Source organism: Vibrio profundi (assembly GCF_043642225.1).
Taxonomy (GTDB): domain Bacteria; phylum Pseudomonadota; class Gammaproteobacteria; order Enterobacterales; family Vibrionaceae; genus Vibrio; species Vibrio profundi_A.
Genome location: NZ_JBHZSF010000005.1, coordinates 230,687 through 282,866, shown reverse-complemented (window position 1 = coordinate 282,866; position 52,180 = coordinate 230,687). Strand labels below are relative to the sequence as shown.

At 43.3% G+C, this 52,180-nt stretch carries 45 protein-coding genes and 1 other annotated feature (1 of these 46 only partly in view); of the genes, 17 read left to right on the top strand and 28 right to left on the bottom strand.

From position 1 onward, the window contains the following. Positions 1–433 precede the first annotated feature (433 nt). From clpB to rluD, 3 genes are all read right to left on the bottom strand, one after another. Entirely contained in the window at positions 434–3,007 is a 2,574-nt protein-coding gene (gene clpB / locus ACHUFI_RS11000; protein ID WP_394249060.1) for an ATP-dependent chaperone ClpB, read from the bottom strand. A gap of 113 nt (positions 3,008–3,120) precedes the next feature. Beyond that, entirely contained in the window at positions 3,121–3,846 is a 726-nt protein-coding gene (pgeF, locus tag ACHUFI_RS10995; protein ID WP_394249058.1) for a peptidoglycan editing factor PgeF, read from the bottom strand. Then, positions 3,846–4,820, bottom strand: a complete 975-nt coding sequence (gene rluD, locus ACHUFI_RS10990; RefSeq protein ID WP_394249056.1) for a 23S rRNA pseudouridine(1911/1915/1917) synthase RluD — start codon at positions 4,818–4,820, stop codon at positions 3,846–3,848. The genes pgeF and rluD overlap by 1 nt, the downstream gene beginning before the upstream one ends. 138 nt (positions 4,821–4,958) lie before the next feature. On the opposite strand from rluD, the gene ACHUFI_RS10985 reads away from it, so the two are divergent. From ACHUFI_RS10985 to yjjX, 6 genes are all read left to right on the top strand, one after another. Then, positions 4,959–5,684: an outer membrane protein assembly factor BamD gene (locus ACHUFI_RS10985; RefSeq protein WP_394249054.1), complete on the top strand. Its 726-nt coding sequence runs from the start codon at positions 4,959–4,961 to the stop codon at positions 5,682–5,684. 209 nt (positions 5,685–5,893) lie between these two features. After that, positions 5,894–7,300: an MltF family protein gene (locus tag ACHUFI_RS10980; protein WP_394249076.1), complete on the top strand. Its 1,407-nt coding sequence runs from the start codon at positions 5,894–5,896 to the stop codon at positions 7,298–7,300. Positions 7,301–7,676: 376 nt separating this feature from the next. Continuing rightward, positions 7,677–8,012, top strand: a complete 336-nt coding sequence (gene hpf / locus ACHUFI_RS10975; RefSeq protein WP_394249052.1) for a ribosome hibernation-promoting factor, HPF/YfiA family — start codon at positions 7,677–7,679, stop codon at positions 8,010–8,012. A gap of 113 nt (positions 8,013–8,125) precedes the next feature. Beyond that, positions 8,126–8,245: a sequence feature (Phe leader region), on the top strand. 12 nt (positions 8,246–8,257) lie between these two features. Beyond that, entirely contained in the window at positions 8,258–9,433 is a 1,176-nt protein-coding gene (gene pheA, locus ACHUFI_RS10970; RefSeq protein ID WP_394249050.1) for a prephenate dehydratase, read from the top strand. A gap of 228 nt (positions 9,434–9,661) precedes the next feature. Beyond that, the gene (locus tag ACHUFI_RS10965) at positions 9,662–11,986 is read left to right on the top strand and encodes a putative bifunctional diguanylate cyclase/phosphodiesterase (protein ID WP_394249048.1); all 2,325 of its coding nucleotides are present in this window, start codon (positions 9,662–9,664) and stop codon (positions 11,984–11,986) included. Beyond that, complete coding sequence (yjjX, locus tag ACHUFI_RS10960) at positions 11,987–12,508, top strand: inosine/xanthosine triphosphatase (RefSeq protein WP_394249046.1); 522 nt, start codon at positions 11,987–11,989, stop codon at positions 12,506–12,508. 66 nt (positions 12,509–12,574) lie between these two features. On the opposite strand, the gene trpR is transcribed toward yjjX, so the two are convergent. Continuing rightward, on the bottom strand, positions 12,575–12,868 hold the full coding sequence (gene trpR, locus ACHUFI_RS10955) for a trp operon repressor (protein WP_394249044.1): 294 nt from the start codon (positions 12,866–12,868) through the stop codon (positions 12,575–12,577). Between the two features lie 138 nt (positions 12,869–13,006). Then, a complete protein-coding gene (locus ACHUFI_RS10950) occupies positions 13,007–14,956 on the bottom strand; it encodes a transglycosylase SLT domain-containing protein (protein ID WP_394249042.1) in 1,950 nt (649 codons plus the stop codon). Between the two features lie 267 nt (positions 14,957–15,223). Between ACHUFI_RS10950 and ettA the strand changes: the two genes are divergently transcribed. The 3 genes from ettA to ACHUFI_RS10935 all read left to right on the top strand — a co-directional run bounded on the left by ettA (position 15,224) and on the right by ACHUFI_RS10935 (position 18,429). After that, positions 15,224–16,891 (top strand): energy-dependent translational throttle protein EttA, encoded by a 1,668-nt coding sequence (ettA, locus tag ACHUFI_RS10945; protein WP_394249040.1) that lies wholly within the window; start codon positions 15,224–15,226, stop codon positions 16,889–16,891. Between the two features lie 98 nt (positions 16,892–16,989). Beyond that, positions 16,990–17,358 (top strand): PilZ domain-containing protein, encoded by a 369-nt coding sequence (locus ACHUFI_RS10940; RefSeq protein WP_394249038.1) that lies wholly within the window; start codon positions 16,990–16,992, stop codon positions 17,356–17,358. A 48-nt stretch (positions 17,359–17,406) separates the two neighbouring features. Next, a complete protein-coding gene (locus tag ACHUFI_RS10935) occupies positions 17,407–18,429 on the top strand; it encodes a M23 family metallopeptidase (RefSeq protein WP_394249036.1) in 1,023 nt (340 codons plus the stop codon). An 80-nt stretch (positions 18,430–18,509) separates the two neighbouring features. Here ACHUFI_RS10935 and tyrA read toward each other — a convergent pair whose 3' ends face one another. The 3 genes from tyrA to nagZ form a co-directional block, all read right to left on the bottom strand. Then, the gene (gene tyrA, locus ACHUFI_RS10930) at positions 18,510–19,637 is read right to left on the bottom strand and encodes a bifunctional chorismate mutase/prephenate dehydrogenase (RefSeq protein ID WP_394249034.1); all 1,128 of its coding nucleotides are present in this window, start codon (positions 19,635–19,637) and stop codon (positions 18,510–18,512) included. Positions 19,638–19,682: 45 nt separating this feature from the next. Beyond that, positions 19,683–20,756 (bottom strand): 3-deoxy-7-phosphoheptulonate synthase, encoded by a 1,074-nt coding sequence (locus tag ACHUFI_RS10925; protein WP_394249032.1) that lies wholly within the window; start codon positions 20,754–20,756, stop codon positions 19,683–19,685. A gap of 251 nt (positions 20,757–21,007) precedes the next feature. Then, positions 21,008–22,000, bottom strand: a complete 993-nt coding sequence (gene nagZ / locus ACHUFI_RS10920; protein ID WP_394249030.1) for a beta-N-acetylhexosaminidase — start codon at positions 21,998–22,000, stop codon at positions 21,008–21,010. A gap of 100 nt (positions 22,001–22,100) precedes the next feature. Here nagZ and ACHUFI_RS10915 point away from each other — a divergent pair, with 100 nt between their 5' ends. Both ACHUFI_RS10915 and murQ read left to right on the top strand, forming a co-directional pair. Then, positions 22,101–23,231 carry an anhydro-N-acetylmuramic acid kinase gene (locus ACHUFI_RS10915; RefSeq protein ID WP_394249028.1) on the top strand — a complete coding sequence of 377 codons (1,131 nt, stop codon included), beginning with the start codon at positions 22,101–22,103 and terminating at the stop codon, positions 23,229–23,231. Positions 23,232–23,274: 43 nt separating this feature from the next. Then, positions 23,275–24,198, top strand: a complete 924-nt coding sequence (gene murQ / locus ACHUFI_RS10910) for an N-acetylmuramic acid 6-phosphate etherase (protein WP_394249026.1) — start codon at positions 23,275–23,277, stop codon at positions 24,196–24,198. 81 nt (positions 24,199–24,279) lie between these two features. Here murQ and ACHUFI_RS10905 read toward each other — a convergent pair whose 3' ends face one another. After that, positions 24,280–24,624 (bottom strand): DUF2799 domain-containing protein, encoded by a 345-nt coding sequence (locus ACHUFI_RS10905; protein ID WP_394249024.1) that lies wholly within the window; start codon positions 24,622–24,624, stop codon positions 24,280–24,282. Positions 24,625–24,846: 222 nt separating this feature from the next. On the opposite strand from ACHUFI_RS10905, the gene ACHUFI_RS10900 reads away from it, so the two are divergent. From ACHUFI_RS10900 to btsR, 3 genes are all read left to right on the top strand, one after another. Then, positions 24,847–26,340 (top strand): carbon starvation CstA family protein, encoded by a 1,494-nt coding sequence (locus tag ACHUFI_RS10900; protein WP_394249022.1) that lies wholly within the window; start codon positions 24,847–24,849, stop codon positions 26,338–26,340. Between the two features lie 181 nt (positions 26,341–26,521). After that, complete coding sequence (locus tag ACHUFI_RS10895) at positions 26,522–28,198, top strand: LytS/YhcK type 5TM receptor domain-containing protein (RefSeq protein ID WP_394249020.1); 1,677 nt, start codon at positions 26,522–26,524, stop codon at positions 28,196–28,198. 45 nt (positions 28,199–28,243) lie between these two features. Beyond that, positions 28,244–28,975: a two-component system response regulator BtsR gene (btsR, locus tag ACHUFI_RS10890; RefSeq protein WP_394249018.1), complete on the top strand. Its 732-nt coding sequence runs from the start codon at positions 28,244–28,246 to the stop codon at positions 28,973–28,975. A gap of 93 nt (positions 28,976–29,068) precedes the next feature. Here the strand turns inward: btsR and ispH are convergent, their stop codons facing one another. The 6 genes from ispH to murJ form a co-directional block, all read right to left on the bottom strand. Then, positions 29,069–30,025, bottom strand: coding sequence for a 4-hydroxy-3-methylbut-2-enyl diphosphate reductase (ispH, locus tag ACHUFI_RS10885; RefSeq protein ID WP_394249016.1), 957 nt, complete (start codon positions 30,023–30,025; stop codon positions 29,069–29,071). 57 nt (positions 30,026–30,082) lie between these two features. Continuing rightward, complete coding sequence (gene fkpB, locus ACHUFI_RS10880) at positions 30,083–30,514, bottom strand: FKBP-type peptidyl-prolyl cis-trans isomerase (RefSeq protein WP_394249014.1); 432 nt, start codon at positions 30,512–30,514, stop codon at positions 30,083–30,085. A 99-nt stretch (positions 30,515–30,613) separates the two neighbouring features. Then, on the bottom strand, positions 30,614–31,117 hold the full coding sequence (lspA, locus tag ACHUFI_RS10875; protein WP_394249012.1) for a signal peptidase II: 504 nt from the start codon (positions 31,115–31,117) through the stop codon (positions 30,614–30,616). 12 nt (positions 31,118–31,129) lie between these two features. Further along, a complete protein-coding gene (gene ileS, locus ACHUFI_RS10870; protein ID WP_394249010.1) occupies positions 31,130–33,970 on the bottom strand; it encodes an isoleucine--tRNA ligase in 2,841 nt (946 codons plus the stop codon). A 63-nt stretch (positions 33,971–34,033) separates the two neighbouring features. Then, positions 34,034–34,969, bottom strand: coding sequence for a bifunctional riboflavin kinase/FAD synthetase (gene ribF, locus ACHUFI_RS10865; RefSeq protein ID WP_394249008.1), 936 nt, complete (start codon positions 34,967–34,969; stop codon positions 34,034–34,036). A 70-nt stretch (positions 34,970–35,039) separates the two neighbouring features. Further along, positions 35,040–36,602, bottom strand: a complete 1,563-nt coding sequence (gene murJ / locus ACHUFI_RS10860; protein WP_394249074.1) for a murein biosynthesis integral membrane protein MurJ — start codon at positions 36,600–36,602, stop codon at positions 35,040–35,042. A gap of 248 nt (positions 36,603–36,850) precedes the next feature. Here murJ and rpsT point away from each other — a divergent pair, with 248 nt between their 5' ends. Continuing rightward, positions 36,851–37,111: a 30S ribosomal protein S20 gene (gene rpsT, locus ACHUFI_RS10855; RefSeq protein WP_012603273.1), complete on the top strand. Its 261-nt coding sequence runs from the start codon at positions 36,851–36,853 to the stop codon at positions 37,109–37,111. A gap of 109 nt (positions 37,112–37,220) precedes the next feature. Here rpsT and ACHUFI_RS10850 read toward each other — a convergent pair whose 3' ends face one another. Together ACHUFI_RS10850 and nhaR are read right to left on the bottom strand one after the other, a co-directional pair. Next, on the bottom strand, positions 37,221–37,514 hold the full coding sequence (locus ACHUFI_RS10850; RefSeq protein ID WP_394249005.1) for an ArsR/SmtB family transcription factor: 294 nt from the start codon (positions 37,512–37,514) through the stop codon (positions 37,221–37,223). Positions 37,515–37,639: 125 nt separating this feature from the next. Beyond that, a complete protein-coding gene (nhaR, locus tag ACHUFI_RS10845; protein WP_394249003.1) occupies positions 37,640–38,530 on the bottom strand; it encodes a transcriptional activator NhaR in 891 nt (296 codons plus the stop codon). A gap of 382 nt (positions 38,531–38,912) precedes the next feature. On the opposite strand from nhaR, the gene ACHUFI_RS10840 reads away from it, so the two are divergent. Continuing rightward, positions 38,913–40,058, top strand: coding sequence for a Na/Pi symporter (locus ACHUFI_RS10840; protein WP_394249001.1), 1,146 nt, complete (start codon positions 38,913–38,915; stop codon positions 40,056–40,058). A gap of 423 nt (positions 40,059–40,481) precedes the next feature. Here ACHUFI_RS10840 and ACHUFI_RS10835 read toward each other — a convergent pair whose 3' ends face one another. The 5 genes from ACHUFI_RS10835 to rppH are packed head-to-tail and all read right to left on the bottom strand — an operon-like array spanning position 40,482 to position 45,759. After that, a complete protein-coding gene (locus ACHUFI_RS10835; protein WP_394248999.1) occupies positions 40,482–41,333 on the bottom strand; it encodes a thymidylate synthase in 852 nt (283 codons plus the stop codon). A gap of 9 nt (positions 41,334–41,342) precedes the next feature. After that, entirely contained in the window at positions 41,343–42,164 is an 822-nt protein-coding gene (gene lgt / locus ACHUFI_RS10830; RefSeq protein ID WP_394248997.1) for a prolipoprotein diacylglyceryl transferase, read from the bottom strand. Between the two features lie 24 nt (positions 42,165–42,188). Further along, positions 42,189–42,980: a sulfite exporter TauE/SafE family protein gene (locus tag ACHUFI_RS10825; RefSeq protein ID WP_394248995.1), complete on the bottom strand. Its 792-nt coding sequence runs from the start codon at positions 42,978–42,980 to the stop codon at positions 42,189–42,191. A gap of 8 nt (positions 42,981–42,988) precedes the next feature. Further along, complete coding sequence (ptsP, locus tag ACHUFI_RS10820) at positions 42,989–45,238, bottom strand: phosphoenolpyruvate--protein phosphotransferase (RefSeq protein WP_394248993.1); 2,250 nt, start codon at positions 45,236–45,238, stop codon at positions 42,989–42,991. 2 nt (positions 45,239–45,240) lie between these two features. Beyond that, on the bottom strand, positions 45,241–45,759 hold the full coding sequence (gene rppH, locus ACHUFI_RS10815) for an RNA pyrophosphohydrolase (RefSeq protein WP_167494704.1): 519 nt from the start codon (positions 45,757–45,759) through the stop codon (positions 45,241–45,243). Positions 45,760–46,374: 615 nt separating this feature from the next. On the opposite strand from rppH, the gene mutH reads away from it, so the two are divergent. Further along, entirely contained in the window at positions 46,375–47,040 is a 666-nt protein-coding gene (gene mutH, locus ACHUFI_RS10810) for a DNA mismatch repair endonuclease MutH (protein ID WP_394248991.1), read from the top strand. A gap of 18 nt (positions 47,041–47,058) precedes the next feature. Here the strand turns inward: mutH and ACHUFI_RS10805 are convergent, their stop codons facing one another. From ACHUFI_RS10805 to prfB, 6 genes are all read right to left on the bottom strand, one after another. Next, entirely contained in the window at positions 47,059–47,370 is a 312-nt protein-coding gene (locus tag ACHUFI_RS10805) for a DUF6482 family protein (protein WP_394248989.1), read from the bottom strand. A gap of 237 nt (positions 47,371–47,607) precedes the next feature. Continuing rightward, positions 47,608–47,859, bottom strand: a complete 252-nt coding sequence (locus ACHUFI_RS10800) for a DUF1127 domain-containing protein (RefSeq protein ID WP_394248987.1) — start codon at positions 47,857–47,859, stop codon at positions 47,608–47,610. Positions 47,860–47,974: 115 nt separating this feature from the next. After that, positions 47,975–48,097, bottom strand: coding sequence for a hypothetical protein (locus ACHUFI_RS10795; protein ID WP_394248985.1), 123 nt, complete (start codon positions 48,095–48,097; stop codon positions 47,975–47,977). Between the two features lie 272 nt (positions 48,098–48,369). Further along, complete coding sequence (gene vpsR, locus ACHUFI_RS10790; protein WP_394248983.1) at positions 48,370–49,704, bottom strand: cyclic-di-GMP-binding transcriptional regulator VpsR; 1,335 nt, start codon at positions 49,702–49,704, stop codon at positions 48,370–48,372. A gap of 249 nt (positions 49,705–49,953) precedes the next feature. Continuing rightward, positions 49,954–51,471, bottom strand: coding sequence for a lysine--tRNA ligase (gene lysS, locus ACHUFI_RS10785; RefSeq protein ID WP_394248981.1), 1,518 nt, complete (start codon positions 51,469–51,471; stop codon positions 49,954–49,956). A 34-nt stretch (positions 51,472–51,505) separates the two neighbouring features. Then, positions 51,506–52,180, bottom strand: a protein-coding gene (gene prfB, locus ACHUFI_RS10780) for a peptide chain release factor 2 (protein ID WP_137358308.1) (it continues 424 nt past the right edge of the window). Within the gene, positions 51,506–52,180 belong to an annotated coding region that runs on past the window's edge; the region does not span the whole gene.

Here is a 52,180-nt window from a genome sequence, read left to right as displayed (position 1 = left end):
ATTGACTGTGCCAAGACCGAAGTCTTGATTGGTCACTCAGTTCATTGAAACCAAAGTGATTCCTAAGAATCAATTTTTGATATTCATCAACGAGTGCCCACACAGATTGATAGGTTTAAATTGTTAAAGAGCTTGCTTTTCGAAGCTTTCTTCTCAAAGCGGACGGCCATTCTAGCGAGATAATTAGAAGTGTCAAACACTTTCTATTGCTAATTTTTCAAAGCATCTTAAATGCTTATCTCCGCCTGGTTGTTCGATTCAAATCAGTTTGATTATCCCTGACAACGGAGGCGAATTATAGGGAGTATTTCCGCGAGCACAACCGTTATTTATCATTTCAATGCTTAAAACCGTTCGTTCGAACAATAAACCGACAGATCGTGTGCAAAACTAGCAAAACTCTTATGAACTATTGCTAGTTTTACTCAAAAGGTTATTGATGAGCGATAATTTTATCGTTATTAACAAGCAATTTAACTTTCTTATCTGGGTTTATCTTTCCTGCCAATATCGCTTTAGCTAGTGGGTTTTCTACACTTTGCTGAATAGCACGTTTTAGAGGCCTAGCTCCAAACACCGGATCAAAACCGACTTGTGCGATTAACTCCAATGCTTTCTCAGACACATCGAGTTCATACCCATTTTCTTCCATACGCTGACCTAAACGGTCTAACTGGATTGAAGCTATCGACTTGATGTGCTCTCTACCCAATGGGTGGAATACAACACTTTCATCGACACGGTTTAAAAATTCGGGTCTAAAGTGTTTTCCTACAACATCCATAACTTCGTCTTTAATACCCTGATAATCCAGTGTATTGAAGTTCTCTTGAATTCTGGTTGAACCTAAGTTTGAAGTCATGATCAAAACTGTATTTCTAAAATCGACGGTTCGCCCTTGCCCATCAGTTAAACGTCCGTCATCAAGAACTTGTAGCAGAATGTTGAATACGTCTGGGTGCGCTTTTTCAACTTCATCCAACAAAATGACTGAATAAGGTTTACGACGCACGGCTTCTGTTAGGTATCCCCCTTCTTCATAACCTACATAACCTGGTGGTGCACCAACTAAACGAGCTACCGAGTGTTTTTCCATGAACTCAGACATATCAACACGAACCATCGCGTCTTCACTGTCAAACATGAAGTTTGCTAAAGTCTTACACAGCTCCGTTTTACCAACCCCAGTAGGCCCTAGGAATAAGAATGAACCGATTGGTTTATTTGGATCGGAAAGACCAGCTCGACTACGACGAATGGCATTAGAAACGACTTCGACCGCTTCTACCTGACCAATCACTCGCTTATGAAGTACACCTTCCATTTTTAGGAGCTTGTCTTTTTCAGCTTCCAGCATCTTCGAGACTGGAATACCCGTTTGCTTCGAGAGCACTTCAGCTATTTCTGCATCCGTGACCTTATTTCGAAGTAGCGTCATTTCCTGCATTTCAGCTTGCGTTGCTAGATCGAGTTGTTTTTCCAGTTCTGGGATGCGGCCATATTGCAATTCGGACATACGATTCAGATCACCAGCACGTCGCGCAAAGTCCATATCCATTCGAGCTTGTTCTAACTCTGACTTAATATGTTGAGTCCCAGATAAAGAGGCTTTTTCTGCATTCCAAACTTCTTCTAGTTCCGCAAAATCACGCTCTTTCTCTTGAAGCTCTTCTTGCAAAGTTTTTAGGCGCTTTTCACTCGCTTCATCCACTTCGTTCGTTAGGGCTTGTTGCTCTATTTTAAGCTGAATGATTTTGCGTTCGAGTTTATCTAAAGACTCAGGTTTAGAATCAATCTGCATCCGAATACTAGAAGCAGCTTCATCAATCAAATCGATGGCTTTATCAGGTAATTGGCGATCTGACACATAACGGTGAGAGAGGCTTGCCGCCGCCACAATCGCAGGGTCGGTAATTTCAACATGGTGATGAAGTTCATAACGCTCTTTTAAACCACGCAAAATCGCTACGGTATCTTCTACCGTTGGTTCATCGACCAGGACTTTTTGGAATCGACGTTCTAAGGCTGGATCTTTCTCTATATATTGACGGAACTCATCTAAGGTAGTCGCTCCGACACAATGAAGTTCACCACGGGCTAACGCGGGCTTTAACATATTCCCCGCATCCATCGAGCCTTCACCTTTACCTGCGCCAACCATAGTATGCAGTTCATCGATAAACAGAATGATATTGCCTTCTTCTTTCGACAATTCATTCAACACCGACTTCAAGCGCTCTTCGAACTCGCCGCGATATTTAGCACCAGCAACCAATGCGCCCATATCAAGAGATAGCACTCGTCGACCTCTTAACCCTTCTGGCACTTCATTATTTATAATTCGTTGAGCTAACCCTTCAACGATCGCTGTTTTACCAACACCAGGTTCACCGATGATAACCGGGTTATTTTTGGTTCGTCGTTGCAAGACTTGAATCGTACGTCGAATTTCATCGTCACGACCAATCACAGGGTCAAGTTTGCCTTGCTCAGCTCGCTCGGTTAAATCAATGGTGAACTTTTCTAACGCTTGACGTTTATCTTCAGCGTTCGGATCATCCACTTTTTGACCGCCCCGGATTTGTTCAATCGCCTGGGAAAGCTTTTGTTCAGTCAGGCCAAGTTCTTGAAGCAATTTACCTAAAGGGCCTTTGTCTTCAACGGCGGCAAGTAGGAATATTTCAGATGATATATAGGTGTCTTGACGTTTCTGAGCGACTTTGTCACAAAGGTTGAATAGAGTCCCCATCGCACTGGAAAGCTGGACGTCACCACCAATGCCACTCACCTTTGGTACACGATCTAACATTTCGCTCAATTTCGAACGTAATTGAACTACATCGACATTCAGCATTGTCAGTAAAGGACGAATTGCACTGCCATCTTGGTTTAATAGCGAAACCATTAGATGTACTGGCTCTATATATTGATGATCACGACCCAGTGCGAGTGACTGAGCATCAGAAATCGCAACTTGAAACTTACTAGTGAATCGATCGAGACGCATACCAACCTTCCTAAATCATAGATATTTATCTTATGCATAGAAGATGGATACGGTATGACACATTTTCAAGGGGAAGAGTAATTAAGCTTGATCCAACTTAATTAAATGTCGATTTACTCCATCCAAATAAAGGAAGCTTGGCGACCTGTCACACCATCACGTCGGTATGAATAGAACTTAGAAGGATCAGAGAAGGTACATAAATTGGAGTCTGTTACTTTCGAAACACCCAACTTATCTAAACGCTGCATGGCGAGCTGAGACATATTTGCTAGCCACTTACTCGGTTGAGTTTTCTGTTCGAATGCATGAATTGCGTTTCCATCAAAAGAAACAAACGCGTTTAACACGTCTTCCCCAACCTCAAAAGCACCTGAGCCAATTGCGGGCCCCAACCAGGCGATTACCTCACCATCAAACATTTGTACGGCATTTTCCACAATGCCATCAGCTAACCCACGCCACCCAGCATGCACAGCGGCGACTTGCGTTCCTTGCGTGTTGGTCAATAAAACAGGTAAACAATCTGCTGTCATAGCGGAGCAAACAATACCAGCTCTCTTCGTAAACGCGCCGTCAGCGTCTAGCACTTCAGATGAAATGGAGTTCACTTCAATAACAGTGGTTGAATGGGTTTGATTTAACCATGTTGGAGCACTAGGCATCATTGAATCACGTTGCAACCACTCTCTGTTTTTTTGAACAGTGGCAAGATCATCCCCAACATGAGTACCGAGATTTAAGCCAAGATACTCATTTTTAGAAAAGCCACCAACACGTGTAGAAGCAAATGCTTTTACATTTTTGGGTGCATTCCAGCGTGGGATGATCATTGTCATTAAATGTCGTCTTCTTTATTTTCTCTAGCATCCACACGTAGTGCTTCTGCCATCACGATCATGTCGTTTGGAACTGGGGCATGGAACTCCATTTCTTCGCCAGAAATGGGGTGTTCAAACTTAAGCATAACCGCATGCAGTGCCTGACGGTCAAAAGAACGAATCATCTGAGTCAGTTCTTCTGATGCGCCTTTCGGTATACGCGCTCGGCCACCATAAGCAATATCACCTAGTAGTGGGTGCTGTAAGTAAGACATATGAACACGGATTTGGTGAGTACGCCCTGTTTCCAAGCGTAAGCGAATACGAGTGTGCTCGCGAAAGTGCTCTGCCACACGGTAGTGAGTAATCGCAGGTTTACCAAGCTCGTTAACAGCCATCAAAGTACGCTTAGTCGAGTGACGACCAATTGCTTTCTCTATCATGCCACCAGCGGTCATTTTACCAATTGCAATCGCTTCATATTCACGCGTGATGCGACGCTTAGCAAGAGCACGGACTAGACGAGTCTGAGCCGGAACTGTTTTCGCGACAACCATAAGGCCCGTCGTATCTTTATCAAGACGGTGAACAATACCAGCACGTGGCACTTCTGCAATTTGTGGGTAATGGTGCAATAAAGCATTCAATACGGTTCCATCTGGTGTACCTGCACCAGGGTGAACAACAAAATCGCGTGGTTTGTTGATCACTAATAAGTCGTCATCTTCGTATACGATATCCAAAGGAATATCTTGTGCTTCCCAGCGTTCTTCATCTTCAAGTTCAGCTTGTAAGATGATTTCTTCACCGCCCATCACTTTTACGCGTGGTTTTATGATAACTTCTCCATCAACTTGGATCTTGCCTTCTAGAAGCCACTCTTTAATACGTGAGCGAGAAAAATCGGTAAAGAGTTCAGCGACAGCTTGGTCTAAACGTTGACCTAACTGGCTGCTTTTTACTGTGTCTGTTAATGTGATCTGCTGAGCCATATCGAACTTTTTTAAAAACCGTGAGACTAATACCCATTACTATGGATAAAATAGAATAATTGCATCATTGTATCTGTTACTGGTTAGAAAGTAACGGAAGCTTACGAAATATTTAAATTCAAGGAATCGACTCCTGACATGAAACACCTTACTTTATCAGGTCTATTAGCACTTTCTTTGCTAGTTGGCTGTTCAAGCAGTGACGAAATTGTTCCTGACGTTCCGCCGTCCGTGTTGTATTCAGACGCTCAAATTGCCCTTCAAAGTGGTAGTTGGCTAACCGCCATTGAAAAGCTTGAGGCTCTCGATTCTCGTTACCCGTTTGGTGCTTATTCTGAGCAGGTGCAACTCGATCTGATTTATGCTTACTACAAAAACGACGACTTAGCGTTAGGTTTGGCGACCATTTCTCGTTTTACTCGCCTTAACCCTACACATGAGAAGCTTGATTGGGTGCTTTACATGCGTGGCCTTACTCACATGGCGCAAGATAGAAATTTCATGCATGATATTTTCAACATCGACCGCAGTGACAGAGATCCTGAACCCGTTAAGCTTGCTTTCGCTGATTTCAAAAAGCTGCTAGAGCGTAGCCCAAATAGCCCATACGCTGAAGATGCGCAAAAACGCATGTTTGCATTGAAAAATCGCCTAGCCAATTACGATTTAGCTACCGCAGATTTTTACTTACGCCGTGAAGCTTGGATTGCAGCCGTTAATCGAACACAAGAACTGCAACGTACATTCCCAGACACAGTCGCAGCTCGTAAATCACTTGAGATTCAACTGGAAGCTTATAAGCAACTTGGGTTAGAAGATGCCGTCGCTCGCACAGAGAAGCTGATCGAGTTAAACCCACTTTAGGCCACTCTCAATCAAAATTGAAAGCGCCGCTTGTTCTCAATAAGCGGCGTTTTTTTATGCTTTTATGTGAATTTTCGAGCCATATCTTATAGCCTACTGTAACTTGCCACTCATCCATAACCCCTATATGCTGACTATAATATTAACAAAACATCAACATGGAAGTGGGTGTGAAAAAGTTATTTATTATCTTAAGCATATTGCTATGTATGCCTTTAAATGTGAGTGCCTTAGAGCTCTCCCCCTTAGCTAAAGAACCCTATACAGGGGACTTAGATACGCTCTCCCAAAAGAACATTGTTCGTGTTCTTGTCGCTGCTGATCTTGGTTTTTACTACATTGAAGGTGGTAGACCAAAAGGGATCATCGCGGAACTGCTTTATCATTTTGAAAAACAACTCAAAAAGAAAAATCAGTACATGAATGTTCAAATCATTCCTGTTCAAAGGGATGACCTTCTACCTTCTTTACAGCGGGGTTATGGCGACCTTGCCGTCGCCAATCTCACGATTACAGATAAGCGCTTAAAAGCGGTCGATTTTAGTAACCCTGTCATTAAAGACGTTCAAGAATTATTAGTAACAGGAAAAGGACACCCTCCTATTACTTCATACGAACAACTTAGCGGTAAAGAAATCTGGGTTCGTGCGAGTTCAAGCTACTTCGAAAGTATCCAAGCGGTGAATCAACAATTGAATGAAAAAGGACTCCCACCCATTTTCGTTCAATTCATTGAAGAAACGCTTCAAGATTATGAACTGGTTGAAATGATCAACCAGGGCTACATCAATGCCACCGTGCTCGATAGCCACAAGACCTCGCTATGGCTAAACGTATTAGAGAACATACGAGTTCACGAAGACGTTCCACTGCGAGAATCAGGTCAAATCGCATGGGCGTTGCGAAAAGACAGCCCTAAGCTCAAAGAAGCCGTGAATCAATACTTACGTAAAGCCAAGACCGGCACATTATTAGGTAATGTCATTTACGGAAAATACCTTAATAACACTCGCTGGCTGAGCCGAGCTCTTAACCCAAAGAAAATAGCCAAACTTGAACACCTTTCAGCATTATTCAGTGAATATTCTGACCGATACGAGTTCGACTCACTGATGATTTCAGCCCAGGCTTATCAAGAGTCAGGGTTAGATCAAAGTAAAATCTCTCACCGAGGGGCGGTTGGGATCATGCAGGTATTGCCTAGTACAGCAAAAGATCCCAACGTGAATATTAAGCATATCGACCAAGTCGAAAATAATATTCACGCCGGCGTTAAATATATGCGTTTCATCAAAGACCGATACTTTGATAACGAAGAAATTACTATCGATAATCAGATTTACTTTTCTTTAGCCTCATACAACGCAGGCCCGGCAAAAATAAGGAAGATGCGCCGCCTTGCCGTGAAGCATGGGTACGACCCCAACGTATGGTTTAAGAATGTGGAAGTGATCGCGAGGCGCAATATCGGTCGGGAGCCCGTCCATTACGTCGCAAACATTAATCGCTATTACGTCATCTATAAACAGCTTGATAAGATCCAGCAGACGAGAAAAGAAGGAAATGCTCAATTGCTGCCTGAGCAAAAAATACAGCTCATGCATATCTCTCAATAACCTCAGGGAAATAACAAAAACGCCGCTCTAAACTAGAGCGGCGTTTTTGTAGGAATCTTCACATTAGGCAGTAAGACGCAATCTATAGACATAGTTCACAAACCAATACTGGTGATCATTTCACCATCTCTTTTTTAGGGCTGTACTAAGTCCCCAAAAATGAATTATTTCTAGCGCTTACCTTCTTCCCAATCTATCCCAATACACTGTGATAACAAGGTTTTTTTATCCATTAAAGAACAAACATTTGCGTAAGATCACATTTGATTTCATTGTTCATCCCACGCCGCCACAAGTTGACTTGGATCACATTTTATTTGGTAGCAATCAGTAATCTGGAGTTAACCCATGAGGGATACAACAGAGGAAAACTTCTATGAAAATGAATATCACTGGTAAAAATATCGACATCACCTCTGCAATCCGTGAGCACATAGAAAGCAAATTTAAAAAGCTAGAAAAATGGCAAGTAAACATCACAAGCTGCCAAGCAAGCTTTAGTGAAGAACCAAATAAAAAGAAAAAATTTGAAGCGGTAATTACGGTACCAAAAGGAAAACTTGTTGCTTCATCAATCCACGATGACCTATATGTTGCTGTCAACGAAGTGGAACAAAAACTAGAACGTCAACTGAATAAGCTGCGCCACAAGCCAGAAGCTCGCCGAGCAGAAAAGCCTCAAATTGAAGAGCTCGAAGCTGAAGTTGAATAATCAATTATTATGGATTCAAAAAGTAGCGCCTCTATGGCGCTATTTTTTTGCTTGACGCTCTACCTCTGCTTGCTTATTGTGTTTAAACATTCATAAAACAATCACTTTTTATGCACACTACTCATCTGTTTATTTTTGACTTCTTTTTTCTTCCTTAACCGGAGGCTAAGTCGTTTTAGAAAAACAAGTCAAAAACGAACAGAAAGCCTCCCAAAATTGGGAGGCTTTTTTATAAGGATACATTCATGACTGACCGCCAAATTTCACTTGATGAAATTCGCCTTCGCTTAAACGAACTAGATGACCAACTATTGAGCCTACTTTCAGAGCGTCGAAAGCTCAGTATTGAAGTAGCAAAAAGCAAAGTGGAAACATCTAAACCAGTACGAGATGCCGCTCGTGAGCAGCAATTGCTCGTCAAACTGATCAATAATGGTAAAGACAAATACGAATTAGATGCTCAATACATTACTAAGCTTTTCCACACAATTATTGAAGACTCAGTGCTGCTTCAGCAATCTTATCTTCAGAACTTAGCGAACCCTCAAAGCCGCAAGCCTTTGGCTCGTGTGGCTTTCTTAGGTTCAAAAGGTTCATATTCTCACCTTGCTAGCCGCGAATATTTTAGCCGTAAGAACACTGAGTTAATTGAACTCAACTGCGATCACTTTAAAGAAGTCGCAAACACGGTGGAATCTGGCCATGCCGACTACGGTGTACTGCCAATCGAAAATACAAGTTCAGGTTCAATCAATGAAGTCTACGACCTGTTGCAGCACACTACGTTGTACATTGTAGGCGAGCTGACTCAGCCAATCGAGCATTGTTTAGTTTCTCAAAACGACATAAAAATCGAAGACATCAAAACGCTCTACTCTCACCCGCAACCTCACCAACAATGCAGTGAATTTTTGAGCCGCTTAAAAGGCGTGACTCTAGAATCTTGCGCAAGCACTGCCGATGCGATGATGAAAGTGAAAGAACTTAACAGGGATGACGTGGCTGCAATCGGCAATGCATCTAGCGGCAAGTTATATGGCTTGCAGTCCATTCAAGAAAACATCGCGAACCAAACCGAAAACCACACTCGCTTTATCGTGGTGGCGCGCAAACCAGTCGAAGTTTCCACGCAAATCCCTGCGAAAACGACATTGATCATGTCGACCTCTCAGGAAGCGGGCTCTTTAGTGGAAACTTTATTGGTGCTTCAGCGCCATAACATCAACATGACTAAGCTTGAGTCACGCCCTATCATGGGCAACCCTTGGGAAGAAATGTTCTATGTGGATCTAGAAGCGCATTTAGAATCAGAGAACATGCAAAACACAATCTCAGAACTCACCAAGATCACTCGTCACCTCAAAGTACTTGGCTGCTATCCAAGCGAAAACGTCAAAGCGACGCAAGTGAAACTCCAATAATTCACATGGTTCTTACAGGGAGCGAAACCTGTAAGAACCACTTTTTCTCTTGCTTTCAAGCCTTCCTCCTTCGCAGCCTCCCCCTTCTAAACTGGTTGTTTCTTTCTGTTTGCAAAGTGAAACTTGGCTCACATCACACGTATTCACTGGAATTAAGACTAAACATAGTGAAACTCCAAGAACATCTATAAACTCTCGCGTTTGTTTTGAATAAAATATTTAGGAATCATGAAGCTAAGTACTAAGATTCTATTACTCATTGCTCCGGTTATTCTGTGCAGTACCGCCGCTTCGAGCTATATCATTTATTCAAATCAAAAAAGCGCATTTATCAAAAGAGAAGATAACGCACTGCAGCTCAATATGGAGAAATTAGCGGGGCACTTTCGTCAAGCGCACTCATTTCTTAATAGCTATACCTATACGCTCACTAAAAGCGACATCGTGCGTCGCTACTTTGCACTCGAGCACAATTCAGACATAGAACGTAAGCTCATTACCAATCTTCAAGAAACAATTCAATTATTACAAGATGGGGAAACAAGCTACACCGGATTAGCCCTTTTAGATGGCAATCAAGACGTCTTGTATTACGCGGAAAATCGTAATGAACGAACCGCTCAGCTCGATCCAAAAATCCTGGAACACATTCGTTTTCAATATCAAAACAATGCGGCACTTTCTAATATCAGCTACACCCAAAACTCCCAAGGCGAAGGGGTGTTAATGCGCTATGAAGTGCTGGATAAGAAAACATTAGCCTCTCCTCTTCATGAATCACATTCGAGTGACGTATTTTTTGTTGTTGTGGCCGTTTCACTGGACGCTTTCAATACGCTAAGAAAGCAAATTGAATACGAATACCAAACCAGTTTATTTTTTTCTGACGGTATCGTCTCCGTCGACAAAGGCTTAGCTCAATCGGTTGAGCTTTCATCAGGGCTCTTCGCTACCGTTGATCCGGCTCAGTTCCTTCTAAATAACCGCCTCGATAACATCTGGAACAAACTCAGCGCGTCTTTTGCTCTGTCTGCACTTCTGACTATGGCGCTGCTTTTAGCGCTGCTCTATCGCACAGTGATAAATCCGATTACCCGCCTTAATACTCAACTTACGCAAGTTGAAAGGAAGCAGCGCAAGAATATAGAGAAACTAGGAACAGAAGACGAAATCGGGCGTTTATCCGAACGTTTTTATGACATGTACCAAGAGCTTGATAATACGTATCAGCGAACCAAGAAACTGGCGGAAAGCGACCAACTAACCCAAATAGCCAATCGTCATCAGTTCCAGAACTATGTCGAAAAAGTACTGATTGATTCAAACTCTCACCACTTAGTGTGGATTTTATACTTAGACTTAGACAACTTTAAGTTCGTCAATGACAAATACGGGCATCAAATTGGTGATTCAATCTTAGTCAGCTTTGCTAAGCACATTTCTAGTGTGTGCCAACTATTCCGCAATGAGTACTTGGCCATTTCGATGCCTTCTCGATTATCGGGAGACGAGTTTGCGGTGTACCTCAGAGTGCCGAGCAAGTTCGACGATGCAGCTCAAGTGTTTGCTCAACTACTACTAGAGCCGTTGCAAAATGGATTCGTCACTCCAATGGGAAGTTTTCCTATTACAGTCAGTATCGGCATTGCTAGATACCCAGACGATGGTAGAAACATTGAGAAGTTGCTATCTAACGCCGATACCGCAATGTATCAAGCAAAGCGAGCGGGTAAAAACCAATTTGCCCTTTACTCGTTAGATTTAGACAAAGTAGTACAAAGGCGAGCTAACATAGAGCGAGCACTTAGAGAAAATAACTTCGATGAAGAGTTTCACCTGGTCTTCATGCCTTACTTGGACATCAATGGTATCGACGTCATAGGTGTTGAAGTTCTATTGCGCTGGTATTCGCCTCAACTTGGTTTAGTGTCTCCTGATGAGTTTATTCCGATTGCAGAACAGACTGGGCTATTTCAACGAATCGATAAATGGGTCATCAAAAACGCTTTTGCGCGCTTTCATGATATTCAAGCTCAGTTTAAGCACGACGTGCACTTATCCATTAACTTATCATCGGCTGAACTCGAAACGACAAAGCTTGCCAAATATATTGATGAACATGCGAAGCAAAACAACATTCCACCAGCCCTGATCGATTTTGAGATTACTGAAACGTTCGCGAATGAATCGCAAGGCTTCCCATTGCTTAACGAGCTTTCTCGATTAGGCTATCGACTAGCGATAGACGATTTTGGTTCAGGATATACATCCATTACTCAGTTAGTGCAGTATCCGGTACAAAAAATTAAGTTAGATAAGGGCTTTCTAGAGACCTTGATTAAAACCGATAACCAAAACATTATTAAGCCTATCATTGAGCTATGCCATGCTCAGAACAAAGCAGTGACAGCGGAAGGTATCGAAACCAAATCCATGTACCAATGGTTGGCAAATTATCAATGTGATTTCATGCAAGGTTACTATTTTGGTAAACCGATGAACCTTGATGAACTATCCCCCTGGTATCTGCAACTAAAAGAGAATTCGAAATAAGTGAAGTCCATTATTATCGCCTCCTTAAACCCGGCCAAGATAAATGCTGTAAAAAGCGCATTCCAATCCGCCTTTCCTGATGAATCGTTTGAATTTAAAGGCGTTAGTGTCGAAAGTGGAGTGGCAGATCAACCAATGTCAAATTCCGAGACACATCAAGGCTCGGTCAACCGCGTCAAAAATGCGCAGCAAGCCATTCCGAATGCTGATTACTATGTTGGATTAGAAGCGGGCATTGAACACTCTGTCACGTTCGCTTGGATGGTGATTGAATCTAACGGACAAAGAGGAGAATCACGCTCCGCAAGCTTGATGCTTCCACCTGTTGTAATGGAGAAACTACAACAAGCAAATGAGTTAGGTGACGTGATGGATGAAGTCTTTGGTACAGACAACATCAAACAAAAAGGAGGGGCGATTGGCTTGTTGACGCACAATCAACTCACGCGAAGTTCGGTATACCATCAAGCATTGATTCTCGCTCTTATTCCTTTTATGAATCCAGAACATTTCACCGGATAGACGCATTAAATTTCCTATAAAAAACGCCAGCGACAACGCTGGCGTTTTACGGGTTAAATGAAATTGTTACTCAAGCAGTAACTTGGCAATTTCAGCTTTTTCTTCTTCAGACTTCGCTTTTAGTTCATTCGAGCCACGCGTAATGGTGGCCACTCCCACACCAAGCATTTGGCTGACTTGTCTTTGTGATAAATCCCCTTTTAGCAATTCACACAAAATATTCACTCTTGCGACCAATGCATCCCTTTCATCAGAAGTCATCATCATCGTCAATAAAAGCTCATGTTGGTCATTATTCGCTGCAGTTTTCACTAAATCCATTAACTGCTGCCAATCTTTAAATTCTGGTTGTGGTGACATATTGCCTACGCTGACTGCTTAACTTACTACGCATTGTATACTGAAATTCATATAGAAGTGTTTAATTAACCGAAAGAACATTAGCCTCTAACAAAATCATGGGACTGAAGACACACCACCACATGCCTTCAGTCTAGATCAGTATTTGGTCTGCACTTCATGCTCTTTTAGGAATGCACCATCCACTCCCAAAATATCTCGATAGTAGGTTTCAAACATCAAAATATTCTGCACATAACCTCGTGTTTCTTTAAAAGGGATCGCTTCTATGAATGCATAAGCATCAAGCTTTCCAGCGGTGCGCTCTCGCCATAATTTTACTCGGTTTGGGCCCGCGTTGTAAGCAGCGAAAGCAAAAATTCGGTTATTGTCGTACTGATTTAGTAGCCCATCTAAGTAATGGCTGCCAATTTCAATATTTTTGCCTACTTGATACAAATCGTCACTCCCCTGGTAGGACAACTTATATTTCTTCGCCGTGTATTTCGCTGTGGTTGGCATGATCTGCATGATGCCTCTTGCCCCGACCGGCGAACGCGCTTCACTGTCTAACGCACTTTCTTGCCTTGCTAGCGACATCAGTGTGATCGGGTCTATATCGTGTTTTTCGGCATAAAACTTAAACCACCACTGATGCGCGACAGGGAAACGTAAGGTGAGGTTATCCCACATCTTCGCCGTGATACTCGCGGTAACGGTTAGATGGTTCCAGCCTTTCTCAGCAGCGTATGCCGCTAACATCGACTGTTCAGTTTTAGAGGTTCTTCTTAATAACCAACGCCACTCACTTTTTGCAGCGGCGATCTTATCTAACTCAATAAGCTCTTCAATTCTCAACAAATCAGTTAGATAAGGCTTTATCACAGCGCTATCAAAGTTGAGCGTTGAAGTTGAATATTGGATAGATTGCTTAATTTCTTTGGCTGCGGCAACGCTATAAAAGTTTCTTTCACCGGTCAGTGACTCCAATCGCTGGTAGCCTTGTTTACTATTGCCTAGAGCAACTTCAGCGCGTCCTAACCAATATTGCCAACGCAATGAATTTTGATGGGAATCGTCAAGCTTACCAATCCAATGCGTCACAGCATCCCAGTCTGCATATTGGATGGCTAAACGAATACGACGCTCGATCAACACTTGTCTCGACGAGTTATCTAAGACTTGATCTCGCCATTTAGCCAACTCTTTATCATCAGTATTGATCAATCGAAACGCTAGATATTCGCCAAGCTCCTGTTGTTTCGCAGGGCCGAATTGCTGCGCTTGCATCACCTGTTGGTATTTCGATTGAGCCTGAACAACCGATTTTCGCGCCAATTTTTCGAACGCATATTCCGTTTGAGCGCGATAGAAATCGGTCGCCTTATGCTTTTTAGCAAAAGTTAAAACACTCTCAGGATTGCGATACAGTTCTTTCATCGCAACAGCTTGTTTCTTTTTCTCGGGATTTTCGATTTGCTTAATGAGATAACTCATCAATGAACCATTTCGATTATCGAACGCCAGTAGCATACGCTCCAATATAATATCGTCGCTGCGCAGCCCCGCTTTATCCCAGCTATCAAAAAGTGGATCGCAGTGGTCATCCACACCATTACCACTTAACCACAATTGATGCGTCCCTTTGTACGCGAGGTCTTTATTACCTTGCTCTAAATGTGCTCGGTAATAAATACATTGGTACGCCTCACCAACCGGCTCCTTAGTTTGAAAATCCACGACATCGTCCCAACGCTTTTGCTTCGCTAGGGTCGTTAAATAAGGCGCTCGAACGCGATTAGAAAAAGGAAAGTTTTGGTGAGTATCGATGAAGATATTGACTTGCTCTGGTGATTGTTCAGAGAGTTTGACCAAAAAAGCTCGATAATCGGTATACGGCGTCAGTGCGTAACTCGATATCTGAGGACGAATAGCTTGATAAGCAGAGAGATTTCTTTCATCCAATAAATCTTGTGCTTTTTCATAGGTAATGCGTTGTTGTTTTAACTCAGAAACATTGCTGGATAACGCATTGTGACTGAAGAGCAAAGCCGAGAAGACAGCAGAGGTAAATGCGGCGGCTTTTGGTCTGAATAAATAAGAAAACATGCGCTCTATTCCTTAGTGCGTGTTTGGATGCGTATAGATAACTATTAACGCCAAATATGACCGCAAATGTAAAGACTTTGAATGTAAATATTATTAATTTAACAATTCTGATTCAGCAGTCTCCTCCCCAACGTCTAATTATTCACCGGTTCAATCCATGCCCGCGATCACTCTCAAAAAGCTTAATGATGCCTAGGAGTAACAAATTGGCCGATATTGGTATAAAATAGTCCCTAATTTTGAACAATAATTAGGAACGATCGGCAAATGGCTGAATACGTATATACCATGTCTCGGGTGAGCAAAACTGTGCCACCTAAACGTCAAATTCTTAAAGACATTTCTCTTAGCTTTTTCCCTGGCGCTAAAATCGGTGTTTTAGGTCTGAATGGTTCTGGTAAATCTACCCTACTACGTATCATGGCAGGTATTGATAAAGACATTGATGGTGAAGCTCGTGCACAGCAAGGCCTGAATGTTGGTTACTTACCGCAAGAGCCTGTACTTGACGAATCTAAAACCGTTCGTGAAATTGTTGAAGAAGCCGTTTCTGACGTTGCAGACGCGCTTAAACGTATCGACGCAGTTTACGCAGCTTATGCAGAACCAGATGCAGACTTCGATGCGCTAGCGAAAGAGCAAGGCGAACTAGAAGCACTGATTCAAGCAAAAGATGGTCATAACCTTGAAAGTGCTCTTGAGCGTGCCGCTGACGCTCTTCGTCTTCCTGAATGGGATGCAAAAATTGAGCACCTATCAGGTGGTGAACGCCGTCGTGTCGCTATCTGTCGCCTACTTCTTGAGAAGCCAGACATGCTGCTTCTTGACGAACCAACCAACCACTTGGATGCAGAATCAGTTGCTTGGCTAGAGCATTTCCTTGTTGATTACACAGGTACTGTTGTGGCGATTACCCACGACCGTTACTTCCTAGATAACGCTGCTGGCTGGATTCTAGAACTTGACCGTGGTGAAGGTATTCCATGGCAAGGTAACTACACATCTTGGCTAGAGCAAAAAGATGAGCGTCTAAAGCAAGAGAAAGCGGGCGAAAGCGCTCGTCAAAAGACCATTGAGAAAGAACTTGAATGGGTTCGTCAAAACCCTAAAGGCCGTCAAGCTAAGTCTAAAGCTCGTATGGCTCGTTTTGAAGAGCTAACAACTGGCCAATACCAGAAGCGTAACGAAACTAACGAACTGTTCATCCCGCCAGGTGAGCGTCTAGGTGACAAAGTTCTTGAAGTGAAGAACCTAACCAAGTCATTCGGTGACCGCGTTCTTATCGATGATCTATCGTTCAGCATGCCTAAGGGTGCTATCGTGGGTATCGTCGGTGCCAACGGTGCGGGTAAATCAACACTATTCAAGATGCTAAGCGGCGCAGAGCAACCAGATTCAGGTACGGTTGAACTGGGCGAAACCGTTAAGCTTGCTTCTGTTGATCAGTTCCGCGACAGCATGGACGACACTAAGACAGTATTCCAAGAGATCTCTGAAGGCGCTGATATCATTAAGATCAACAACTTCGAAATCCCAGCACGTGCATACTGCTCTCGTTTCAACTTCAAAGGTAACGACCAACAGAAGATCATCGGTGAGCTTTCTGGTGGTGAACGTAACCGTGTTCACTTAGCGAAACTGCTAAAAGCGGGCGGTAACGTACTGCTACTCGATGAGCCTACCAACGACCTAGACGTTGAAACGTTACGTGCTCTTGAAGAAGCACTGCTTGAGTTCCCTGGCTGTGCAATGGTTATCTCGCACGACCGTTGGTTCTTAGACCGTATTGCGACACATATTCTAGATTACCGTGATGAAGGTCAGGTTAACTTCTACGAAGGTAACTATACTGAGTACAGTGAGTGGTTGAAAAAAACTCTTGGTGCTCAAGCGGCTGAACCTCACCGCATCAAATACAAGCGTATTGCAAAATAATATCGCTTGTATTTAAACCAAAGGCCGCTATGATTAGCGGCCTTATATAGTTATGAGCCACCATACTTTAAATTACGATATATAAGAGAGAACGTATCATGGTAGAAAGACGCCGCTTTTCGCGCATCCTTTATCAGGTGCCAGCGAAAGTAACTCAAGAATCAATTGAACTAACAGGTTCTGTTCAAGATTTATCGTTACATGGTGTGCTATTGCAATGTGATAGTGGCTCAAAACTGAATACTTCTTTACCTATCACGGTCAGCTTTACGCTCAATGAAAGTGATATTGATATCCAACTAGAAGCGAGCATAATCTCTACTAACAATACCTCAATGCGCTTGAGAATAGAGCATTTAGATATTGATAGTATCAGCCATTTAAAACGCTTAGTTGAACTCAACGTCGGTGATGATAGTCTGCTCCACCGTGAGCTAGAATATTTATCTGACTTAGGTGACGAATAATTTTGACTCTGTAGACAGCGGAACTGTCACGCTAATTAATTAACCAGTATGTCCCAAAAAGTTTCTATCACGATTCCTTCGCGCCAAGGTGATCAAACCTTTTACCTTGGCCGAAAATCGATCTCAGCTATTGTCCTCACTCTAGTTTCAGCTCCGATCCTGCTAGGTGGAGCTCTATACTTACATCTAGATAATAAATGGAAAAATGAACAAGCCATGCAAAAAACGCAAGGTGAGTTCGAGTTGGCATTAGCTAATCTCAATAGCAAGAATGGTGAGTTAAGCTCACTGTACCAAGAGCAAGTCGATACTAATCACTCTCTTTCTCAAGCTTTAGTCGAGAAAGAAGGTAAAATCCAACTGCTTGGTAAACGTGTTTATGATGTGGAATCTGTCCTTGGCCTAGTGAATGAAGAGATCGTCAATGATGAATTTTCGCTAGAAGACCGCATTGATGCAGCCGCGATTGACTCGGCGGTTCGCGCAACTATGTTCCGACTGATCCCAAATGATAGCCCGATGGCCTATCAACGTATTTCTTCCTCCTATGGCCGAAGAACCAACCCAATTACAGGAAAGCGTCATACGCACACCGGTATTGATTTGACCTGTAAGCGCGGGGAAGAAATCCTTGCTCCGGCTGATGGTGTCATCGAGACCGTTCGTCCAAGCAAGAAAGGCTTTGGTAACTTTATGACCCTCCGCCACTCTTTTGGCTTTATGAGCTCTTACGCACACTTACAAAGGTTTAAAGTACGCAGTGGTGAGTTTGTTAGCAAAGGAGATGTCATTGCAACGTGTGGTAATTCAGGTAACTCGACAGGTCCTCACCTTCATTATGAAGTACGCTTCCTAGGGCGAGCTTTGAACCCGCAGTATTTAATGGATTGGACGCCTGATAACTTTAACTACGTTTTCGAAAAAGAGAAGAAAGTAAAATGGGGACCATTGGTGCAACTGATTGATAATGTTGTACGCCTTCAAATCAACTTAACCAATGTGCCATACCGTGATTCAAGTATTGAAACCGTATCAAGCGAAGAAGTAAACAAGCCTTTGGACACCAATTGACGGTCACGAAGCACTCGAAAAGAAAGAGCAGCCTAGGCTGCTCTTTTTAATGGGGGATTATTCGTTATAGCTATTTGATACTAACCACGATGGATTGCATCATTCGCTTGTTTGAGCAAGTTTTGGCTTTCATCTAGGAACTGCTGAGAGTAATCACCAAACCAGTTACTCACTTCATTAAAGCTTTCTACAAATTTCGCTTTATCTTTACCATCTAAAATTTCCAAAGCTTCACCGAAACATGCATGGAAGCGTCGAATCATATCGATGTTTTCTTCTGAAGACAGAATGATATCGCCATATAGGTTTGGATCTTGTGCAAACAGACGGCCAACCATCGCGATTTCTAAACGGTAAATCGGCGAACTTAGCTTCAAAAGCTGGTCAATATTCGGATTTTCTTTACTTAAATGCAGCCCGTATGCAAAAGACGTAAAGTGACGTAGAGCTTGAATAAGGGTCATCCCTTTATCATGTTCGCTCGCATCCATCTGACACAAGCTCGCTCCCCAAATACCAAACTGCTCCAACAGCCATTGGTAACTGTCTTCGCCACGGCCATCGCTGTATACAATTACCTGTTTCGCAAGGCTCGGAACATCAGGGCCAAACATTGGATGAAGACCAACAACTGGGCCTTGGTGAACATCAAGCATTGCTTTAAGAGGCTTAGATTTTATTGATGTTAAATCACATAGGATACAGTCACTTGGTAACTTCCCTAGCTTTTCAATCACACTTTGCGTCAAGTTGATTGGAACGGTGACAACCACTAAACCGGCATTATCTAAGATCTCATCCGCACGATCCCAATCTTGACTGCCAAGTACTTTTACTTGATAGCCCGACAGAGTAAACATACGGCCAAACAAGCCACCAAGCTGACCATTACCACCAATAATAACCACTGAACGCAATTCAGGATTCAAACACTTAAAACCCGAATCTTTTTCACTCGCATAAGATTCACGCATAGTTCGACGTAAAATATCTTCAATCAGCTGAGGTGGAACACCTTTTTTCTCAGCTTCTTGGCGACGTGAAGCGAGCATAGCTGCTTCACGGTCTGGCGCGTAGATCGGCAAGCCATACTCACTTTTCACTTCGCCTACTTTTTCTACCAAAGCTAATCGCTGTGATAGTAAGTCCAACATTTGTTTGTCTACTGCGTCAATTTGGTCGCGTAATTCGTTCAGTTCAACGGCCATTATTATTCCTTTCCAATCTCTAAGCCTTTGTTCATTTAAATGAAATTAATCTTTTAAACGATTTTCCAAAAACGGAACTAACTCCGTATGGGCATGTTTCAATAGTGCCTCAGTTGAATCCCAATTGATACACGCATCGGTAATGGAAACGCCGTATTTCATTTCATTTAGAGGAATATCTGAAGATTGGTTACCTTCGCTTAGATGACTTTCGATCATTAAGCCAATGATCGACTTATTGCCTTCACGAATTTGGTGAATCACATCTTCAGCGACCAAAGGTTGGCGACGGAAATCTTTGCGAGAGTTTGCATGGCTACAATCCACCATTAATGAAGCATCAAGGCCAGTTTTCGCTAGTTCTTGTTCACATTCGTGTACTGATACTGAATCGTAGTTTGTCTGTTTGCCACCACGTAAAATTACGTGACCATTAGGGTTACCTTGAGTGGTTAATAACGCAACTTGACCTTCGCGGCTGATCCCCATAAAGCGGTGGCTAGAAGAAGCAGCTTGCATTGCGTTAATCGCCGTACCTAAGTTGCCATCTGTACCATTTTTGAAACCAATTGGCATGGATAAACCACTCGCCATTTCGCGGTGTGTTTGAGATTCAGTCGTTCGAGCACCAATTGCCGCCCAGCTGAATGTATCCGCTAGGTATTGTGGACTAATCGGATCAAGTGCTTCTGTTGCTAACGGGATTTCCATTTCAGCTAGCTCAACTAAAAGCTCGCGACCCACATGTAAACCGTGCTCAATATCGAACGTTCCATCTAGGTGCGGGTCATTGATCAAGCCTTTCCAACCAACAGTGGTACGGGGTTTTTCAAAGTAAACGCGCATAACAATATACAGTTGGTCACTCAGTTGCTCTGACAGTGCCTTAAGACGCTTTGCGTATTCTTTCGCCGCTTCAACATCATGAATGGAACATGGTCCACAGACGATCAACATACGGTGATCTTTCTTATGAATAATGTTCGCGATGGTTTGACGAGACTCTTGAATAAAACGACGAGCATTATCACTAAGAGGTAGTTTTGCTTTTAGCTCCTCTGGAGTAATCAGTACCTGTTCATCGATAATATTGACATTGCTTAATTCACTTTTCTGCATAACTCAACCTGTATATTTAAATTTACACCCAAGACATCCATTTGGGCTATTCAATCTTTAAATACAAACTAACAGCAATAGAAATGATTGCAAGTGTAAACAATAAAAAACATTTGTCGTAAATTATTATTTACACCATTACTTTGGTAAAGCTCAGTACATTTAAGACCTTAAGTAGTCATAACAAACAATAAAAAAGGTCATAACACGAGTTATGACCTCTATTAACTTCAACTTCGCTGAATTTTTGTTCAGAGCGAATTTTCAAGTATTCGCTTCATCGACTCAGAAGACTCTTTCCATTGTGCAGATGAGGATAGCTCGGATAAGGAGAAAGACTGTTGTTTAATTAAATTATCCGCAATAGGTACTTCAAGAATAGGTAAGTTATCCAAGACTTCTACTTGTGCGTCACGTTGATTGCAAACTAACACCATGTCACAGCCTGCCGCTAACGCTGTGTGTGAGCGCTCAGCTGGTCCACCCATAATAGCAGCACCCTCCATCGTCAGGTCATCTGAAAAAACCAGTCCTTTAAAGCCAAGCTTTTTACGCAGAATGTCTTGTAACCAATACTGAGATCCACTCGCTGGATGCTTATCATAATGAGAATAAACGACATGAGCAGGCATCATCGCATCTAAAATTCCCGACTCAATCTGCGCTTTGAAAATCGCCATATCGGTTTCAAAAATATTATCTCGATCATCAAATGGCGTTTCTAAGTGAGAATCGGCGATCACACCACCGTGTCCAGGGAAGTGTTTACCCGTGGTCGCCATACCTACTGACTTCATTCCTTTCATATAAGCCGAGCTGTGTTTCAGAATGGTTGAAACGTCTTCACCAAAAGAGCGGTTACCTATCGCTTTACACTCATAACCTTTATCCAGAACCGGAGCAAAACTCAGATCAATATCATGGGCGATAAGCTCTGCAGCCATTAACCATCCCGCCTGCTCTGCTAACTGCTCACCATTGGCGTGTTTCGCAAACTCTTGAGCCGCAGGAATAATAGAGAACCCACCTCTAAAACGTTGAACTCTTCCACCTTCTTGGTCAACGCCGATCAATAATGGGCGCTTTGCTGCTTTTCTTATCTCAGAATTTAATGCAAGCAGCTGTTTACTATCATGATAATTACGAGCAAAAAGGATCACCCCACCTACAGTAGGATGTTCAATAATTTCTTTGTCTTCAGCAGTAAGTTCATAGCCTGCTACATCTAGCCACAACGGTCCCATGATTTATCCTTTACTCAACCAAATTTCATAAGCGTAATGAGGTTATTCCGTTTAAATTTGCATTACAATGTTTTTAACCTAGCGACAGAAGAGTTTAGAAATGGATCATAAAGAGCTTTATATCGGTGTGATGTCTGGCACCAGCATGGATGCAGTAGACACGGCTCTTGTTTCAATTTGCGGCAATGACATTACTTTGCTCGCGCATGATGAATACCCCTTTCCAGATACGCTCAAACAAAATTTATTGGATGTCTGTATTGGGCAAGAAACTAACCTTAAAGTCATTGGTGAGCTTGACCACCAGCTCGGTCACTTATTTGCAGAGGCGGTATTACGGCTTCTCCAATACTCTGGGGTTAAAGTTTCAGACATCACCGCGATTGGCAACCACGGGCAAACAGTCTTCCATCAACCAACGGGAAACTTACCTTTTACGATGCAATTAGGCGATGCCAATATCATCGCCGCCAAGACTGGCATTCCTACGGTTGCCGATTTCAGACGTAAAGATATGGCACTCGGCGGACAAGGAGCGCCTCTGGTCCCTGCTTTTCATAACACGATATTCAAAACTCAGTCTTCTAACGTGGTCGTTCTCAATATTGGTGGCATCTCCAATATCTCCGTTCTTCAACCTAATAAAAAGGTACTTGGTTACGATACAGGTCCAGGCAACATGCTAATGGATGCGTGGGTACATAAATGCACCGGTGAAAAGTTTGATCATAATGGAAAGTTTGCTCAGCAAGGGGCAGTATTACCCGATTTGTTACGCATACTGACCCGTGAGCCTTATTTCACTCAAGCGCCTCCTAAAAGTACGGGGCGTGAGCTCTTCAACTTGCCTTGGCTTGAAGAGAAACTTTCAACCTACCAAACCTTAACGGCTGCATCTCTAAATAGACACGACATACAGAGAACGCTTTGTGAATTCACCGCGCTAACTATCGCTAACGAAGTAAAACGATACCTAGAAGGATCCAACGCCGAATTACTTGTGTGTGGTGGCGGTGCTAGGAACCCACTACTCATGTCACGCCTTGCTTCTTTACTGCCGGAATGGCAAGTCTCATCAACCTCAGACAAAGGCGTAGATAGCGATAACATGGAGGCCATGGCATTCGCATGGCTCGCACAACGAAGAATACATAACCTACCGAGCAATTTACCAGAGGTGACTGGTGCCTCTCAGCTCGCCTCTCTTGGGGTTTTGTATTACGCAGATTAACCACCATGAGTGAATCGCATGGGAAAATAATAATAGGAATACTATGACTAATGACGCGCTAATTTCTGCTTTGTCTCACTTAGTGTCAGAAGGCAGAAACCCAGAAACGATGGACATTGACCTGTTGTCATCATTAGAAATTGTTGAACGCATGAATCAACAAGATGCTCAAGTTCCGGTAGCGGTCGAGAAAGTACTGCCCGAAATTGCTCAAGCCGTAGATAAGATCACTGCCGCCTTTAAAAATGGTGCTCGATTAATCTATATGGGCGCAGGGACCAGTGGCCGCCTCGGTGTTCTTGATGCCTCTGAATGTCCGCCCACCTTCGGAGTTTCCGACCAGATGGTGATAGGGCTGATTGCTGGCGGGCCGGAGGCTATTTTAAAAGCCAAAGAAGGAGCTGAGGATTCCCTTGAATTGGGTGTCGAAGATCTTAAATCCATACAGTTTTCTAAACAAGATGTGCTGGTAGGGATTGCGGCGAGTGGAAGAACCCCCTATGTCATTGGTGCGTTGGAATACGCCAATGAAATCGGGGCAACGAGTGTCGCTCTTTCTTGCAACCCTGACTCACCTATTGCCGACATCGCTCAAATTGCCATTAGCCCAGTGGTTGGCCCAGAAGCGCTCACCGGCTCCACTCGCTTAAAATCCGGTACAGCGCAAAAGCTTGTACTCAACATGCTAACGACGGCCAGCATGATTCGTATTGGCAAGAGTTATCAAAACTTAATGGTTGATGTAAAAGCGACCAATAAGAAACTGGTCGCTCGGGCAGCTCGTATTGTCATGCAAGCAACGGAATGTGAAAAGGCACTAGCTGTAGAAACACTGAAACAAACCGATTATGACGTCAAACTCGCGATCTTGATGATCTTAACCGATCTTGATTTGGCGACTGCAAAACAACAATTGTCTAAACAATCTGGGTTCTTACGTAAAGCCGTTGAAAGCCATACTGAATAACTCATTGAGTAACCCATAAAAAATGAGCTTCATCTTTGACGTAGTATGAAGCTCATTCACTGGGTTTAAAGTGCGGGAGGATTAATTACTATGTTCATCCCAACCACGTTTCCATTCCATACGGAATTTCTGCGCATCCGCAAAGCCAGAACAAACCCCTTCATAATATTGACCAGACAAGCCAATCTGGTAGGCATGATCTGGGTTGCAGTATTCCTCTACACCTTTCTGGTAACCAGTGTCATAGCTAACCTGATCAACACTGCCCAATTCCATCATTTCGTTATAAGAACGCTGCGTGTGGCCTTTAATCCCGTCGCGATAACCGATCTCTAGCCAATCCCCCTGCTCTGCTAAATCCTGAACGCTTGCACTACAGCCAGACAACGCCACAAGTACCAGAAAAGCCGATGTTATTCTTTTCATTTCAGTCCCTTAAATTATCAACATAAGTAGGTTGCCATTAAAATACCTAAATAACCACTAACCTTTTCAGCTTAGCCGTTCACTGGAACTTAAAACCACTTAATCCAGATAAAAACCACTTAATTCGCTATTTAACCACTGACACCTGAAGCGAATGAAGCTTCTATCACTCTATTCTAGTATGCATCCTGACTTACTCATTTAATTCAGGGATAACAGGTTATGATGTGGTTTCTAACTTGCGTAGCGGCTCTCATTGGTGGCTACTTTCTATATGGCGCATTCATCGAAAAAGTTTTCGGTATTAACGAAAAGCGTCAAACTCCAGCTCACACTAAAAAAGACGGCGTTGACTATGTGCCAATGTCGACTCCAAAGGTTTACTTAGTTCAATTGCTTAACATTGCTGGTGTTGGCCCAATTTTTGGCCCTATCATGGGTGCCCTTTACGGCCCTGCTGCGATGCTTTGGATCGTGCTAGGTTGTATCTTTGCTGGTGCGGTACACGACTACTTCTCTGGTATGTTATCTATCCGTAATGGCGGCGCTTCCGTTCCAACCATCACAGGTCGCTACCTAGGTAATGGCGCAAAACACTTTATGAATATCTTTGCCATTATTCTGTTGCTACTTGTTGGGGTGGTATTCGTTTCTGCACCTGCCGGCATGATCACCAACCTTGTGAATGACCAAACCGACTTCACCATGTCGATGACAACAATGGTCGTGATTATTTTTGCCTACTACATCATCGCGACGGTTGTTCCTGTCGATAAAATTATCGGCCGTTTCTACCCACTCTTTGGTGCACTGTTGATCTTCATGTCTGTTGGACTGATTACTGCGATTGGTTTCTCTAGTGAGCACCAAATCATGGGCGGTTTCGAGATGAGCGACATGTTCACCAATATGAATCCAAATGACCTACCACTATGGCCTGCTCTATTCATCACTATCGCTTGTGGTGCTATCTCTGGTTTCCACGCCACTCAATCTCCTCTAATGGCGCGTTGTATGGAAAACGAGAAGAACGGTCGCTTCGTATTCTACGGTGCAATGATCGGTGAAGGCATCATCGCTCTTATCTGGTGTGCGCTTGCTCTATCATTCTTCGGTTCAGTAGATTCACTTGCTGACGCAGTAGCAAATGGTGGCCCTGGTAACGTCGTTTACAGCGCTTCATTTGGCCTACTCGGCGTATTCGGTGGCATCTTGGCTTTCCTAGGTGTGGTTATCCTGCCAATCACTTCTGGTGATACAGCATTCCGCTCAAGCCGCCTTATCCTTGCTGAATACTTCAACATGGAACAGAAAACACTGCGTAACCGCCTGCTAATGGCTCTACCACTGTTTGTTATTGGTGGCATCCTTACTCAAGTAGACTTCGGTATCATCTGGCGCTACTTCGGTTTTGCTAACCAATCAACAGCGGTAATGATGCTGTGGACGGCTTCGGCGTACTTACTTCGTCATAACAAGCTTCACTGGGTCACCACAGTTCCAGCTATCTTTATGACTTCAGTATGTATTACGTTCATCTTGAACAATAGTCAATTAGGCTTCGGCCTTCCAATGCAACTATCAACCATCATTGGTGTATCGGGTGCATTCGCCATCGCAGCTTATGTGATTAAGATTTCTAAAGGAAAAGGCGATATCGATTTAGCTGATGACTCAGACAAAAAAGAAACCAAAGCGGTTACAAAAACCGCGTAACTCTTCAAAGAAAGAGTAAGCCAACACAACTTCGCTTGTACCAACACTTACTTCGGTAAGCTATGGAAGATAAGACCAAAGCCCATCTTTATTGATGGGCTTTGCTTATCTAGAGGTAGAACAACCTATCAACGAACTCGAATGCGAATTACACTAAACAAGTGTCTCAATAGGTGAATCTATGGAATTAATACTCTCTCTGCTTCAACAAACTTGTGTCTACCTAGTATTAGCTTACATGCTAAGTAAGACGCCGCTAATCCTTCCCTTGTTGAGTATTTCCTCTCGCCTGAGCCACAAAGTTAGCTGCTACATACTATTTTCACTGTTCTGCATTATGGGCACCTATTTCGGATTGCAGATCAATGATGCCATCGCCAATACTCGTGCAATGGGTGCCGTCATGGGAGGCCTATTTGGCGGCCCAGTTGTCGGCTTCGCTGTTGGCTTTACAGGCGGTATTCACCGTTATTCGCTGGGTGGTTTTACCGATCTTGCCTGCGCAATATCAACCACAGCTGAAGGGCTTATCGGAGGCTTGCTGCACGTCTATTTAGTCCGAAAAAACAAAGCAAGCCAATTGTTTAACCCGATGGTGGTGTTCTCTATCACTCTGTTTGCCGAAATCATCCAAATGTTGATTCTCCTGATCGTCGCCAAACCGTTCGATCAAGCGTATGCACTCGTTTCTGATATTGCGGCTCCGATGATCATTGCTAACTCAGTTGGCGCGGCGCTGTTTATGAGCATCATTCAAGATAGAAAGACCATCTTCGAGAAGTACTCAGCCACCTTTTCACGCCGAGCGTTAACCATTGCAGAACGTTCTGTGGGCATTCTGCATGGCGGTTTTAACTCAAAAAACGCCCAGAAGATTGTCCGAATTATCTATGAAGAGACCAACGTGGGTGCAGTGGCAATTACTGACCGAGAAAAAATCCTCGCCTTTGTAGGAATAGGCGATGAACACCATAACCCTAATACTCCTATTTCTTCGCAAAGTACCCTCACTTCGATGGAGAAAAATGACATCATCTACTTAGATGGTAAAGAGAACCCATACCAATGCTCACTTTCTCCTGACTGTAAACTTGGCTCTGCGCTGATTATTCCATTAAGGGCGGGCAATGAAGTCGTCGGAACTATTAAGCTTTACGAGCCTAAACTGAAGCTATTCTCAACGATCAATATGTCGATGGCGGAAGGTATTGCCCAACTGCTATCCAGCCAAATATTATTCAGCAACTATCAGCAGCAACAAACGTTACTCACTCAGGCTGAAATCAAGCTGCTGCACGCACAAGTGAATCCACACTTTCTGTTTAATGCGCTTAACACCATCAGTGCAGTCACACGGAGAGATCCAGATAAAGCTCGCTCGCTCATTCAACACTTGTCTCACTTCTTTAGAAGCAACCTAAAACAGAATATTAATACCGTGAAACTTAAAGATGAGTTGGCTCATGTCAATGCTTACCTAACCATAGAAAAAGCACGCTTCACAGATAGGTTGGAAGTGGAATGGGACATCGATTCACAGTTGTATGAAGCTGAACTTCCTAGCTTTACCCTGCAACCTTTAGTCGAGAATGCGATTAAACACGGTATTTCCAACATGCTCGAAGGTGGAAAGGTAAGAATTTACAGCCAGTGTTCTAACGGTACTTTTACGATCAGCGTTGAAGATAATGCTGGCAGCTATCAGGAACCAACGAAAGAGCACTCTGGTTTAGGGATGGAAATTGTAAATAAGAGACTTACCAACTTCTTTGGCCAAGATTCGGCACTAAAAATAGAATCTCAGCCGCAGCAATTTACGCGAATGAGCTTTATTATCCCTCTCGATAAACAACTATAGTGAAACAGAGACAAACATGGATAGGCAGTACATCAAGGTCGAACAATGTTAAAAGCACTAGTAATAGATGACGAACTCTTTGCCCGAGAAGAGCTGATTGAGCTCCTTATGGAAACTGGAGATGTCCAAATAGTTGGTCAAGCGAACAACGCCATTGAAGGGCTAAAACAGATCAATCTCTTAAAGCCGGATGTAGTCTTCCTTGATATACAAATGCCTCAAGTGACTGGTATCGAACTCCTAAGCATGCTCGACCCTGACACTATGCCTTACGTGGTGTTTGTAACGGCCTACGACCAATATGCCATCCAAGCTTTCGAAGACAACGCCTTTGATTACCTGCTCAAGCCTGTTGAACCGTGCCGGCTTAAGAAGAGCGTTTCTAGGCTCATGAAAGTCACCAAGCAAAGCCAAGTAACTCCTAAGCAAAACATCGATTCCATTGCTCCTAGTCATCTCGAGCAGATACCTTGCATTGGGCATAATCGTATCGTCATCATGGCCAGCCAAACCGTAGAATGTGCTTATTCCGATATTAGTGGTGTGCATGTTCGCAGCCCATCATTGACAGCGACTTCACAATTGACTCTGAAAATTTTGGAAGAAAAAACCGACCTTATTCGCTGTCATCGACAATACCTAATCAATATAAAGTCGATACAAGAGATTAAATTATTAGAAAATGGATTAGCAGAGATCGTCACGCTTACTGGCTTTGAAGTGCCTGTAAGTCGTCGCTACCTCAAAGCTTTAAAAGAACAACTTGGAATTCAGTAATACGCGCACTGCCAATTCTATGTTGTTAGCAGGTTCAAAAAAGCCAACGCATCAACGTTGGCTTTTTACTATTTACGAATCGATCGCTAGTGATTAGTCGACTTGTTTAATCTGTAGCTCGCGTGGTACTTCAAAGAACATATTCTCTTCACGACCTTGAATTTCTTCAACATCAGTAGCGCCTAGCTCGCGAATACGATCTAAGATTTGATTGACTAGCTCTTCTGGGGCAGAAGCTCCCGCTGTTACACCAACTTTCTTCTTACCTTCAACCCATTCTGTTTGAATGTCTTCAGGGCAATCCGTTAGGTAACCTGGAGTCCCAAGCTTCTCTGCTAGTTCTTTTAAGCGAGTAGAGTTAGAAGAGTTCTTAGAACCGACAACAATCACTACATCCACATCATTAGCCATCTCACGCACCGCATCTTGACGGTTTTGTGTCGCGTAACAGATATCGTCTTTACGAGGGCCTTGGATTTCTGGGAACACGCGGCGTAGTTCTTCAATCACATCAGCGGTTTCATCCACTGACAGAGTGGTTTGGCTAACGTAATGAAGATTGCTAGGATCATTCACCTTTAACTTATGAACATCTTCTGGCTTCTCAACTAAATACATTCCCCCGGTCTGGCTCGCATATTGGCCCATCGTGCCTTCAACTTCAGGGTGACCAGCGTGACCGATCAAAACCACTTCCATATTTTTACGGCTTGCGCGAGCCACTTCCATATGAACTTTAGTTACCAATGGGCAAGTCGCATCAAAGACAGTAAGCTCACGTTCTTTGGCTTCTTTGCGAACCGCCTGCGATACACCGTGTGCAGAAAAGATCACTATGTTGTCATCAGGTACTTCATGCAGTTCTTCAACGAAAATCGCACCACGCTGCTTTAACCCTTCTACGACAAAACGGTTATGTACCACTTCATGACGTACATAAATAGGTGGCTGGTACATTTCTAATGCACGTTCGACGATGCTGATCGCGCGATCAACACCAGCACAAAAACCGCGAGGGTTTGCTAACAGTATTTTCATTTCGTTGCTCATGAGCTAAAAATAATTCTTATGGAGTTTTAATAACTAATTTTAATCTGTCTAGCGAGATCACTCGACCGCTAGAATATCGACATCAAACGTGACGTCTTGCCCTGCTAATGGGTGATTGAAATCCACCGTCACAGAGTCCCCTGCGATATCAGTAATAATACCCGGAATTTCTGCGCCATCAGGGCCACTGAATGCCATGATAGTGCCGACTTCAACTTCTGCATCACCAACAAATTTCGCTCTGTCCATATGATGAATGTGGTCAGGGTTAGGCATACCAAAGGCGTCTTGAGCTTTCAATTCAATCGACTTTTGAGTACCTGCTTCTAGACCTAGTAAACATTGTTCGAAATTTTCACTCAAGCTACCGTCACCCATGATGAACTTAGCTGGTTTACCCATACTTTGAGTACTATCGGCAACCGAACCGTCTTTCATTTTAATTGTAAAATGTAAGGTTACCGCTGAATCATTTTTTATTATTGTCACGTTATTGCTTCCATCAATAAGGGATTAAGGTCTTTCTAACAAAAAGCGCCACCCGAATCAACGGACAGCGCTTAGGGTTTTATTCAATAAATATCGTAACTACTTGCTTTCATCTTTTTTTCGGAAGCCGTCAAGAATGATCATCGCAGCACCGATACAAATAGCAGAATCTGCAAGGTTGAAAGCAGGCCAATGGTAATCACCCCAGAAGAAATCAAGGTAATCAACGACAAAGCCATGCACAACGCGATCAAAAACATTGCCTATTGCGCCACCAATTATGAGTGCATAAGCAATATTATTCCACTTTTCGGTAGCAGGCAGTTTGCTCATCCAGTACGTCAACATACCGGTGACCACAAAGGCGATACCTGAAAATAACCAACGCTGCCAACCAGCTTGATCACTTAAAAAGCTAAAAGCCGCTCCATAGTTATGAACATAAAGTAGGTTAAAAAATGGCAAAACCTCTATTCGGTTCGCCCAACCATAACCCATGTTATCCATAACAAAGAGCTTAATTCCGATATCTGCAACAAAGATAAGGAACGCTAGCCACAGCCAGCGAACCCCAGATTGCTTAAGAGAAAATGTCTGACTCATTGCAATCCTATCTTATGCGAATTTACGAACTTCACCTTCACCATCAACGTTTGATACACAACGGCCACAGATCTTCTCGTGTCCTTCAATTGTGCCTACGTCTGGTGTGTGGTGCCAACAACGGTCACACTTCTCTGCTTCTGTTGCCGCAACTTCAACGAATAGACCTTCAACGTCTGTCGCTTGAGCCGCATCAGACTTCTCGCTCAGTGGCTTAATAACCGCAGCAGAAGTGATAAGTACGAATCGTAGCTCATCTTCTAACTTGTTGATCTTAGCCGCTAGTGCGTCGTCAGCGTACAGAGTTACTTCAGCTTGCAGTGCACCACCGATTGTTTTCTCTTTACGTGCGTCTTCAAGAAGCTTATTCACTGCACCACGAACGGTTTGGATTTCAGCCCAGAATTCGTTGTTTAGCTCTTCGCCTTCAACCAGACCGAATAGACCTTCGAACCACTCGCCAGTAAACACGAACTTGTCACGTTGACCAGGCATCTCGTTCCAGATTTCATCTGCTGTGAACGACATGATAGGTGCCATCCAACGAACTAGAGCTTCTACGATGTAGTAAAGCGCAGTCTGACAGCTACGTTGAGCATGGCTGCCCTGTTTTGCTGTGTACTGACGGTCTTTGATTACGTCTAGGTAGAAAGAACCCATTTCGATAGAACAGAACTGCATTAGACGCTGAGTTACACCGTGAGTGTTGTACTCGCCGTATGCTTTCACGATCTCTTCTTGTGCAGCTTGAGCACAGCCAACAGCCCAGCGATCAAGTGCAACCATCTCTTCAGCAGGCACTAGGTCAGTTTCAGGGTTGAAACCGCTTAGGTTCGCTAGGAAGAAACGAGCAGTGTTACGAATACGACGGTAAGCATCAGCAGAACGCTTCAGGATTTCATCAGAAACCGCTACTTCGCCCGTGTAGTCCGTAGAAGCAACCCATAGACGTAGGATATCCGCGCCTAGTTTGTTGGTTACGTCTTTAGGAGCAACAACGTTACCGATAGATTTAGACATCTTACGGCCGTTACCATCTACTACGAAACCGTGCGTTAGCACTTGCTTGTATGGTGCTTCATCTTTCATCGCGATAGATGAAATTAGAGAAGACTGGAACCAACCACGGTGTTGGTCAGAACCTTCAAGGTAAAGATCTGCACTGTTACCGTTGTACTCTTCACGAGAATCAACAACAGAGAAGTGCGTAACGCCTGAATCGAACCATACGTCTAGCGTATCTAGCACTTTTTCGTACTTGTCTGCGTCTTCAGCGCCCATTAGGTCTGCTGCGTCTACATCCCACCAAGCTTGAATGCCTTTCTCTTCAACTAGCTTCGCTACTTTTTCGATTAGCTCAGAGCTATCTGGGTGAAGTTCTGACGTTTCTTTATGAACGAACAGAGCAATTGGCACACCCCAAGTACGTTGACGTGAGATACACCACTCAGGACGACCTTCGATCATACCTTCGATACGGCTTTGACCCCACTCAGGCATCCACTCAACACTCTTCGTTGACTCTAGTGCTTTTGCACGCAGGCCAGCTTGATCCATAGAGATGAACCACTGTGGTGTTGCACGGAAGATGATTGGAGTTTTGTGTCTCCAACAGTGTGGGTAGCTGTGCTCGTAAGCGTGGTGATGCAGCAGTGCACCTTTCTCTTTTAGAACTTCTAAAACAGAGTCGTTCGCTTTAAATACGTGCTGACCAGCAAATAGCTCAGTATCAGGCAGGTAAACGCCGTTAGAACCTACTGGGTTAGCGATTTCTAGGTTGTACTTCTTACCAACCACGAAATCCTCTTGACCGTGACCAGGTGCAGTGTGAACCACACCAGTACCTGAGTCAGTCGTAACGTGATCGCCAAGGATCGCAGGGACGGTGAAGTCATAGAACGGGTGGTTGAACTGAGAAAGCTCCAGATCAGCACCAGTTGCAAAACCTAGGTTATGGAAGTGCTCGATACCCGCACGATCCATTACGTCTTTTGCTAGTTCAGAAGCAACAACGATACGTTGAGCCGGCTGGTCGCCATTCGCTTCAACTTGGATCAATACGTATTCAAGGTCATCACGTAGACATACTGCGCGGTTTGCAGGCAGAGTCCAAGGTGTTGTTGTCCAGATAACAATTGAAATATCACCTTCACCAGCGTGACCTTCAGCTAGAGTGAATTTCTCTAGTAATGCTGCTTCATCAGCCGCTGTGAATTTCACATCGATAGATGGAGATACTTTATCTTTGTATTCAACTTCAGCTTCAGCCAGAGCAGAACCACAGTCAGTACACCAGTGAACAGGTTTGAAACCTTTAAGTAGGTGACCTTTGTCTGCGATTTTGCCTAAAGAACGAATGATGTTCGCTTCTGTGCCGAAATCCATAGTGCGGTAAGGTTTGTCCCACTCGCCCATGATACCAAGACGTTTGAAGCTCTCTTTTTGACCTTCAACTTGGCCTGCAGCGTACTTACGACATTCTTCGCGGAATTCAGAAGCAGAAATCTTCTGACCCGGCTTGCCTTTCTTCTTCTCTACCATCAATTCGATAGGAAGGCCGTGACAGTCCCAACCAGGAATGTACGGAGCATCAAAACCAGAAAGGGTTTTAGATTTAATAATAATGTCTTTAAGAATCTTGTTTAGCGCGTGACCAATGTGAATATCACCGTTGGCATACGGAGGGCCATCGTGTAATACGAAAGATTTTTTACCTTTCTTGGCTTTACGGATTTCGCCGTAAAGATCTTCTTTGTACCAACGCTTAAGCATTTCTGGCTCACGATTGGCCAGATTACCGCGCATTGGAAACCCTGTTTCAGGTAAGTTCAGGGTATCTTTATAATCACTCATCGATTCTTAATTCCGTTATATTGGGCGAAGTTAGACATTATGTTAATCGGTGGAATCATCCGATTAATTCTTTAGCTGACGCAGCCACACCCTTGCTGCTTCAGCATCCAATTCTATTTGACTCTTAAGTGCGTCGAACGATTCAAATTTCTTTTCGTCGCGCAACTTATGTAAAAGTATCACTTCTAACTGTTTACCATATAAGTTGGCTTTAAAGTCAAAAAAGTGCACTTCTAACTGTTGTCTGACACCATTTACCGTCGGACGTTGGCCGATATTCGCCACACCGCCGACTTCACAGCCGTCTAAATCCAACACTTGGACAACATAAACGCCTGAAACAGGTGAAACACAACGTTTTAAGGGGATATTCGCTGTAGGGAAACCTATGGTTCTCCCTAATTTACGACCATGAGAAACACGGCCACTAATGCTGTAATCACGCCCTAACATTTTGGCACTAGATGCTAATTCATCTTTAGCTAGTGCATTTCGAATTTCAGTGCTGCTTACTCTTAACTGATTCAAGCAAAAGCTTTGCGTGCTAACCACTTCAAAACCATATTTTTTACCAGCCTGTTGAAGCATTGAAAAGTCACCGGTACGACCTTTGCCAAAGCAAAAATCATCGCCAACCACTAAGAACTTTACTCCTAGCTTCTTGACCAATAACTCTTCAATAAACGCTTCAGCAGTTAAGCTTGCAAAATGCGCATTGAAATTCACACACAATAAACGGTCGATATCCAGTTTGCTAAGTTGTACAAACTTATCACGCAAGCGTGTTAAACGAGCCGGAGCTTTGTCTTTCGCAAATAATTCCATTGGCTGAGGTTCAAATGTCATCACCACAGAGGGCAAGCTTAATTGCTCTGCTTGATGGGACACTTGGCTCAGTACTTCTTGGTGCCCTAAATGAACGCCATCAAAGTTGCCTATGGTCAATACACAGCCATTATGCTGCGCTTTTATATTGTGAATGCCTCGGATCAGTTCCATTGTTACCAGCTAAAATCTGTAATTTTCATCATTTATTGTGTGAAACCGACGGATTATATACTAATCAGTATTAATCTGTCGCTGCTTTTAAATGTTTTACACGGACACCAAGTGCTAACACAGTAAAGACATACGCAACCGCGCCTAAACCAATCAATCCAGTCAGCATCATTGCTCGATGACTAAAACTCCAAGTCAGCCACTGTTCCATACTTTCGAGCTGCCATAAAATCGTCCCCACCATCACTCCACCAGCAATGATTAGCTTCACGCAGAACATCAAAGTAGTTTTCGTTAAGTGGTACACGCCGGCAATATGCAAACCGCGATAAAGTAGTGCCATATTTACAAAAGCAGATAAAGCCGTCGCTATCGCTAAACCAACGTAACCATAGAAATAAGCAAAGATAGCGTTAAACACCATGTTAGTGACCATCGCAATAATGCCGTACTTCACCGGTGTTTTGGTATCTTGGCGCGAGTAATAACCCGGAGCGAGTACTTTAATCAGCATAAAGTTAAGCAAGCCCGAGGCATAAGCCACTAATGACATCGATGCTTGTTGTACATCGTGTGGAGAAAACTCACCACGCATGAAGAGCACCATCAGCATAGGTTTAGCTAATACAATCAAACCTAGCATTGCTGGAATACCTAATAACAGCACCATGCGAACGCCCCAGTCCATGGTATGGGCAAACCCTTCCCCTTGAGCATCAACGTGCTTGCGAGATAAAGCAGGCAAGATAACAGTCGCAATCGCAATACCGAATAGACCCAGCGGGAATTCAAGCAATCGGTCTGAGTAATACAACCAACTAATAGAACCCGTAGCTAAGAAGCTCGCTATAAAGGTATCGAACAATAAATTGATCTGGCTAACCGACACACCAAATAACGCCGGGATCATCAAGGTGCGAATTTTGACGACACCAGGGTCTCTCCAACCCCACTTAGGCTTAACCAACATTCCTTCTTTAATAAGAAAAGGCAGTTGAAATAAGAATTGAACCAAGCCGCCAAGGAACACACCAATCGCTAAACCGATTTCTGGCTGATCCAAGTTAGGAGCAATAAACCAAGCAGAGCCGATGATCATCACGTTCAAAAACACCGGAGTGAATGACGAGACCGCAAATTTACCTAGCGTATTTAAAATTGCCCCAGAGAGTGCGACAAAGGTAATGAACCACAAATAAGGGAAGGTAATCTTGAGCATCAAACTGGCGAGCTCAAATTTGCCCGCCGATGGTCCATCATTTAACCAATCAATGAACCAACCTGCACCGAACAGCGCAGTGATCACTCCAGAGCCGATAACCCCGAATAGAGTAACAATAGAAACTAACACACCCAATGTACCCGACGCGCGCGCGATTAACTCTCTGGTCTTATCCTTATCACCTTGCGCGTGATATTCAGTCAATACCGGAACAAATGCTTGAGAAAACGCCCCTTCGGCGAATAGCCGACGTAAAAAATTAGGAATTTTATTGGCAAAGAAAAAAACATCGGCACTTGCTCCTGCCCCCATAAGATTAGCCACGACGACGTCGCGCACTAGCCCTAACACACGAGAAACAAAAGTCATTGCACTGACTATCATCCCTGACTTTAAGAGTCGCTTACTCACAAAAACCTCTGACGCTGGTTGATGAGTTACCAATAAGATCATACGATCCATCTTTGGCAATCATATTTATTAGCATTGGTCTAAAAATGCTGTTAGAATCCCCGCCATCTTAACCGTGATGACTCTCCAATCCAAAGTTTGTTTGGTTTAGGTGGGTTTTTGCACAAATCATTTGACAATTAAGCGCTAATGAGGGATAGTCCTCGCCCTTAAATTGTCACCGAACTAAGTTTTTGGGAGTTAGACCCTTGGCAAACAGTAAATCTGCTAAGAAGCGCGCTATCCAAGCTGAGAAACGTCGCCAGCACAACGCTAGCCGTCGTTCTATGATGCGCACTTACATGAAAAAAACTATTGCAGCTATCGAAGCTGGCAATAAAGAAGCTGCAACTGCTGCTCTTGTAGAAGTTACACCACTTCTAGACCGTATGGCGACTAAAGGCCTTATTCATAAGAATAAAGCTGCTCGTCATAAGTCTCGTTTCGCTGCAGCAATCAAAGCTCTTTAATAGAGTCGCGATTACACAGTGAACAAAAAAACCGGCCTTGGCCGGTTTTTTTATATCTAAATTTTATGTAAAAAGTTAACTGCCCACATAGAGTAAGCAGCTCCCTTAACTATTTACAATACAATCCATGTAATAGCTCAATCATTGCCTTAACTTCATCACTACTCAGTGTGTAGTAAACCGTTTGTGCTTCCTTTCTGGTTTCGACAAGTCCATCTCGACGTAACCAAGCTAAATGTTGTGATAACGCTGATTGACTCAACTCTAGCATTCCACACAATTCTCCGACTGAAAGTTCGGTATTGTGCAATAAACATAGAATCTGCAAGCGTCTCTCATTTGCCATCGCTTTCAACAAAACTACGGCTTGAGCTGAGTTTTGTTCCATTTCTTTTAAGTTCATTTGATGGCGCCCCCTTTTATTACCACTTATCCCAACAAGCGAAGCATATAGCAATATTAAATATCTTTACTATTTAGGATTCTTTTCCCTGATAGTAATCGATTTGTTATCAATGATAAAAGATCTCATTCAAACAATTGGCTAAAGTCTGCATCGCAAACGTTTTTTACGGCTGGATGCTGAATCATTCTTTCCGCAAAAATAACGTAATACTCTTCTTTTAACTCTTCTATATGGCCGACTAGTCGAAGCGACGTATCATCAGCGACTTCAGACATGTATAAAGTGGGAGCTAAGAAAACCACATCATGATGATAGCGAGCAAATGCCTTCATTAAAGCTGCATCATCAAACTCCCCTAAAATATTAGGCTGAATACCTTGTCTATCGAACCACTGTAAAACCTTGCGTCCCATTGAAGTTCTACTTCCAGGGATTAGTAACTTCCTCTGCTCCAAGATAGCGGGGAAACTCGCATCATCCACATTTCCAGAGCAGAAAAAGCTCATGCCACTTTCACCAAGCTTCTTACTAAATAAGCCCGGTATTTTCCCTGAGTCCACAGGGCAATCAGACAGGATCATATCGAGTTTATGCTGAGACAACTGCTCGAGTAACATTTCATGCGTCGATTCGAAGCAACGTAAATGAATACTATTATCTTCAGGAACGGTAGACATAAGAATCTTACTGACCAAACGTTTAGAGAGAGCGTCAGCGACACCTACATCGAAAAGAATATTCGAGTGTTGGCTGTAATTGACAATATCGAGCATTTCATAACTCAAGCCAAACATACGGTCCGCATACTTAAATACGAGTTGCCCTAGCTCAGTCGGTTCGACACTACGACCATTACGCTTAGTTAACTTACCATCCATTCGTTCTTCAAGAGCTTTGATCTGCCCCGTCACCGTTTGTGGTGTTAAAAAGAGAGCATCTGCAGCTTTGGTGACAGAGCCTTGCTTGCATACCATCCAAAAATAATACAAGTGGTTATAGTTTAAATGGGACATCGCGTTCTTCTCATTAAAGTATTACAGGCTTTATATCAAATATGTCATTCAGGCTCAAACCTATCGGGAAAATCTACAATTAATAGTAATAACATCGAAAAAAGCGAAAATTTACATTTCACAATGTCATATTAAAACTAAAATCAGCAAAAAAATTGAAATTATTTTTTGTCCACTAAAATACAGACATAAGTTTAACCACTTTAAAAACAACAATTTAAACAAACATCATTTACCCATCAGATAACTTATCTCCGATTAATCACAAAATAGTCAGTGTTACACAGAAGTGTAATATTACTGAAATATTTCCCCTCTAACATCACGCTCAGATTAACTAACAGACCAAACACAGACTTACACGGTCCACGGAGAATACATTATGAACCAAGCTACTACTGCAGCAGCGCCAATTTCGAGCACAACTCGCTGGCTACGCTGGGCTAACTTGGCATTCATGCTTTACCTACTACTTCTTGCAGTTTCTATGGTAGGTACAGGCTTTAAATGGGCGACAGGCGAACAAGCAAAAGTGCTATTCGAATTTGCTTCTCACCCTGTAGCTGGCTTAATGATCGGCTTAGTGGCAACAGCTCTTATCCAATCATCAAGTACAGTAACTTCTATTATCGTTGGCCTTGTGGCTGGTGGTTTACCTGTTGAATTAGCGATACCTATGATCATGGGTGCGAATATCGGTACAACAGTAACCAACACTTTAGTAAGCCTTGGTCACGTTCGCTGTAAAGATGAATTCAAGCGTGCGTTTGCAAGTGCAACGATTCACGACTTCTTTAACTTACTAGCGGTTGCTATCTTCCTCCCTCTCGAAATGATGTTTGGTATTTTAGAGAAGATTTCACATTGGTTAGTTTCTCCAATGCTAGCTACTGGTGATATGAGCATTAAAGGCCTTAACTTCATTAAGCCAATCACTAAACCAGTGGTAAGCGCGATTAAAGAGCCTCTAGCTACATTTGGCGACACCATGGGTGGTGTAATGCTTATCGTACTTGGTATCGCGACTATCTTTGTTGCCATCACTGTGATGGGTAAACTAATGAAGAGCCTAATGGTTGGTCGTGCACGTGAAATCCTAAAGAACGCTATCGGTCGTGGTCCATTACACGGTATCGCTTCAGGTTCTATCGTAACGGTACTAGTTCAGTCATCATCAACAACAACTAGCTTGATGGTTCCACTAGTAGGTACAGGTGTTCTAAAAGTACGTGATGTATATCCATTCACTTTAGGTGCAAACATCGGTACTTGTATTACTGCTCTTCTAGCTGCAACAGCGGTATCAGGTGAGTTCGCAGTATTTGCTCTGCAAATCGCTTTGGTTCACTTAGTCTTCAACATTATGGCGACAGTATTCATCTACGGTATTCCGTTTTTACGCGAACTACCTGTGAAAGGTGCTGACTTCATCTCAGACATGGCTGTGAAGAACAAAGCAGTAGTTGCAGGTTACCTAGTCGCAGTATTCGTTGTGATGCCTGGTACTATCCTAGCGCTAACCGCTTAATTAAATATCAGTTTAATTTCCAAATCCCTGCTCATTGAGCGGGGATTTTTTGTATCTAACCAAAATGGCACTGGCTTTATGAGTGCTGTCGAACTATATAACTTCACCCCTTCAGCGTCGGTATGAGCAATTCAAAAGCTCTTTAATGGGCACTCAATAGTTAATAACGATCGAACATTAACCTCGTCCAACTAAAACCCTACCCCATCAATTGGCGAACCTCTCGTGCAAATACAATCCAGGACTAGGAGTCAACCTAGCTAGAACAAGTCATAGAATGCCAACCAATACGACTAATCACATTCGTAACCAGTATGAGACACCTTCGTTAATCAGCTTCTCTGCTAAATATATATGCTGCCATTAACCTCAGCGAAAAAAAAGCCAACCTAATTAGGTTGGCTTTCATTAACGCTTTGGTCTTTATACTGAGAATGGATACTTAATTGCGTCGTGGCACTCGTACCCTTCAACCCAGAAGTCATCGAGTGTTACCCAAGTTTCCAAATCTTCCAGAGACTTAATTTCTGGGTTGATATGGAATGTCGCAGCATCTAGAGGTTCACGCTTTAACTGGATATCACGCATTGGCGCAAGCTGGTCTTCGTAGATGTGAGCATTCACTAGCTTGTGATACGCCACGCCCGGTTTCTTGCCTGTGATTTGCGCCATAATCGCTAGGAATACGTAAACCTGAACCATGTTGAAGTTCAGGCCTAGGGGTACATCACAAGAACGCTGGGTGCTGTTCAGGTGAAGCGTATCACCAAGTAGGGAAAAGTGGTGACTATACATACATGGGCGCAAACACCCCATGTGGAATTCACCAGGGTTATAGAAGTTTAGGATTTCACCGCGGTCATCGACACCGCGAGTCAAATCATCAACAATTTTACGCAGCTGATCGATATGACCACCATCAGGCTTCGCCCAAGCTCGACCTTGAACACCATAAACTCGGCCCATATCATCTTCACCCTTTCGGTATGAATTATTTAGCCAAGCTTCATTCAGGTTTGCATTCGCATCCCACGTTTTGGTGCCGAGCTTTCGAAAGTCTTCTGCATTATCATAACCGCGAATGTAACCAAGCAGTTCCGCCACTGCAGCTTTCCAAAAGCTTTTACGAGTTGTAACTAAAGGGAATTGGTTGTTTGCTACATCGTAAGTGAGGTCAGCATTGATAACCGTTAGGCAACGTTTGCCAGTCCGCTCATTTTCAATCCAAGTACCTTCATCAACGATACGCTGACAGAGTTCTAAATACTGTTTCACACCAATTCCTTACTTCGTTTGTTGTGGTTGTTCATCTTTGTAGTGACCGCGCTTGTATGCCCACACCATCATCAAGACACCAATGATGACCATTGGCAGCGACAGGATTTGTCCCATTGAGATAAATCCGCCAAATAGGCCTAAGTGAGCATCAGGTTCGCGCACGTATTCTACTAGGAAACGGAAGGTTCCGTAACCCGCAAGGAAAAGTCCAGAGACAGAACCAAGAGGACGTGGCTTCTTAATAAACCAATTTAGAATGAAGAACAGAACGATCCCTTCAAGTGCCATTTCATACAGTTGAGAAGGGTGACGAGGCAAAGGACCACCATTCGGGAACACTATCCCCCAAGGCGCATCGGTAACGCGTCCCCAAAGTTCACTGTTCATGAAGTTACCTAGACGCCCCATACCTAAACCAAATGGTACCAATGGTGCAATCATGTCTGCGACGCCGAAGAAAGTGCGACCATTCTTTTTCGCATACCAGAACATTGCGGTAATAACACCAAGCAAACCACCGTGGAAAGACATGCCGCCAGTCCATACCTTAAATAGGTAAAGTGGATCGGCTAGGAAAAGGTCAAAGTTGTAAAACAGCACGTAGCCAACACGACCACCAAGCACTACACCTAGAAAGCCCGCGAACAATAAGTCTGATACCTGTTCACGTGTCCAGCCACTGTTTGGTTTATCTGCACGACGGTTTGCGAGCCATAAAGCAAACATAAACCCAACAAGGTACATCAAGCCGTACCAACGAACAGAAATAGGCCCTAATTCAATTAGAACTGGATCAATATTGGGAAATTCAATCAAACCCGAAGACATAGTTTGCTCTCTATAAAAATAAACTTACAGCAACATTGTGCCGGCAATAAAAACTAAAAATACAGCGAAGATTTTTTTCAAAATCGAAGTAGGAAGTTGGGTCGCCATTCTAGCCCCAACTTTAGTGGTAAGCACTGACGCACATGAAATAGCCAAAAGCGCAGGTAGATATACATAGCCGATACTATATTCTGGGAGATGACCGACTGTACTTCCATGCCAAATAAAGCCAATCATACCAGACACAGCGATTACGCTACCGCACACCGATGAAGAACCCACAGCTTTACGCATTTCTAAACCATGATGATTTAAGAAAGGCACAGACAAAGAGCCCCCACCAATTCCAGCCAAACTCGATATTACACCGATACCACTACCACACAACATTGTGACAGCAGAACTTGGCATTGGTTTCTGCGATACTCGCTTAATCGACACTAGCATTTGAATCGATAACATCAGCACGATACAACCAAAAACTTTGGGCAAGTATTGGGCAGGAATAGCGTCTGCGATAAAGGTGCCGAGAAAACCACCGATAACCACCCCAGGCATCAGCCACTTCACCACAAATAAATCCACATTCCCAAGTTTCAGGTGATTCAGCGCTGAAGACCCGGAAGTAACAATAATGGTGGAAAGTGAGGTAGCAAGTGCCATTTGCATGGCTATATCTGCTGATATGCCAGCTTTAGGCAATAAGAAGAGTAACGCTGGAACAATGAGTAGACCACCACCAATCCCTAACAACCCAGCTAATACGCCTACGACCGCGCCTAGCATAAACAGCAGGCTGATTAATTCGAAGTCCACATTGTTTCCTATTTTTTACCAGCTCGTATAAACCCAGAAAAGCCACGCTCGTCGAGATAATCGAGCATCATACTATAGATTGCGCTGCCATACGGCTGAGTTAAAGCATTCTGAGCAAGCTTTTGTAAATCTTCTTGTGTCGATTGGCGAACTAAATATTTAATCCGAGCGACATTTGAGGTGTTCATACTTAATGATCGGTAACCTAGCCCAACTAACAACAGCGCGCCTATCGGATCACCCGCCAGTTCACCACAAATACAAACCGGCAGCGAATGTTGTTCACACGTATCAAAAATTTGTTTCAGCGCCATGATCACTGCTGGATGCATCGATTCATAGACACTCGCCACTCGAGAATTGTTCCGATCAACCGCTAGTAAATATTGCGTTAAGTCATTCGTCCCAACGGATACAAAGTCGACTTTACTCGCGATCAATGGCAGCAAATACAACATAGAAGGGACTTCGATCATAATACCGATACGCGGCATGCGAACGCGATCATCAATCAAACTGACTTCAGCATAAGCTTGCTCAATTAACTCAATGGCATCGTCCAACTCTTGAGAGCCCGAAATCATAGGGAGCAATATGCTGAGGTTATCATGCTCACAACTGGCCCTTAACATAGCTCGGAGCTGAACGATGAAGATGTCTGGATGATCAAGTGTAAAGCGAATACCACGCCATCCGAGAAAAGGATTATCCTCTTCAATCGGTAAATACGGCAACGCTTTGTCCCCTCCCACATCAAGGGTTCGCATCACCACTTGTTTTTTAGAGTAAGTACTGAGCACCGAGCGGTACAATTTAACTTGCTCATCTTCCGAAGGAAAACGGTGCTGAAGTAAAAAAGAAATTTCGGTTCGATATAATCCAACGCCATCCACACCTTGGTTGATCGCAATGTTGTTATCCGCGCTCAAACCGGCATTGAGCATGACTTCAATCCGATGACCATCTTCAGTAACAGCTGGCTGAAATAGTTCCTTATTCACCATTGAAGAAAGCTCTGTTTCTTCGAGGACCAACTCACCGTATTGACTCAGTAAGTTCTCACTAGGATCAATAAAGACTTCACCGCTGTAACCATCAATAATCGCTGGGCGTCCATTCACATGCTCAAGGTTAAGAGTCAGCCCCATGACAGCAGGGATACCAAGCGCTCTAGACAAGATAGCCGCGTGTGAATTGGCGGCACCCTCCAATGAGATCACAGCGAGCAGTTTTTCTTTGGGTATCGACGCTAACACTGACGCTGTTAATTCGCGGACAACTAAAATAATAGGCTTATCAATGGAGCGGACTTCTTGTTCTGTATTGTGTAAGAAATACAGTAGCCGCTGCCCTAATTCGCGAACATCTTGTGCACGTTCACGTAGGTACACGTCTGACATACGTGCGAATCGGTTGGAATACGTTTCCACAACTTGTCTAAGCGCCCAATCTGCACGATCTCCTTTTTGAATTTGCGCTTTAAGATCATTACGCAACATAGGATCGTTCAGTAAATGGGTAAATAAGTCGAAGATAGCAAGCGCATCTTTATTGATGTCACTGTCTAATCTTTTGCGCATCCGTCGGAAATCATTCAGAGCATTTTCGATTGCTACCGCTAACAACTCATGTTCTCGATCTATATCTAAAGTGGATGCCGGATATATATCAGTCAGTTCAGGTTGAGTGTTGTCCCACCATAGATCACCAATAGCCACGCCGGAAGAAGCCGCAATACCTTTTGTGGCAGGCATCTCCTGCTGCTCTAGAAGCCAATGTCCTTGAGTTTGGGCATGTGCCACGATAACAGCAAGCTGGGCAGCAAGAGTGACAAGGAAAGATTCTTCCATTTCACTAAACAGACGAGGGGATTTTTGCTGAATGACTAGCACCCCTAGCACCTGCTTACGGTGAATAATAGGAGTACCTAAAAAGGAGTGATATATATCTTCCCCCAATTCAGGGAAGAACTTAAAACTAGGGTGCTTGGATACTTCGGCGAGATTAATAGGCTCAGCACTACGTTTAACTAAACCAACTAAGCCTTCATGAAATCCAATATGAATGCTATCGCCCTGAAAAGTTAAGCCTTGAGTCGCCATTAACTCAAGGCGTTCCATTTCATCATTGGCTAAATACACAGTGCAACACTCTGTTTGCATCGCGCTACATGTCTCTTTTACTAAAATATCTAATGCCGTGTGTACATCTTCTACTCTAGATACTTGTTCAACTATGTCCCTTAGTTGACTGAGCATGTTTAACCTCTACGTTGTTTACGTTTTCCTTTCGCTTTCCGCTCTTTAAAAGGCATAGCTAAAGAAGCAAACTCTTTCATCGCACGACGATACACATCGCGTTTAAAAGAAACGACTTGTCGAACTGGGTACCAGTAACTCACCCAGCGCCAACCATCAAACTCAGGCGTACTTCCGCGCTGCATATTGATACGAGATTCATCGCAATCTAATCGCAGAAGAAACCACTTCTGTTTTTGTCCAATACAGACGGGTTTGGAATCCCATCGAACAAGGCGTTTGGGTAGCTTGTAGCGTAACCAATGACGACTTGTCGCAACGATTTTCACATCCTTTTTTGTAAGGCCAACCTCTTCATATAACTCTCGGTACATCGCCTGCTCCGGAGTTTCACCTTCATCGATCCCCCCTTGAGGGAACTGCCATGAATGTTGCCCGTATCGTTTAGCCCAGAAGACCTGACCATGGTTGTTACAGATTACAATACCAACATTTAACCGGTAACCATCGCCATCTATCACTGGCCAACCTCTATTTAAATTTTTAATTACACTGATTTTTCCACATATCCCCAACTGGAGCAAACTTAGTGATGTGATTAAACCTATATTTATCATTTTTATCTTGAGTTTGGATAACTTTTGCTCAAAATTCAGTTATCAACATCAGAGTGAGACATACGCCACATTTATTCACCTTTTCTGTGAATAACTGTGTGTAGAATTAAGAGTTAATATTCAAAATTAACAATAACAAAACATTAGGCTGTAAAGTAGGAAATCAAGAAGTAAAACACAAACCCAACAAAAACAAAAACTTAAAACACTTATATCACAATAAAATAGTAACAGGGGCACTGTTGATCTTATCAAAAAACAGATCGGTCAAAGATCGAACAACCCTTACCTTATCCACACTAAGTAACCGTAATTTCATTTATCTAGATTTTTTTCAAGTATTTATTGTGCCTTACACCACTGTTTATTCATACAGAACATTTTAATTGGCATTATTTCCCGCCCCTACCTGTGGATAACCTCTTACTTGATCATCTTACAAGCATGATGATCATTTATTCGACAGCCAAAATAGAGGTAAATCTGTTAAAATCATTTCTTTTTCGATACGACGACCCGATGAAATCAGAACCTAAATCCGAAGCTGAGCTGCTAGAGCGCGCGCAATCAATCGCAGGTTTAACTTTTCAAGAACTTGCAGATGAAGCGGATATGGAAGTCCCCCCAAATTTAAAGCGCGACAAAGGCTGGGTTGGACAATTACTCGAATGGCACCTTGGCGCACCAGCCGGCAGTAAACCCGAGCAAGATTTTGCGAATTTAGGTATTGAGCTAAAGAGCATTCCAATTAGCTATTCAGGAAAACCTTTAGAAACCACATTTGTCTGCGTCGCCGCTCTCATTGGTGTACAAGGGCTAACTTGGGAACGTAGCCATGTCAGAAATAAACTTTCTAAGGTACTTTGGATCCCAGTTGAAGGAGAAAGAGAGATCCCGCTTCGCGATCGACGTGTAGGGTCACCTTTACTCTGGACCCCAAGTGAAAAAGAAGAGCAAATATTAAAAAGTGATTGGGAAGAATTAATGGAGTTGATTGTTCTTGGTAACGTTGAGCAAATAACTGCAAAGCACGGAGAAGCACTGCACTTAAGACCCAAAGCAGCCAACAGCCGAGCACTAACTGAAGCTTATGGGGCAAGTGGGAAGCCGATAAAAACACTCCCAAGAGGGTTCTACTTAAGAACTCAATTCACGGGAAAAATTTTAACCCAAAATTACGCTTAGCCTTAGCCCAGTTCTAGACTAATGAGTAGTCAAAGACAATTCAATATCACAATAAGGTTGTACTGGCGACTCACCAAACTCATCATAAGCATTATGCAGCCTTAAGTATGCCTTCTTGATCCCTAGTCGTAGCAACTCCTCTTTCACTTTATCTAATGAATTATAGTGAAGAGGCTCACCATCCTCTTTAACAGGCTCTAGTTTATGCTTGTATTCCACTGCCAATAGGTATTCAGACACATCAGAACAGCCTATTACATAAACCTTAGGTGGAATATAAGAATCTTTATGATGGCCATGAAGCCACATATCAAGCTGATGTTTTTGCATAGTTGAACTCCAAATCTTCTTTTCAAAGCTTAGTAAAAGTAGTTCAATTCGCTAGGAATTAACATCATATTAACATATATCGTTTTGTCCGATAGCTCAACCTAAATTGAGCAAGGCAGGAAGTGGATAACTTCCTGCCTTTTACCTTAATCAATTCAAATTCCCGCTTTAGGAATCGACACCACAATTGATATCAGGCGTTAATGAGGGGCCAAATGGTACAATAAGCCCCATATATTACGTTGGTATTCGAGCGCTTAGTACACGACGAAGATGACGAACGCGACGTTCCGCTTTTACAGCTTCTGGCTCAGAAAACCCGATAGGACGACCGTCACTTTCTAATCCAATATCTTTTAGAAGGTGGGCGTTATCCCAAGGGAGATTGTGAGCACTACGGCGCAGTTTTCTTTGCCAAACTTTTTCTTCACGACGTAAATCTGCACGAACTAATAATGTGGCTAGTTTAAGATAAATTGAGTGACGCATGGTATTTCTCCAGTTTAAGAATTTACTGGGAAAAATGGCGTTTTTAGATCTGGATAGAGAAAGAGTTTCTTATTCAGCTGCCATTTTCCCGCAGCCAAACAAGGTTACGGATCAGTTAGTTAGGTTTATCTTGGGTGTTTCGAACGGTCATATCTGATGAGGTAGGGAAAGCCGCTACCATATGGGCAGAAAGATCCATCGAAGCGCAAATATGCTTAATAAAATCAAAAGTATTCATTTTGCGCCTCCAAGCTAACTAATTAATCCAAAAAATATTGAGGGTGTTTCTGCAGTAACAATACTGTTTTCACGGTTAAATTCTATTCAAATGAGGATATTATTCAACCAGTAATTTCATAACATTATGAAAACAAATTATTCACCTACTCATAGGTTGCATATGTAATGCTTTATAAGATATTTATCAAGGTTATATAATATTTCAGAAGATTCTGCTTCAAAAAATAAAGCCACGTATAAACGTGGCTTTATTCTCGATAAAAAACAGTATTAAACAGCGCCTTCAGAAATTAGGCTGTGTTTGTTCAATAAACGATACATAGTCGCCCTAGAAACGCCTAGCTCTTTTGCCGCTAAAGAAACCTGACCGCTGTGAGACTCTAAAACCAGTAACAATGCATCTCGTTCAGAGCGTTCACGGATACTCTTCAAACTGCGTCTGCCATCGCTGCGCTTAGGCAAATCTAGCTGCTCTTCATCGATCATGACCGAATCAGACATCAGTACAACACGCTTAATCTGATTCATCAGCTCTCGAACATTACCCGGCCAATGGTAACGAGTCAGAGCTTTTAGTGCATCTTCAGAGAAACTTCTGGCCTGCGCATTAAACTCTTTAGAGTATTCTTGAAGAAAATAGCGTGAAAGAACCGCGATATCACCGGCACGCTCTTTTAAGCTAGGGACATTAATTCTTAATACATTGATGTAATGATAAAGCTCTTCATTGAACTCACCTTCTATCAAGGCTTTTTCTATATCTGAAGAGTTGGCAGCAAGAATTCGAACATCGACCGCTTTCGGACCATTGAGTGTATCTATCGTCCCTTCTTGCAAGAAACGAAGTAAATTCATCTGCTGAGACTTAGGCATCGCCAAAATATCGTTCAACAAAATCGTTCCACCATCGGCTTGCTCTAACATCGAAAGCTTATTGGTTCCATCGCTAGTAATGCCAAACAAATCAGACTCAATGCGAGATTCAGATAAAGCTCGGCAATTCACCGTGAGAAATTGCTTTTGAGAACGAGAAGAGGTTTTATGAATCGCTTTGGCGACGGTTTCTTTACCCGAGCCACTTTCTCCGTAAATAAGGATACTCACGTCAGTTGGACCAATTCTTTTGACCTGCTCTCTCAATCGTTTCAATGGAACTGAATCGCCGAACAGGCCCATGTCGCCACTATTTCCATAATTCGGCCACACTTTCTTTTCTAATTTGAGCATACCCAATTGATGGCCAATGGTGCTCAATAGCTGAGCATCAGGGATTGGAGCGGTGAAGAAATCAATACAGAAGTTCACAATGAACTGACAAATTGTGTCAGAGCTAAGCTGAGACTCTCGAATAAAGGCAATCCAACGAACTTGCTTGTGAGTACTTACTAAATTAGCAATACCATTCAGACTGAACTCATCATGGCTTAAATCAACAACCCCAATACATGGGCCAGTTTCAGAAATTAGTGCATCTGCCTTTCGCAAATCAGCGCATTGTGTACAACGCCAACCTACTTGTTCTAATACCGATAGCCAGGGTTCGTATGCGCCCCCTACTACGATAAGAGAACCCGGCACGGAATCCATCTTAAATTGAGTCCCCATTCCCTATTTCCTTACTTTAATTTTATAGAAATCCGCCAAAGCAACTAAATCATCGGTATTAGCGCAACTCTAGCACTGACGTTACAGTATTGAGACTATCTTAGATAATCCGTCTCAATACTAAGACTACGTTAGAAATAATGATTTTTCGAATGAATATCTGAAGAAGTATCAAACACTGAGGGAATACATTTAATGAAAAAAGCCACCTAAATAGGTGGCTTCAAAAAAACAGCTTACAGACTAAAATTAAGCTTGAGGACGCATCGCAGGGAACAAAATCACGTCACGGATTGTGTGCGTGTTTGTAAATAGCATTGCTAAACGGTCAATACCAATACCTTGACCCGCTGTTGGCGGTAGGCCGTGCTCAAGAGCTGTGATGTAGTCTGCATCGTAGTACATTGCTTCATCATCGCCTGCGTCTTTCGCGTTAACTTGCGCTTTGAAACGCTCGTCTTGGTCCTGTGCATCGTTCAGCTCAGAGAAACCGTTCGCTACTTCGCGGCCACCGATGAAGAACTCGAAACGGTCTGTGAAGAACGGGTTGTCATCACTACGACGAGCTAGTGGAGAGATGTCCGCTGGGTAACCAGTGATGAACGTTGGTTGAATTAGCTGAGGTTCAGCTGTTTCACCAAAGATCTCTTCAAGAAGCTGACCACATGTCCAGAACGTTTCTACTTCAACGTGTACAGATTTCGCGATTGCTACCATCTTCTCACGGTCTTGTAGGTCTGCTTCTGTTAGCGCTTGAATCTCAGCGTGATCTGGGTTGTAGTGCTTAATCGCATCGAACATGCTCATACGCGCATACTTACCACCAAACTCTACTGTTTCGTCACCGTAAGGCATAGAAGTAGAACCAAGAACATCCATCGCTGCTGTGCTTAGCATCTCTTCAGTCAGATCCATTAGATCTTTGTAGTCAGAGTACGCTTGGTAGAATTCCATCATGGTGAATTCTGGATTGTGACGTGGAGAAAGACCTTCGTTACGGAAGTTACGGTTGATCTCGAATACACGGTCAAAACCGCCAACCACTAGACGCTTCAGGTACAGCTCAGGTGCAACACGTAGGTACATGTCGATGTCAAGTGCGTTGTGATGAGTGATGAATGGACGCGCAGTCGCACCACCAGGGATCACGTGCATCATTGGCGTTTCAACTTCTAGGTAGCCTTTTGAGCTCATGAAGTTACGGATTGAAGAAACAAGCTTAGAACGCACGATGAATGCGTTACGAGAATCTTCATTCACGATTAGGTCAACGTAACGCTGACGGTAACGCATCTCTTGGTCAGTTAGACCGTGGAACTTCTCTGGTAGAGGACGAAGTGCTTTAGTCAGCAGTTCAAACTCTTCCATGTTCACGTAAAGATCGCCTTTACCTGACTTGTGAAGTGCACCTTTAACACCGATGATGTCACCGATATCTAGACCTTGGTACTTCTCTTTCAGTACTTTCTGAACGTCTTTCGCAGCGTAAGCTTGAATGCGGCCAGATGTTTCTTGAATCGCTAAGAAAGGACCACGCTTCGCCATAACACGACCAGCGATAGCAACAATGTGGTTAAGTTCTTCTAGCTCTTCTTTGCTCTTTTCACCGAACTCAGCTTGAAGGTCGCCAGCTAGGTGCTCGCGACGGAAATCATTAGGGTGGCCATTAGCTTTACAGCTTTGGCGGATATGATCTAGCTTGCTACGACGCTCTGCAATCAGTTTGTTTTCTTCTTGTACGTTGTCGTTTTGAACAGCATCAGTCATTTTCGATGTATCCTGTTTGTAGTCGGTGAAAATCTTACAGGCCTGATTTCAGGCTAGCTTCGATAAATTTGTCTAGGTCGCCATCAAGAACCGCTTGAGTGTTGCGGTTTTCAATGCCAGTGCGTAAATCTTTGATACGAGAATCGTCTAGTACGTAAGAGCGAATTTGGCTGCCCCAACCGATGTCTGATTTGGTATCTTCATTCGCTTGTTTTTCAGCATTTTGCTTTTGAATCTCAAGCTCAAAAAGCTTAGCTCGAAGCTGCTTCATCGCCTGATCTTTGTTTTTATGCTGCGAACGATCGTTCTGACACTGCACCACGGTATTGGTTGGTACGTGAGTAATACGTACCGCTGATTCTGTGGTGTTTACGTGCTGACCACCCGCGCCCGAAGCACGGTATACATCGATACGTAAATCAGAAGGGTTAATGTCGATCGTAATGTTGTCATCAATCTCTGGGTAGATAAACGCAGATGCAAATGAAGTATGACGACGGCCACTTGAATCAAATGGTGATTTACGAACTAAGCGGTGTACACCCGTCTCAGTACGTAGCCAACCGTACGCGTACTCACCAGAGATACGTACCGTTGCACCTTTCAGGCCAGCAACTTCACCTTCAGACACTTCGATTACTTCGGTTTTGAAGCCCTTCGCTTCTGCCCAACGCAAGTACATGCGTAGCATCATAGAAGTCCAGTCTTG

What these genes read in the sequence shown, in the direction of transcription:
- clpB (WP_394249060.1), bottom strand. Translation starts at nt 3,007, where the DNA reads ATGCGTCTCGATCGATTCACTAGTAAGTTTCAAGTTGCGATTTCTGAT.
- pgeF (WP_394249058.1), bottom strand. Translation starts at nt 3,846, where the DNA reads ATGACAATGATCATCCCACGCTGGAATGCACCCAAAAATGTAAAAGCA.
- rluD (WP_394249056.1), bottom strand. Translation starts at nt 4,820, where the DNA reads ATGGCTCAGCAGATCACATTAACAGACACAGTAAAAAGCAGCCAGTTA.
- ACHUFI_RS10985 (WP_394249054.1), top strand. Translation starts at nt 4,959, where the DNA reads ATGAAACACCTTACTTTATCAGGTCTATTAGCACTTTCTTTGCTAGTT.
- ACHUFI_RS10980 (WP_394249076.1), top strand. Translation starts at nt 5,894, where the DNA reads ATGCCTTTAAATGTGAGTGCCTTAGAGCTCTCCCCCTTAGCTAAAGAA.
- hpf (WP_394249052.1), top strand. Translation starts at nt 7,677, where the DNA reads ATGAAAATGAATATCACTGGTAAAAATATCGACATCACCTCTGCAATC.
- pheA (WP_394249050.1), top strand. Translation starts at nt 8,258, where the DNA reads ATGACTGACCGCCAAATTTCACTTGATGAAATTCGCCTTCGCTTAAAC.
- ACHUFI_RS10965 (WP_394249048.1), top strand. Translation starts at nt 9,662, where the DNA reads ATGAAGCTAAGTACTAAGATTCTATTACTCATTGCTCCGGTTATTCTG.
- trpR (WP_394249044.1), bottom strand. Translation starts at nt 12,868, where the DNA reads ATGTCACCACAACCAGAATTTAAAGATTGGCAGCAGTTAATGGATTTA.
- ACHUFI_RS10950 (WP_394249042.1), bottom strand. Translation starts at nt 14,956, where the DNA reads ATGTTTTCTTATTTATTCAGACCAAAAGCCGCCGCATTTACCTCTGCT.
- ettA (WP_394249040.1), top strand. Translation starts at nt 15,224, where the DNA reads ATGGCTGAATACGTATATACCATGTCTCGGGTGAGCAAAACTGTGCCA.
- ACHUFI_RS10940 (WP_394249038.1), top strand. Translation starts at nt 16,990, where the DNA reads ATGGTAGAAAGACGCCGCTTTTCGCGCATCCTTTATCAGGTGCCAGCG.
- ACHUFI_RS10935 (WP_394249036.1), top strand. Translation starts at nt 17,407, where the DNA reads ATGTCCCAAAAAGTTTCTATCACGATTCCTTCGCGCCAAGGTGATCAA.
- tyrA (WP_394249034.1), bottom strand. Translation starts at nt 19,637, where the DNA reads ATGGCCGTTGAACTGAACGAATTACGCGACCAAATTGACGCAGTAGAC.
- ACHUFI_RS10925 (WP_394249032.1), bottom strand. Translation starts at nt 20,756, where the DNA reads ATGCAGAAAAGTGAATTAAGCAATGTCAATATTATCGATGAACAGGTA.
- nagZ (WP_394249030.1), bottom strand. Translation starts at nt 22,000, where the DNA reads ATGGGACCGTTGTGGCTAGATGTAGCAGGCTATGAACTTACTGCTGAA.
- ACHUFI_RS10915 (WP_394249028.1), top strand. Translation starts at nt 22,101, where the DNA reads ATGGATCATAAAGAGCTTTATATCGGTGTGATGTCTGGCACCAGCATG.
- murQ (WP_394249026.1), top strand. Translation starts at nt 23,275, where the DNA reads ATGACTAATGACGCGCTAATTTCTGCTTTGTCTCACTTAGTGTCAGAA.
- ACHUFI_RS10905 (WP_394249024.1), bottom strand. Translation starts at nt 24,624, where the DNA reads ATGAAAAGAATAACATCGGCTTTTCTGGTACTTGTGGCGTTGTCTGGC.
- ACHUFI_RS10900 (WP_394249022.1), top strand. Translation starts at nt 24,847, where the DNA reads ATGATGTGGTTTCTAACTTGCGTAGCGGCTCTCATTGGTGGCTACTTT.
- ACHUFI_RS10895 (WP_394249020.1), top strand. Translation starts at nt 26,522, where the DNA reads ATGGAATTAATACTCTCTCTGCTTCAACAAACTTGTGTCTACCTAGTA.
- btsR (WP_394249018.1), top strand. Translation starts at nt 28,244, where the DNA reads ATGTTAAAAGCACTAGTAATAGATGACGAACTCTTTGCCCGAGAAGAG.
- ispH (WP_394249016.1), bottom strand. Translation starts at nt 30,025, where the DNA reads ATGAGCAACGAAATGAAAATACTGTTAGCAAACCCTCGCGGTTTTTGT.
- lspA (WP_394249012.1), bottom strand. Translation starts at nt 31,117, where the DNA reads ATGAGTCAGACATTTTCTCTTAAGCAATCTGGGGTTCGCTGGCTGTGG.
- ileS (WP_394249010.1), bottom strand. Translation starts at nt 33,970, where the DNA reads ATGAGTGATTATAAAGATACCCTGAACTTACCTGAAACAGGGTTTCCA.
- ribF (WP_394249008.1), bottom strand. Translation starts at nt 34,969, where the DNA reads ATGGAACTGATCCGAGGCATTCACAATATAAAAGCGCAGCATAATGGC.
- ACHUFI_RS10850 (WP_394249005.1), bottom strand. Translation starts at nt 37,514, where the DNA reads ATGAACTTAAAAGAAATGGAACAAAACTCAGCTCAAGCCGTAGTTTTG.
- nhaR (WP_394249003.1), bottom strand. Translation starts at nt 38,530, where the DNA reads ATGTCCCATTTAAACTATAACCACTTGTATTATTTTTGGATGGTATGC.
- ACHUFI_RS10840 (WP_394249001.1), top strand. Translation starts at nt 38,913, where the DNA reads ATGAACCAAGCTACTACTGCAGCAGCGCCAATTTCGAGCACAACTCGC.
- lgt (WP_394248997.1), bottom strand. Translation starts at nt 42,164, where the DNA reads ATGTCTTCGGGTTTGATTGAATTTCCCAATATTGATCCAGTTCTAATT.
- ptsP (WP_394248993.1), bottom strand. Translation starts at nt 45,238, where the DNA reads ATGCTCAGTCAACTAAGGGACATAGTTGAACAAGTATCTAGAGTAGAA.
- mutH (WP_394248991.1), top strand. Translation starts at nt 46,375, where the DNA reads ATGAAATCAGAACCTAAATCCGAAGCTGAGCTGCTAGAGCGCGCGCAA.
- ACHUFI_RS10805 (WP_394248989.1), bottom strand. Translation starts at nt 47,370, where the DNA reads ATGCAAAAACATCAGCTTGATATGTGGCTTCATGGCCATCATAAAGAT.
- ACHUFI_RS10800 (WP_394248987.1), bottom strand. Translation starts at nt 47,859, where the DNA reads ATGCGTCACTCAATTTATCTTAAACTAGCCACATTATTAGTTCGTGCA.
- ACHUFI_RS10795 (WP_394248985.1), bottom strand. Translation starts at nt 48,097, where the DNA reads ATGAATACTTTTGATTTTATTAAGCATATTTGCGCTTCGATGGATCTT.
- vpsR (WP_394248983.1), bottom strand. Translation starts at nt 49,704, where the DNA reads ATGGGGACTCAATTTAAGATGGATTCCGTGCCGGGTTCTCTTATCGTA.
- lysS (WP_394248981.1), bottom strand. Translation starts at nt 51,471, where the DNA reads ATGACTGATGCTGTTCAAAACGACAACGTACAAGAAGAAAACAAACTG.